Origin of the sequence: Streptomyces sp. NPDC001796 (genome assembly GCF_042892355.1) — a bacterium.
Classification (GTDB): Bacteria; Actinomycetota; Actinomycetes; order Streptomycetales; family Streptomycetaceae; genus Streptomyces.
Window position 1 is genome coordinate 1 of sequence record NZ_JBIAUC010000027.1, and the last position, 57,671, is coordinate 57,671.

45 protein-coding genes and 6 pseudogenes (1 of these 51 running past the window's edge) are annotated in these 57,671 nt (G+C 69.2%); 32 read left to right on the plus strand and 19 right to left on the minus strand.

What is annotated here, in order from left to right; translation table 11 throughout:
• Window positions 1–78: 78 nt before the first annotated feature.
• Window positions 79–301: pseudogene (locus ACFYZE_RS33210) on the minus strand (transposase); the annotation flags it as partial.
• 880 nt (window positions 302–1,181) lie between these two features.
• On the opposite strand from ACFYZE_RS33210, the gene ACFYZE_RS33215 reads away from it, so the two are divergent.
• The 4 genes from ACFYZE_RS33215 to ACFYZE_RS33230 all read left to right on the plus strand — a co-directional run bounded on the left by ACFYZE_RS33215 (window position 1,182) and on the right by ACFYZE_RS33230 (window position 5,943).
• Window positions 1,182–2,075 (plus strand): phosphotransferase, encoded by an 894-nt coding sequence (locus tag ACFYZE_RS33215; protein ID WP_389002471.1) that lies wholly within the window; start codon window positions 1,182–1,184, stop codon window positions 2,073–2,075.
• Window positions 2,072–4,015 carry an ATP-binding cassette domain-containing protein gene (locus ACFYZE_RS33220; protein WP_389002474.1) on the plus strand — a complete coding sequence of 648 codons (1,944 nt, stop codon included), beginning with the start codon at window positions 2,072–2,074 and terminating at the stop codon, window positions 4,013–4,015. The genes ACFYZE_RS33215 and ACFYZE_RS33220 overlap by 4 nt, the downstream gene beginning before the upstream one ends.
• A 71-nt stretch (window positions 4,016–4,086) precedes the next feature.
• Window positions 4,087–5,034 (plus strand): IS4 family transposase, encoded by a 948-nt coding sequence (locus ACFYZE_RS33225; protein WP_389002477.1) that lies wholly within the window; start codon window positions 4,087–4,089, stop codon window positions 5,032–5,034.
• A 228-nt stretch (window positions 5,035–5,262) separates the two neighbouring features.
• On the plus strand, window positions 5,263–5,943 hold the full coding sequence (locus ACFYZE_RS33230) for an ISAs1 family transposase (RefSeq protein WP_389002480.1): 681 nt from the start codon (window positions 5,263–5,265) through the stop codon (window positions 5,941–5,943).
• Window positions 5,944–6,021: 78 nt separating this feature from the next.
• On the opposite strand, the gene ACFYZE_RS33235 is transcribed toward ACFYZE_RS33230, so the two are convergent.
• Window positions 6,022–6,306, minus strand: a complete 285-nt coding sequence (locus tag ACFYZE_RS33235) for a hypothetical protein (protein ID WP_389002483.1) — start codon at window positions 6,304–6,306, stop codon at window positions 6,022–6,024.
• Window positions 6,307–7,081: 775 nt separating this feature from the next.
• On the opposite strand from ACFYZE_RS33235, the gene ACFYZE_RS33240 reads away from it, so the two are divergent.
• A complete protein-coding gene (locus tag ACFYZE_RS33240) occupies window positions 7,082–8,350 on the plus strand; it encodes an Ig-like domain-containing protein (RefSeq protein ID WP_389002486.1) in 1,269 nt (422 codons plus the stop codon).
• A 395-nt stretch (window positions 8,351–8,745) separates the two neighbouring features.
• Here ACFYZE_RS33240 and ACFYZE_RS33245 read toward each other — a convergent pair.
• Window positions 8,746–9,005: pseudogene (locus ACFYZE_RS33245) on the minus strand (hypothetical protein); the annotation flags it as partial.
• On the opposite strand from ACFYZE_RS33245, the gene ACFYZE_RS33250 reads away from it, so the two are divergent.
• The 3 genes from ACFYZE_RS33250 to ACFYZE_RS33260 all read left to right on the plus strand — a co-directional run bounded on the left by ACFYZE_RS33250 (window position 8,985) and on the right by ACFYZE_RS33260 (window position 10,968).
• On the plus strand, window positions 8,985–9,116 hold the full coding sequence (locus ACFYZE_RS33250) for a hypothetical protein (protein WP_389002657.1): 132 nt from the start codon (window positions 8,985–8,987) through the stop codon (window positions 9,114–9,116). The pseudogene ACFYZE_RS33245 and the gene ACFYZE_RS33250 overlap by 21 nt on opposite strands.
• A 113-nt stretch (window positions 9,117–9,229) precedes the next feature.
• Window positions 9,230–10,102, plus strand: a complete 873-nt coding sequence (locus ACFYZE_RS33255; protein ID WP_389002488.1) for a trypsin-like serine protease — start codon at window positions 9,230–9,232, stop codon at window positions 10,100–10,102.
• Window positions 10,103–10,731: 629 nt separating this feature from the next.
• The gene (locus ACFYZE_RS33260; RefSeq protein ID WP_200419964.1) at window positions 10,732–10,968 is read left to right on the plus strand and encodes a hypothetical protein; all 237 of its coding nucleotides are present in this window, start codon (window positions 10,732–10,734) and stop codon (window positions 10,966–10,968) included.
• Between the two features lie 141 nt (window positions 10,969–11,109).
• Here ACFYZE_RS33260 and ACFYZE_RS33265 read toward each other — a convergent pair whose 3' ends face one another.
• Window positions 11,110–12,243: a ricin-type beta-trefoil lectin domain protein gene (locus tag ACFYZE_RS33265; RefSeq protein ID WP_389002491.1), complete on the minus strand. Its 1,134-nt coding sequence runs from the start codon at window positions 12,241–12,243 to the stop codon at window positions 11,110–11,112.
• A 297-nt stretch (window positions 12,244–12,540) separates the two neighbouring features.
• Between ACFYZE_RS33265 and ACFYZE_RS33270 the strand changes: the two genes are divergently transcribed.
• On the plus strand, window positions 12,541–13,344 hold the full coding sequence (locus ACFYZE_RS33270; RefSeq protein WP_389002645.1) for an NADP-dependent oxidoreductase: 804 nt from the start codon (window positions 12,541–12,543) through the stop codon (window positions 13,342–13,344).
• Between the two features lie 659 nt (window positions 13,345–14,003).
• Here the strand turns inward: ACFYZE_RS33270 and ACFYZE_RS33275 are convergent.
• Window positions 14,004–14,336: pseudogene (locus ACFYZE_RS33275) on the minus strand (transposase); the annotation flags it as partial.
• A gap of 44 nt (window positions 14,337–14,380) precedes the next feature.
• On the minus strand, window positions 14,381–15,250 hold the full coding sequence (locus ACFYZE_RS33280) for a TetR/AcrR family transcriptional regulator (RefSeq protein ID WP_389002494.1): 870 nt from the start codon (window positions 15,248–15,250) through the stop codon (window positions 14,381–14,383).
• Window positions 15,251–15,417: 167 nt separating this feature from the next.
• Between ACFYZE_RS33280 and ACFYZE_RS33285 the strand changes: the two genes are divergently transcribed.
• Both ACFYZE_RS33285 and ACFYZE_RS33290 read left to right on the plus strand, forming a co-directional pair.
• A complete protein-coding gene (locus tag ACFYZE_RS33285) occupies window positions 15,418–16,275 on the plus strand; it encodes a BTAD domain-containing putative transcriptional regulator (protein ID WP_389002497.1) in 858 nt (285 codons plus the stop codon).
• Window positions 16,276–16,357: 82 nt separating this feature from the next.
• Entirely contained in the window at window positions 16,358–16,735 is a 378-nt protein-coding gene (locus ACFYZE_RS33290; RefSeq protein ID WP_389002500.1) for a nuclear transport factor 2 family protein, read from the plus strand.
• A 30-nt stretch (window positions 16,736–16,765) separates the two neighbouring features.
• On the opposite strand, the gene ACFYZE_RS33295 is transcribed toward ACFYZE_RS33290, so the two are convergent.
• Window positions 16,766–17,440 (minus strand): BTAD domain-containing putative transcriptional regulator, encoded by a 675-nt coding sequence (locus tag ACFYZE_RS33295; protein ID WP_389002503.1) that lies wholly within the window; start codon window positions 17,438–17,440, stop codon window positions 16,766–16,768.
• Window positions 17,441–17,860: 420 nt separating this feature from the next.
• On the opposite strand from ACFYZE_RS33295, the gene ACFYZE_RS33300 reads away from it, so the two are divergent.
• The 19 genes from ACFYZE_RS33300 (at window position 17,861) to ACFYZE_RS33390 (ending at window position 42,300) form a co-directional block, all read left to right on the plus strand.
• Complete coding sequence (locus tag ACFYZE_RS33300) at window positions 17,861–19,711, plus strand: NAD(P)/FAD-dependent oxidoreductase (protein WP_389002506.1); 1,851 nt, start codon at window positions 17,861–17,863, stop codon at window positions 19,709–19,711.
• Window positions 19,704–21,398 (plus strand): NAD(P)/FAD-dependent oxidoreductase, encoded by a 1,695-nt coding sequence (locus ACFYZE_RS33305; RefSeq protein WP_389002509.1) that lies wholly within the window; start codon window positions 19,704–19,706, stop codon window positions 21,396–21,398. The genes ACFYZE_RS33300 and ACFYZE_RS33305 overlap by 8 nt, the downstream gene beginning before the upstream one ends.
• Window positions 21,395–23,149 carry an NAD(P)/FAD-dependent oxidoreductase gene (locus tag ACFYZE_RS33310; RefSeq protein ID WP_389002512.1) on the plus strand — a complete coding sequence of 585 codons (1,755 nt, stop codon included), beginning with the start codon at window positions 21,395–21,397 and terminating at the stop codon, window positions 23,147–23,149. Before ACFYZE_RS33305 ends, ACFYZE_RS33310 begins: the two co-directional genes overlap by 4 nt.
• A complete protein-coding gene (locus ACFYZE_RS33315) occupies window positions 23,146–24,030 on the plus strand; it encodes a thioesterase II family protein (RefSeq protein ID WP_389002515.1) in 885 nt (294 codons plus the stop codon). The genes ACFYZE_RS33310 and ACFYZE_RS33315 overlap by 4 nt, the downstream gene beginning before the upstream one ends.
• Window positions 24,023–29,659: a type I polyketide synthase gene (locus ACFYZE_RS33320; protein WP_389002518.1), complete on the plus strand. Its 5,637-nt coding sequence runs from the start codon at window positions 24,023–24,025 to the stop codon at window positions 29,657–29,659. Before ACFYZE_RS33315 ends, ACFYZE_RS33320 begins: the two co-directional genes overlap by 8 nt.
• Entirely contained in the window at window positions 29,643–30,599 is a 957-nt protein-coding gene (locus ACFYZE_RS33325) for a DUF1702 family protein (RefSeq protein ID WP_389002521.1), read from the plus strand. The genes ACFYZE_RS33320 and ACFYZE_RS33325 overlap by 17 nt, the downstream gene beginning before the upstream one ends.
• Window positions 30,596–31,519, plus strand: a complete 924-nt coding sequence (locus ACFYZE_RS33330; protein WP_389002524.1) for a DUF1702 family protein — start codon at window positions 30,596–30,598, stop codon at window positions 31,517–31,519. Before ACFYZE_RS33325 ends, ACFYZE_RS33330 begins: the two co-directional genes overlap by 4 nt.
• A gap of 35 nt (window positions 31,520–31,554) precedes the next feature.
• Window positions 31,555–32,862, plus strand: coding sequence for a cation:proton antiporter (locus tag ACFYZE_RS33335; protein WP_389002526.1), 1,308 nt, complete (start codon window positions 31,555–31,557; stop codon window positions 32,860–32,862).
• Window positions 32,862–33,851, plus strand: coding sequence for a DUF1702 family protein (locus tag ACFYZE_RS33340; RefSeq protein WP_389002529.1), 990 nt, complete (start codon window positions 32,862–32,864; stop codon window positions 33,849–33,851). Before ACFYZE_RS33335 ends, ACFYZE_RS33340 begins: the two co-directional genes overlap by 1 nt.
• Window positions 33,848–34,774 carry a DUF1702 family protein gene (locus ACFYZE_RS33345; RefSeq protein ID WP_389002532.1) on the plus strand — a complete coding sequence of 309 codons (927 nt, stop codon included), beginning with the start codon at window positions 33,848–33,850 and terminating at the stop codon, window positions 34,772–34,774. Before ACFYZE_RS33340 ends, ACFYZE_RS33345 begins: the two co-directional genes overlap by 4 nt.
• Window positions 34,775–34,860: 86 nt before the next feature.
• Window positions 34,861–36,120: an NAD(P)/FAD-dependent oxidoreductase gene (locus tag ACFYZE_RS33350; RefSeq protein WP_389002535.1), complete on the plus strand. Its 1,260-nt coding sequence runs from the start codon at window positions 34,861–34,863 to the stop codon at window positions 36,118–36,120.
• Window positions 36,121–36,202: 82 nt separating this feature from the next.
• Window positions 36,203–36,472 (plus strand): ferredoxin family protein, encoded by a 270-nt coding sequence (locus tag ACFYZE_RS33355; RefSeq protein WP_389002538.1) that lies wholly within the window; start codon window positions 36,203–36,205, stop codon window positions 36,470–36,472.
• A gap of 137 nt (window positions 36,473–36,609) precedes the next feature.
• A complete protein-coding gene (locus ACFYZE_RS33360) occupies window positions 36,610–37,038 on the plus strand; it encodes a VOC family protein (protein WP_389002541.1) in 429 nt (142 codons plus the stop codon).
• 17 nt (window positions 37,039–37,055) lie between these two features.
• Entirely contained in the window at window positions 37,056–37,385 is a 330-nt protein-coding gene (locus ACFYZE_RS33365) for an SCP2 sterol-binding domain-containing protein (protein ID WP_389002544.1), read from the plus strand.
• A 119-nt stretch (window positions 37,386–37,504) separates the two neighbouring features.
• Window positions 37,505–38,287 (plus strand): methyltransferase domain-containing protein, encoded by a 783-nt coding sequence (locus ACFYZE_RS33370; protein ID WP_389002547.1) that lies wholly within the window; start codon window positions 37,505–37,507, stop codon window positions 38,285–38,287.
• Between the two features lie 40 nt (window positions 38,288–38,327).
• Window positions 38,328–38,663: a YciI family protein gene (locus ACFYZE_RS33375; protein ID WP_389002550.1), complete on the plus strand. Its 336-nt coding sequence runs from the start codon at window positions 38,328–38,330 to the stop codon at window positions 38,661–38,663.
• 78 nt (window positions 38,664–38,741) lie between these two features.
• A complete protein-coding gene (locus tag ACFYZE_RS33380) occupies window positions 38,742–41,246 on the plus strand; it encodes a DHA2 family efflux MFS transporter permease subunit (protein ID WP_389002552.1) in 2,505 nt (834 codons plus the stop codon).
• Between the two features lie 15 nt (window positions 41,247–41,261).
• Window positions 41,262–41,603, plus strand: coding sequence for a TfoX/Sxy family protein (locus tag ACFYZE_RS33385; RefSeq protein ID WP_389002555.1), 342 nt, complete (start codon window positions 41,262–41,264; stop codon window positions 41,601–41,603).
• A complete protein-coding gene (locus ACFYZE_RS33390) occupies window positions 41,590–42,300 on the plus strand; it encodes a DUF2461 domain-containing protein (RefSeq protein WP_389002558.1) in 711 nt (236 codons plus the stop codon). The genes ACFYZE_RS33385 and ACFYZE_RS33390 overlap by 14 nt, the downstream gene beginning before the upstream one ends.
• Before the next feature lie 54 nt (window positions 42,301–42,354).
• On the opposite strand, the pseudogene ACFYZE_RS33395 reads toward ACFYZE_RS33390, so the two are convergent.
• Window positions 42,355–42,651, minus strand: a pseudogene (locus tag ACFYZE_RS33395) (putative quinol monooxygenase).
• Between the two features lie 458 nt (window positions 42,652–43,109).
• Here ACFYZE_RS33395 and ACFYZE_RS33400 point away from each other — a divergent pair.
• Window positions 43,110–44,792 (plus strand): RICIN domain-containing protein, encoded by a 1,683-nt coding sequence (locus ACFYZE_RS33400; protein WP_389002648.1) that lies wholly within the window; start codon window positions 43,110–43,112, stop codon window positions 44,790–44,792.
• Window positions 44,793–45,059: 267 nt separating this feature from the next.
• On the opposite strand, the gene ACFYZE_RS33405 is transcribed toward ACFYZE_RS33400, so the two are convergent.
• Window positions 45,060–47,012, minus strand: coding sequence for a bifunctional metallophosphatase/5'-nucleotidase (locus ACFYZE_RS33405; RefSeq protein ID WP_389002561.1), 1,953 nt, complete (start codon window positions 47,010–47,012; stop codon window positions 45,060–45,062).
• A gap of 1,003 nt (window positions 47,013–48,015) precedes the next feature.
• Window positions 48,016–50,004, minus strand: a complete 1,989-nt coding sequence (locus ACFYZE_RS33410; protein ID WP_389002651.1) for a BTAD domain-containing putative transcriptional regulator — start codon at window positions 50,002–50,004, stop codon at window positions 48,016–48,018.
• Between the two features lie 129 nt (window positions 50,005–50,133).
• On the opposite strand from ACFYZE_RS33410, the gene ACFYZE_RS33415 reads away from it, so the two are divergent.
• Window positions 50,134–51,060, plus strand: a complete 927-nt coding sequence (locus ACFYZE_RS33415) for an alpha/beta fold hydrolase (RefSeq protein ID WP_389002564.1) — start codon at window positions 50,134–50,136, stop codon at window positions 51,058–51,060.
• Here the strand turns inward: ACFYZE_RS33415 and ACFYZE_RS33420 are convergent.
• The 9 genes and pseudogenes from ACFYZE_RS33420 to ACFYZE_RS33460 form a co-directional block, all read right to left on the minus strand.
• Window positions 51,061–51,309 (minus strand): annotated as a pseudogene (locus tag ACFYZE_RS33420) (lipase); the annotation flags it as partial. It lies immediately after the preceding gene.
• Between the two features lie 12 nt (window positions 51,310–51,321).
• A pseudogene (locus ACFYZE_RS33425) lies at window positions 51,322–51,547 on the minus strand (IS5/IS1182 family transposase); the annotation flags it as partial.
• Between the two features lie 91 nt (window positions 51,548–51,638).
• Entirely contained in the window at window positions 51,639–51,905 is a 267-nt protein-coding gene (locus tag ACFYZE_RS33430; protein WP_389002567.1) for a hypothetical protein, read from the minus strand.
• On the minus strand, window positions 51,875–52,408 hold the full coding sequence (locus tag ACFYZE_RS33435; protein WP_389002570.1) for a tetratricopeptide repeat protein: 534 nt from the start codon (window positions 52,406–52,408) through the stop codon (window positions 51,875–51,877). The genes ACFYZE_RS33430 and ACFYZE_RS33435 overlap by 31 nt, the downstream gene beginning before the upstream one ends.
• 264 nt (window positions 52,409–52,672) lie before the next feature.
• The gene (locus tag ACFYZE_RS33440; RefSeq protein ID WP_389002573.1) at window positions 52,673–53,263 is read right to left on the minus strand and encodes an SUKH-4 family immunity protein; all 591 of its coding nucleotides are present in this window, start codon (window positions 53,261–53,263) and stop codon (window positions 52,673–52,675) included.
• Window positions 53,264–53,309: 46 nt separating this feature from the next.
• Window positions 53,310–54,101: a nucleic acid/nucleotide deaminase domain-containing protein gene (locus ACFYZE_RS33445; RefSeq protein WP_389002576.1), complete on the minus strand. Its 792-nt coding sequence runs from the start codon at window positions 54,099–54,101 to the stop codon at window positions 53,310–53,312.
• A complete protein-coding gene (locus ACFYZE_RS33450) occupies window positions 54,098–54,661 on the minus strand; it encodes a hypothetical protein (RefSeq protein ID WP_389002579.1) in 564 nt (187 codons plus the stop codon). Before ACFYZE_RS33450 ends, ACFYZE_RS33445 begins: the two co-directional genes overlap by 4 nt.
• A 468-nt stretch (window positions 54,662–55,129) precedes the next feature.
• Window positions 55,130–56,929, minus strand: coding sequence for a hypothetical protein (locus ACFYZE_RS33455; protein WP_389002582.1), 1,800 nt, complete (start codon window positions 56,927–56,929; stop codon window positions 55,130–55,132).
• Window positions 56,926–57,671, minus strand: partial view of a nucleic acid/nucleotide deaminase domain-containing protein gene (locus ACFYZE_RS33460; protein WP_389002585.1) — the 3' portion only. The gene runs 106 nt beyond the window's last position; only the last 746 of its 852 coding nucleotides appear in the window; the start codon falls outside the window, past its right edge; it ends in the stop codon at window positions 56,926–56,928. Before ACFYZE_RS33460 ends, ACFYZE_RS33455 begins: the two co-directional genes overlap by 4 nt.

A 57,671-nucleotide genomic window follows, 5' to 3' on the forward strand; every position in this document is an offset into this window, starting at 1 on the left:
CCCCCGGCCGCCACCCGCTACCGCACCGCCCCCGATCTTCTCGCGGCCGCGGACGAGTAAACCGACACACCGACAAGTTAATTCTTTACGGCTTCTCTGGACCCAGCACCTCTGATGCCGGGTGTCGGGGAACACCTCGGCCAGGGCGTTCCAGAAGCCGAGGGCCCCGTCGCCGACCGCCAGGACGTCGGGCGCGCATCCCGCGGCGTTGGCAGTCGCGCAGCAGGTCGGCCCAGGAGTCGGCCGATTCGCGGTAGCCGTCATTCATGGCGATCAGCACTTTCTCCCGCACGGGCCGGACAGCTCGCCGTGGTCGGGCGGCCGGTGGGGACCGCCCCCGCCGGTTCTGCCAGGAGCGGGCCGCGGACTGCAGTTGGACCTCGAGCCGAGTCTGTGGGGCGGGAATGGGTCGTGCTGCTCCTCTCGACCCGAGGGCTGCGGCCCGGGCAGCGGCCCTCAGGGCGTCACGCCGAAGCGTCGACGTCCGGCGGCGGAGGTGCTGATGCTAGCCGCCGGCCCGCCCATGCGCAGTCTCGGCACCCGAGTCTGCAACGAAGTCGCGGCGGGGTGGGCTCAGATCAAGCCATCTCGTCTCCCGCTCAACTAAGGGACGCTGTCCTGCGGTCCGAGAATCCTTTCTTCCGGCTTCGGCCCAGGCCAGCGACGGGGCGACCTCCGTCGGTCCGTCGGCGGAGTGCCCGCTCGGATTGTCCGGATCACAGTCCCGTTCCCCGCTGATTGTCAGTGGCGTGCACGAGGGTGCCGTCCGCAGTCCACGTCCACCCCTTGCCGAAGGAGACCGGTGCAGCCGACGCCGTCATGCAATCCCCCGCGCGGGCTACCACTCAGTCACCGTCCCCTTGACGAGTGAATCGAACGCGCCGGTGCCATGCACGCAAGCCCGTAGCGCCTGCCCGTCGCGTCATGCGTCGAACTTTCAATCGACCGTTCGCTCGATGCCACCCGTATCGGTCCCGTGATCAGGGCCGTTGTCCGGTGTGCTCTGCCCGATTCCCCTACCGAGGAGAACCCGTGAATCCCGTGCTCGTACTCACCGCCCTTCAGCCTGCGTTCGAGAACCCTCCGGCGCAGGCGGCCTCCCCGACCGCACTCCGACGCCCGGTTGATGCCCGACGCGCCCTGTTCGCATCCGCATCACGACCGTCTACGAGGTGGGGTGCATGACCGACTCGACCATGCCCTCCCCGGCCCTGCTCGCCTGGGCCGCCAAGGAACTCGGCGCAGAGGTGTCCGTTGCCCAGGACGCCCCACACCAGCGCGAGAACTCCCGTGTCTGGGCCCTTAGTCGCGCTGGGGGCCTGCGGTTCTACCTGAAGGTCTCGCCGAATCCTCGGATGTACGAGCGGGAGACCTTCGCCCTGCGTCACGCCGTTCCTGCACTCGGCGCCGGCCGCGCACCACAGCTGCGCGCCTCGAGCGCCGAGCACCTAGCCCTGCTGCTGACCGCCGTCCCCGGAACTCCGCTCAAGCAGCTGAGCATGTCGACCGCCGAGGAACTCCGCGCTCACCGGCAAGGCGGGGCTCTACTGGCTCTGCTGCACGCGGCTGGCGACCTCTCCGGCCCCCGTCGTGTTGAGGCCGAGCAGGCGCTGCCGGCCGCCGCCGACGGCGCCGACAAACACCTGCGACAGGTCGGTGACCTGCTGACGTCGGCGGAGCACAAGCTGGTGCGTGGCCTCGCCGAGCAGCTGTACGATCTGCCACCATTGCCGCTGGCTTTCATTCACGGCGACGCCTGGCCCCGCAATCTCCTGTGGTCCCAGCACCTGGGGCATGCCGGGTGGATCGACTTCGAGCGGTCGCGGTTCGATACGGCGGTGCGGGACTTCGTCCTGATGAGCTGCGGGATCTGGGCGGATCGGCCCGACCTGCGCGCTGCGTGGATCCAGGGCTACGGGCGTGACCTGCTGCCCGAGGAGCGGCACGCGCTGAAGGGGCTGGCGGCGCTGGACGCGGTGAGCTGCATGGCTTGGGGCCCCGCGCACGACGATCCCGTTGTCACCGCGCGTGGACGGCGCACCCTGGATCGGCTCATGGCGGGGGTGTTCGCATGACGTCGCCCCAGGACAACGAGGTGACACCTGTGGTCGAGGCGGATCCAGACGCCGGTGAGACGGTGGCCGTCCCAGCGGCCCGGGCGGGGTCTCCGCAGCCGGCCGCGCCTCCGGAACTGGACTACAACGGGCGCAAGCACCGGCGGGCCATGGACGACGCGACATTGTGGGATATGGCTCGGCGGATCCCCGTGGCACTGGCACAGACAGCCCGGCTTGCCTGGTCCGTCGACAGGAGAATGGCGATCACCATCGTCGTCTGCCAGCTGTTGTCCGGCCTGGGAACGGCGGTGATGCTGACCGCGGTCGCCAGGGCCTTGCCGAAGCTGAACTCATCCGATCCGCACAAGGGGCTGGAGCAGGCATTGCCGGCGCTGACCGTCGCGGTGGTGGCGATGGCTACGGGGGCGACCATGTGGATCCTCGCAGACTGGGCGACCCGACGTCTGAACCCGAAAATCGCCTCGGCCGCCGACCTCACCCTGGTCGACCTGCACATGCGCGCCGAGCTCTCCGCTTACGACACTGAAGGCTTCACCGACCGCAGCCAGGCCGCGGAGATCGGTGCTTTGCGCGCCGTCGACCTCGCCGACGATGCGAAAACGCTCACCAACGGCCTTGTTCAGCTGGTTTCCGCCGCGACGGTCCTCACCTCCCTGCATCCGCTGCTCCTGGGCGTTCTCCTGCTCTCCGTGATCCCGCGGGGCCTGGGCGGGGTGATCGCCGCTCGCATCGACTACCGCGTCCACGACCGGACCATCTCCGCCCGCAATGTGAGAGGCATGATGCGCTGGTGGCTGACCACCGCGGATCTGGCCGACGAGCTGCGCGCCAACACCATGAGGCCGTATCTGCACTTCTGGTACCGGACGATGTGCGAGCGGGTGGAGGGACGGGAACTCGAGGGCGCTCGCCCCTACCTGCTCGTGACCCTGCTCGCCGCCTCGCTGGCGGGCTTGTTCACGCTCGGCATGTGGGCTTCGCTTGCCGCACTGGTCCTGGAGGGCGCAATGTCGGCCGCGATCGCGGGCACCGCTGTTGTCGCTGCGCAGACCGCCGGGCGCGCGCTCAACTCGATCGTCCGGTATGGCGCGGTCATGTTCCATCACGGGCTCTACCTCAGCGACTACTACGAGTTCGTCGACGAGGTCCGGTCCATGACCTCGGATCGGGGCACCGCTCAGGTGAAGGCGCCCCAGCAGATCCGTCTCCGGGGCGCCAGCTACACCTACCCGTCCAAGGACGCCCCGGCGCTGCATCCGGTCACGCTTACCCTCAACCGGGGCGAAGTCGTCGCCTTGGTCGGCGAGAACGGCGCTGGCAAGTCGACGCTGATCCGGCTGCTTACCGGGCTGACCACGGCCAGCGAGGGAGCGGTCCTGTGGGACGACACCGATCTGGCCACCGCGGACGCGGAATCCGTGTGGCGGCATGTCGGTCTCGTCCCACAGAAGAACGGTCACTGGCCATTGGCGGCACGGGAGAACATCACCCTAGGCCAGCCTCAGGAGCACAGCGACGACAGGGTCTGGGCGGTTGCGGAGCGGGTCGGCATGGGTGACGCGCTACGCGCGCTACCCGGACAACTCGACACTCTGCTGGCCCGATCGGTGTGGGGCGGGCACGAACTGTCCGGCGGGCAGTGGCAGCGCCTGGCGTGCGGTCGGGCGATGTACCGTGAGCCGGCTGTTCTGGTCCTGGATGAACCGACCAGCGAGATGGACGCCCGTGGCGAGCACGCGATCTTCCGTGAGCTGCGCGCGATGGCGCCGGGCCGCATCACGATCGTGGTCACACACCGGCTTGACAACGTGAAAACGGCTGACCGGGTCGTTGTTCTCGACCAGGGCCGGATCCGCGAGCAGGGTCGATCCGAGGACCTCATCGCCACCGAGGGCAGTCTGCTCGGCGAGCTGCACGCGCTCGCACAAGACCGCTGACAGTCCGCACCACGGGGCCGTGCTGCGGCTCGGCACGGCCCCTCGTTCCCTCCCGTCTGATCGGCAGCATCATGCACGGCTCAAAGCACGAAGTAGCGAACAGCAAGGCATGGACCGCGTACGGCCACCACCATCTCCAGCGAGGCACCGCCATCGCCTGGGGCTTCTGGCCAAGTGGCCCCGGCGCCGAGGTCCTGGGCGACCTGTCCGGCCGACGGGTCCTCGATCTGTGCTCTGGCCTGGGTAGGCACGCCGCCTATCTGGTACGCGAGCACGGTGCGGTGGTCGACGCCGTCGAGGCGGCTGCAATCGGACGCCGGTCCGCACCCGCCGGGCAACGCAGTCCGATGGGCGATCCGCAGGCCCAGGTGGTCGCGGTGACCGAGTGCTCGTCGCACGCGGTATTGGATGCGGTGATCGGCGGCTGGAAAGACTCCGAGCGGATCGTGTCCGACGAACTGGAAGCCCATATCGGGGCAGGGACGCTGGTCTTGGCCGACCGCGGGCTATGGGGCCTGGCTCGCTGGCACCGCTTTCGCGACCGCGGCGCCCACCTCCTGTGGAGGATCGAGCGCCGTGCCGCCCGCAGGGTCCAGGACGTCCTGCCGGACGGGAGTTACCTGGCCCTGATCCAGGCGAACAAGCACGCCAAGGCCGCCGGAACCGTCAAAGCCCCACCGGCTCTGGTGAGGGTGATCGAGTATCGCGTCGACGGCCAGACGGACGTGATCCGGCTGGTCACCAGCCTGACGGACCATGAGAAGTATCCGGCCGCCGAACTCGCCACCCTGTATGCCCGACGCTGGGAGATCGAGATCGTCTTCGACGAGATCAAGACTCACCAGCGCGGAAGACCCGTCCTGCGCTCGCAGACTCCGGAAGGAGTCAGGCAGGAGATCTATGCCCACCTGATCGTCCACCACGCGACCCGCGACCTGCTCAACGAGGTGGCCCGGATCGCGCAGACTTCCTCCGAGCGGACATCGTTCACCCGGCAGGGCTTCGGCGTAGTCTCTTGACGTCCGGTTCGTGATGATCTGCCGCGGAAACGACGGTACGGCGGCTGCTGGGCCGTATCGACGGCGACGCGTTGGACCAGGCGGTGCGTCACTGGCTGGCCGACCGGCGCACCAGCACCGACGGTCAACTGCGCAGTCCGGCGGTCGACGGCAAGAGCCTACGCGGAGCGGCCAGGTCCAGGGGGCGGGAAGGTCCACCTGCTCGCCGCATGCGACCACGTCCGCGGCTTGGTTCTGGCCCAGCTCGACGTGGGTGAGAAGACCAACGAGATCACCTGCTTCCAGCCGCTGCTCGAGACTATCGCCGACCTGGCGGGCGTGGTCGTGACCAGCGACGCGATGCACACCCAGCGCGAACACGCTCAGTACCTGCTCGGCCGGGACGCGCACTACATCATGATCGTGAAAGGTAACCAGAAGAAGCTCCGCAAGCAGCTCAAGTCCCTTCCCTGGAAACAGATTCCGCTGCAGTCACGCACCCGCGACGCCGGACACGGCCGGGGCGAGATCCGCCGGATCAAGGTCTGCACGGTGAACAACCTGCTCTTCCCCGGGGCCCGCCAGGCCGTCCGGCTCAAGCGTCGCCGCGTGGATCGCAAGACTGGCAGGATCAGCATCAAGACCGTCTACGCCGTCACCAGCCTCACCGCCGAACAGACCACCCCCGCCGACCTCGCGAACCTGATCCGCGACCACTGGAAGGTCAAGGCCCTACACCATGTTCGAGACGTGACGTTCGCCGAGGACGCTTCCCAACTGCGGACCGGCACCGCCCCTCGGGCCATGGCCACCTGGCGCAACCTCGCCATCGGCGCCCTCCGCCTCGCAGGGAGCACCAATATCGCCGCCGGCCTGCGATACAACGCCCGCGACGCACGACGTCCCCTCCCCCTCCTGGGACTCACATAACCACAAACCCGACTACGCCCAAGCCCTGGGGCTTACGTGACCACGGAACGGCATCCCATCGAGGCTCTGCCCACGGGCCTACTCGCCCGGCGGAACTCGAACGAAGCCCTCAGTCCAATCGTCCTCATCGAGCTGGCAGGCGTCGAAGTAGAAGCACTCCGGTTCATCACGGAAGCCTGGTAGCAGTCGAGCCTGACGCACTCGCTCTTCGACCCGTTCAAGGGTTGAGTAGATACCGAGCAGCTTTACGTCGTCGCCGTCCGACTCGTCGCAGTACACGCCGCTCTCATCGACGTGCACTGTCGAGCCGTCGTCACCGGCTTCGTTCTGATGGCCGACATGCCACAGCGGATACACGATCACGGGCGCGAAGCTACCAGCACTCGAGTTCGTGGAGCCTGCGACTTTCGGCGCCCCTCACCTCCCGGGGAGCCCGTGATCATAAACCGGGCATCATGCGACTTCGCCGAGGCCCTGCACAGGCTTCCAAGCCGCCGCAGGGGTTCGGAGTACGAGCAGGCCGCCCACGACTCGGCGAGCGGCCCTGCTTCCCTGCAGCGTTGCGCTGCCTGCGGTCAGCTCTGGTCGGCCGTGCGGCGCCTGCGCGCGATGAACACTGCGCCAGTGCCGACCAACCACGACCGCGAGACCGACACCCGCGGCGACGGGAGTGCTGCTCGACGCGTCGGTCCTGATCGCGTGGCAACGTACGCACTACCTACTGTAGGTGCTCGTAGACGTCGTAGTGGCTGCCGCTGACGAAGATCGTCTTGCGGTTTGCGGCGGCCTTTCGGCGGGCGTCCAGCGCCTGCATCGAGCGCCCGCGACACACAGACGGCGCCGGCGAGAACGGCGGCGTGCACCCCGTTCATGAAGGCGTTGCCACTGCGCTCGACTGCGGCCCTCGGCTGTGCGGGCTGTCGCCGCCACCGGGAACACGTCGATCACGGCGTGCGGGCCATGGTCCGCACCGGGCGGCGCGTACAAATCGACCACGCGCCATCCGGCCGTCGAGCAGAGCCTTGGCGAACGCTTTTGCAGTTCGTGGAATTCGCCACATTTACTCCCCTCAATGCAGATGAATGACATAAAAATGGGTCTTCAGCCAATAACAGTCCTCCGGTAATCAGCTCCAGGGATGCAACGACCAGCGGCATGGGAGAAGCGTTTGATCACGGTAGGTAAGCGACGCACCGGACTGATGGCCACGGCCGGCGTATTCGGCGGTGTACTCGCCCTCACGGCCACCGCCGGCATCAGTAACGCTGCCACCGGCGTCAGCACCACCGGGAATCACCCGAAATCGCAGACTCGGGTAGACCACGCGGGCGCCCAGGATGCTTCCGACGCCCGAATAAAGATCACGCCCGGGCAAGGTGCCTACAACGTCGGAATCGACGACCCCGTCAAGGTCACCGTCAGCAACGGCATGCTCACGGGGGTGACCATGACCGCCGTCGCGACCGGTGCCGAGATCCAGGGAACCCTGTCCGCGGACGGTACCTCGTGGAAGCCGAACAGCCGGCTGGAGCGGGCCACCAGGTATCAGATCGCCGCAGAGGCCCAGGACGCCGGGGGCCGCTCCACCACCGGGAACGCCACGATCACCACGGTCTCCCCGGCCAACGACTTCGTCGGACACCTCTCCCCCGAGGACGGCTCGACCGTCGGCGTGGGCATGCCGGTGGTGGTCAACTTCGACAAGGCGGTCAGCGACAAGGCCGCCGTGGAGTCGGAGATCCAGGTCAGCGCGAGCAGCGGGCAGCGGGTCGTCGGTCACTGGTTCAACGGCAAGCGCTTGGACTTCCGCCCCCAGCACTACTGGAAGCCCGGCTCCACCGTCACCGTCAAGCTCACCGTCCACGGCGTCCGGAAGACGGTCACGTTCAAGATCGGCCGAAGCCAGATCAGCACCGTCGACGCCAGGACCAAGCAGATGACCGTCGTACGCGACGGCAGGACGATCAAGACCATCCCGATCTCGTCCGGCAGCCCCGAGCATCCGACGTACAACGGCCGGATGGTCATCTCCGAGAAGTTCAGGCAGATCCATATGAACGGTGCGACCGTCGGTCTCATGAAGCACGGCAAGCCCGCCTACGACATCAAGGCCGTACCGCATGCCATGCGCCTGACCGACTCGGGCACATTCGTCCACGGCAACTACTGGGGTGCCGACTCGGTCTTCGGCAAGGTCAATACCAGCCACGGCTGCGTGGGCCTGAAGGACGTCATGGGCGGCGGCGACGACAAACAACCCGCCGCGTGGTTCTTCGACAACTCGATGATCGGTGACGTCGTGATCGTCAAGAACTCCGAGGACAAGACCCTGTTGGCCCCGGACAACGGCCTCAGCGACTGGAACATGCCGTGGAACGAGTGGGTCGCGGGCAGCACGGCCCCCTGACACTCCGCCACTCTCCGTCCTCGCCCCTGCGACACCCCGTGACAACAGCGGCACCGCGCTCGGCGTCGACCGGGCTCTCTCACGCCACTCGCCTCATCCGTCGGGACGCCCGCACAGGGGCGAGGAGGCCGGGTCTCACCACCCCGGCGGGTCGTTCCGGGGCTCGCGCCCGGGAACGACCCGCCGTCGTGAGTGCCTGCGGTGCCCTTTACCGGCCTAAGCCGTAGGCGAACAGGCGGTCAGTGCCCGTCGCGCCCGTCACCGGCAGGGCGATCGACGCCACCTGTTTGGATGCGTCGAGCGAGACCTTCGTGGCGAAGACTTAAGTTTTCACGTTGTCCTTGCCTCCGCTTCCGGTGTCCGGTAGTCCGTCGTGTCACCCCGCGCGCGGCTTGCTCCTCCCGGATCACGGTCGGCTCTGACAGGAAGACATCCCTGTCGACGGGGCCGCAAGCGATGTTGAACGTGTCGAGCCAGTACGACCAGCCGCGGATTCCCAGGGCACTGGTGAACCGTAGTCCAACTGCCATCTGACCCGCTGCCCGGGAAGCAGTCGAACTGCCGGCGGCCTGCGCGGCCGAGGCGGCAACCCGAAAATTGGTTCCCCACGAGCGAGCACCCGAAGCCAATCACCTTGATCCCGCAAGCTGACGCCGATCACGGCTGCGCCCTGCTCGTCCTCGCCCACCTGCGGTGCGGGCACACCTACGCCCGGCTCACCGCGACCACATCGCGCGCCGTGCTGACCACCCATAGCCCCTACTGAGGGAAAACCCTGGAAGGGCGGGCGTGCTCTTGTCGCGGCCGCCGCCAGGCGCTTCACTGGCGCTGCTCTCCCCCCACAGGAGAACACCCGTCCCATCGGTAGAAGGGTTTCTCTTGACCGTCCTACGTGCGTCCGCCGTCACCGCCGCAGCCTGTGCCGCCGTGCTGGCCACCGCCCTGCCGTCGTCGGCCATCAACTCCTATAACGCGACGCCCGCACCCGAGCGCACCGAGGTCGGCGCGCTGGTCGCGACCTGGGACAACGACGGCGACCCCACGACACCCGACCGGGTCGACTGGGTCTGCTCCGGAACCATGATCGACGCGGACACGTTCCTGACTGCCGCGCACTGCACCACCGATTGGCCCGACAACGTGAAGTTCTACGTGTCCCTGGACCAGGACGTGCAGGCCGGCCTCGACGCCGCCGCGAAGAAGTATCCAGGCGATCCGGCCGCGCAGGCGGGCGCCGTCGCCGTCCAGGGCACCGCCCACAGCCATCCCGACTACCCCGGGCCCGCGTCCGACCCGCACGACATCTCGGTGATCGAGCTGCCCGCGGCCAAGGTCAAGGCCCGCTGGTCCTTCACTCCGGCCACGCTGCCCACCGCCAACCAGCTCGGCGCGCTCGGCCCGCAGGCGCTGAACTCCACCGACTGGTTCGTCGCCGGATACGGCACTCAGGAGGCCCAGCGCGGCCCCGGCGGTCAGACCCACCCCGGCGGCGGTGTCCGGATGAAGGCGCCTGTCACCTTCGACGCCCTCAACGACGCGTGGGTCCGCCTGGCGATGACCGCGCCCCAGGGCAACGGCGGCGCCTGCTACGGCGACTCCGGCGGCCCGAACTTCGCCGCGATCGGCGGCCGGAATGTGCTTGCGGCCACCACGATCACCGGCGACGGCCCGTGCTACGCGACGAACGTGTCGTACCGCCTGGACACCCCGGGCGCCCGCGCCTTTCTGGCGCCGTTCGTGAAGCTGCCGTAGCGCCCGCCAGGCACAGCCCGCCACCTCCGCAGCGCTTTTACCGCGCTGCCGGGCCCGCCGTCGACTGCGGCCCCAGACGACCATCGGCGGCGGGCCCGTCCGGCGACCGGACCGGACGCCTTCCGGCGGTGCGCTGCCCGGTCCCCCACTGGTGGCGCCACCTCTCCCCGCCCACCCGGCGGGGAAGCGTCGTCGCGCGTTGTCAGCGCTGGCGGCGAAACACACTGCGAAGATTGCCAGCCTCCGCAAGAAATTCTCACAAGGCGTCACTTGACCCCGCGGCCCCCGGCCGACGGAACGCGATCCGATCAGCCGCGGCGATGCTGCCGACACCGGCGGCCGCAGCTCCGACCGCCGAGGCGGCGGCCGCACCTCTACCTGGCTTTCAAGAGCGCGAACGGTTCGTGGTCACCCATTCAAAGAGCCGGAGGCAGTTCCCGCTGGACGGGGACAGGCCCGAGCTGCCCGCGTACCGCCGCGCCCGGCCGAGTGATTCCTGTGCACCGCTCGGGCGCAGGCCAACGTGCCGCCCAAGGACAGCCAGCATCTCTTCACTACCGTCAGGGACGCTGTTGGTCGCAGGTACCGGCAGCGGTCCCATCCGGGAAGCTGTGAGGAGTTGAGCGTCCATGGCCGTGTGTGACGTCTGCGGCAACGACTACGAGATGTCTTTCGAAGTGCACGCCAAGGGAGGAGCCGTCCACACCTTCGACAGCCTCGAGTGCGCCGCCCAGCGGATGGCACCGATCTGCGAAAACTGCCAATGCCGCATCCTCGGTCACGGCCTCCAGGCCGACGGGCAGTTCTTCTGCTGCGCGCACTGCGCCCGTCAGCAGGGCAAAGCAGAACTCGTAGACCACGCCTGACCCGCACGACTGGGCTGACGCCCCTGACAGCCACCTGAACTGCTCAAGGCCGCGACCAGACACACATCCGCGGAGCCGTGGCACCTGGCCAGTCGCACACACACGACACGGCACGCCCACCCCTGCACACGCAACAGCCGTTCATGGCGCGCCATAGGCAACGCAACGGAAGGCCGGCGATGACGCGCAGGTCGTACACTGACCGCTCCCGTTGCAGTCCCACAGCTGGAGCTGCGTTCCGTCGGCCGTGGAGAAGCCCGGATCGTCGAGGCAGCGGCCGGAGACGGGGTTGCGGTAGCCGCCGTTGTAGGGCTGCCAGACCTGGTTGGAACCGCCGTGGCAGGCCCAGATCTGCACCTTGGTGCCCTTGGCGGTGCCCCCGCCGGCGGCGTCGAGGCACTTGCCCAGGGAGCGCAGGGTGCCGTCCGTGTAGGCGGACCAGACCTGGTTGGCGCCGCCGTGGCAGCCCCAGATCTGGACGGCGGTCCCGTCGGCGGTGCCGGCGCCGTTGACATCCAGGCACTTGCCGGTGATCCCGGACTGTACGGGCGCGGGTGCGGGGGCGGGGTTCTTCAGCCATCCGGCGCTGTCCGCAGCCTGGATGCCGCGGTGGAAAGCGTCGGCCATCTTCTGGTAGCCCGCGTCGTTGGGATGCAGGGGGTCGGACAGGTCGGCCGTGGTCAGGCTGCTCATGTCGACGTATGCGACGTGTTTGCCCGCGGCCTGTGCGTCGCTGACGATTCGGGGGATGGCCTGGTTGTACGTGCCCCGGTGCTGCTCCTCCGAGCTGTTGTCGGACACGATCAGGGAGGCGACGAGGACGGTTGCGTCGGGGACGTCGGCGGTGATCTGGTTCACCAGCGACTTCAGCCCGGCGATGGCGGCGTCGGCCCCGGAGGCCCCTATGAGGTCGTTGGTGCCGATATGCAGTGTTACGACGTTGGGCCGGTAGCGGGTCAGCGAGGCGTCGGCGAGTGCGGCGATCTCGTCGATGTGGTATCCGGGGTGGCCTTCGTTGTCGGGGTCGGACATCGAGCCGTTCCGCACCGTGCCGACGAAGTCCAGCGGATGGCCGTCCGCCGCAAGCTCGTTCCACAACGGCCCCCGGTAGCCGTTGCCGTTGCTGCTTCCCACGCCCCAGGTGATCGAGTCGCCCAACGGCATGACCCGCAGGGGCGTGTCTGAGGCGGCGGACGCAGGGGTGACACCTGACGCCGTCACCGCGAGCGCGGCAGTGACAAGCGTGACCAAGGATAATATCCAAGACCTTCTCATGCACGCGTCCTCTTCTGCGAGTGAGTGCTGCGTCAACGGGGCTGACCGCCGTTCGTGTCAGCAGCCCGGCCGTCGTGCCGTCCCGTCGGGCGTCGGCGGCCGCCTGACGTACCGGCAGAACGGCGCGGGGTTGGGGCCCCTTGCGCTGTGAGCGTTGACAACACCGAGTCTGTCCGGCGTCCCGTCTACCCCCGGCCCCCCATACCGATCGGGTCGGCCAGTACCGGCCCCACAAGCGCACTCGTACAGACATCACGCTGATCCCCGTCTGGGACATCCCATGAATGTGCGGCCGGGATCCAGCCCGGCGAGGCGCATATCCGCACGGGCGCGCTGCACGAACGCTGGCCGGCGGTGTTTCCCTCCGGGCAGGGCAGCGATCTGGCCGGCGTCGTGGTGGAGGCCGGCCCGCACGTCCGGGGCTTCGCGGTGGGCGATGAGGTATTGGGCTTCACCCATAGGCGGGCCAGCCATGCGCAGTTCGTCGTGGTCGATGACGTGAATCTGGTCTCCCGTCCGGCGGGGCTGGCCTGGGACGTGGCCGGGGCGCTGTACGTGGCCGGCACGACCGCCTACGCCACCGTGTTCGCGGTGGACCCCGGTCCGGACGACACGGTCGTCGTCTCCGGTGCGGCGGGCGGAGTCGGGTCGCTCGCCGTGCAGCTCGCGCGGCGGCGCGGCGCCACGGTGATCGGGCTGGCGAGCGAGCGGAACCACGCCTGGTTGAAGCATCACGGTGTCCTTCCGGTCGGGTACGGGCCAGGTGTGGTCGAGCGGATCCGTCAGGCGTCCGGCGGCAGGGTCGATGCGTTCATCGACACCTTCGGCGACGGCTACGTAACACTCGCAGTGGAGCTGGGCGTGCGGCCCGAGCGCATCAACACGATCTGCGACTGGCAGGCGGCGGCCAAGGTCGGCGCGCGAACCTACGGAGAAGGCGCGGCGGCGAGCGCAGTCGTACTCGGCGAGCTGGCCCGGCTGGCCGCACGCGGGCAGTTGGAGGTGCCGATCGCCCGCACCTACCCGCTGGAGCAGGTGCGAGACGCCTTCCGCGAGCTGGAACAGCGGCACACCCACGGCAAGATCGTGCTCCGGCCCTAGCCACGGCTGCCCGAGGCGACCATCGAGCGAGCATCCCGGACATCAACGCTGCGTCCCCGCCAGCGCTGTCGAACGCCGACCAGGCTCGGTACCCGGCTCCGGACAGCTGGACTTGGCGTCGGCGTCCGGGAACGGGATGAGGAGCTGCTCGGGCATCGCGGCCTGCTGATGGGCAACGACGACGTACAGGGCGCGACCGTTGCGGCGCGCAGCCGGACGCTGCACGGTGGAGGTGATGAGCGCGCGGTCGTACGGCAGCGGGACGCGCGGGATGTCCCACCCCCGGGATCCAGGGGTACGAGCGGTGTTCGGGGTGCCGGTGCCGGCCGGGGGCTGGTGCTCCGGACCGGGTTCGGTGTCCGGTCGGCGGCGGGCGGGCAGCGGGTCGGCCAGAGCCCAGCGGGTGGCAATGCTCCCGCCGGAGCCAGTGGAACAGCTCTCCGCCGTCGGTATGCGATGGACATGACCGTACGGAGGGACAGCCTCCTCCTATGCGGCCTTCCAACGCTGGTCAGCTCATCCTTCCACCCTTCGGCGAGGGTCACGGAGGCACCAGGCGGCGACTTGGCACGTTCCAGCCGTCGGCGGGCGTGCGAGCGCCTTCGATCTCATCGAGTGACGGCAGCTCTCAGCTAGCGGAGACCCATGCGCCTGCAGCGAACTACGGTGTCGTGCCGGGTGGTGGCCATGACGTGGAAGACGTCCGCCCTCTCCAGCTCGGACCGCCAGCCCTTTGAGAAGCCGTAGGCGGCATCCGCGGTCACCCACCGAAACGGGATCTTGCCCGCAATGGCCCGGCGGACCATCGCCTTCGCCATGGCCACCTTGGTCTCGAAGCCGACCTCGTCGTCGACACCGGCCCTACGGCACCTGTCGCGGTCATCGGTCCAGGAAGTGGGCAGATACAGACGCCTGTCGATCAGTGTCCGCCCACGGCCGGTTGCATAGGCGAGGAACACGCCGACCTGGCAGTTGTCCGGCCGCCCGGCGGTAACGACCGACCTGGCCATCAGTCACGACAAGCACCGCTGCAGTACTAGTTCGCCACGGCAGCGCGCCCTCGCGTCCTGCGGTCGAGTACCTCCTGGCTGACCGTGGACAGCCGGTCCCAGTCTTCCGCCATCCCGGCGCGCGAGCCGATGTCGCGCATCACGGCCCGGAAGAGCGCCCCCGACTTGATCAGCCGCGGGCGGATGTGCCCGAACACCTCCAGGGTGATGATGCCGTACAGCTGCGCCCAGGACAGCTCGAACAGCCAGATCATGCCCAGCGCGTCCTTGCCGAGGAGCGCGGTGATGTCGGTTCCGCCGTCGCCGGGTTGTGCATGGACGGCCACGAACTCCTCGTCCAGTTCCTCGGGACCGGGCACGGGAAACGGCCGCTGGCGCAGCAGCCTGGTGAAGATCCCTCCGAAGAAGTTCGCGAACATCTCCACCCCCGAGGTGGCGCCTTCCGCGCCGCCTCGCGCCAGCGGATGCCGCGGTCGCCCCGCCGCGGAGCCGGCCGTGCGTTCGCCGGTGAGGGACGTGGTGGCGAACACGAGCTGGAACTCGGCCTTGTTGTCCAGCGCCCAGCTGCGGAACGCGGTGGCCGCCGCCACCATCTGGGCCGCGGGGTCGTCATCGCCATAGGGCGCGCCGGCCGCCTCCATCTCTCCCACGACCTCGACGAAGATGTCGTTGGACAGCAGCTCACTCAGGGCGGCGGCACTGTCGACATAGCGATACAGAGCCGGCGGGGTGAACCCCATGTCGGCGGCGACGGCCCGCAGTGTCACCTCCCGGCCCTCGCGCAGCAGCGAACGGCCGACGTCGACGATTTCGTCGACGGTGGCCCGCCGTTGGCGCTCCCGGCGCGTCAGAACCGGGCGCGTCTCGTCGCCGCGCGCCGGGTCGACCGGTCTCATGAACCCCTCCAGGTAAGAACCCTCGGCGGATGGTGCGGCCGCCAGGAAGTGCCACGTCCGTAGCTGCACTGTAATGCTTGACAACTCCGGTGAACAGCCTTCACCGTTAACGGCGATAACGCAATCTATACCCATGCACGATCGCTACATGCGGGGGTGACGGCGACGTGAACGGTATCGAATCGCCAACAGATCTGCTCGCGGACGCCGAGCGGCTCCACGCGCCGGGGCGGGAGCACGAAGTTCCGTACCGCGCCTACCTGTTCGGACCGTTCCGGGTCTTCAAGGGAGAGGAAGTCCTGGGCCAGCGGCGGCAGCGTCGCGAGAAGGCACTGCTGTTACTGAAGTGGTTCCTGCTGAACCCGGGCAAGCCTCGTTCGATGGACCAACTCATCGATCTGGGCTGGCCGGACACCACACCCGAGAAGGCGGCGGGCAGCTTCCACGTGGCCATGCACTGTCTGCGGCGCATGCTCGAACCGGATCTGCATCCCGGCGAGGAGTCGTCCTTCGTGGTCCGCAGCGGCGCCAACTTCTACCGCTTCGAGGCGGGCGAGAGCTGGTGGACCGACGCGGGCGAGGTGGAGCGCCTCTTCGAGCAGGCGCGGGCCGACGACATCCGCGGCGACGCACGCCGCGCCTGCTTCTACTACAGCCGCGTCAGCGCCTACACAGTCCGGCGGTTCCTCGAGGACGAGGAGACGCGCTACCAGTGGCTGGCGCCGTACTGCAGGCGGTACCAGCTGCTCTGCGCACAGGCCCTGGCCCGTCTCATCCAGATCCACCGGGCGCGAGGGGAACTGGACGAGTCCCTCGAGTACGCCCACCAGATGCTGCGGCTGGACCCGTACAACGAACTGGCCGCCACCACGGTCATCGAGACGCACTTCCAACTCGGCCGTCAGGCCCACGCGCAGCACCGGCTGTGCGCGTTCCTGGACTCCCTCCAGCGTGACCTCGGTGCCGAGCCCAGCAATGACCTTCTGGCGCTCCAGGACCGGATCCTGCACAGCACAGCCACCTGAGTCGTCCGAAGTCCCATCTGTCTCATCCGTATCTTCCGGCGGCCCTCCGGCGTTGTAACAATCAGCACCGGAGGGAGACACCATGAGCAGCCCAGCACTAGAGATCGCCCTGGCTCACCACCGCGCCTGGACCCGCAAGGACCTCGATCTGGCGATGAGCTATATCGCCGACGACGTCGTGTGCGACGCCCCGGCGGGACGGCTCAACGGCATCCAGGCGTATCGCGAGTTCATGACGCCGCTCGTCGAGCGGTTCCTCATCAGGGCGGAGATGATCGCCTCGTTCGGGGACGACAGCACGGCTCTCCTCATGTACAACACCGAAACGGTTCCGGCCAAGAGCGCACCGGCGGCGGAGTGCGTCACGGTCCGCGACGGGAAGATCGTCTACAACCGATTCGTGTTCGATCGTACGCCGTTCGACGAGTTCCGCCGCCAGCAGGCGCAGGCCGCTTCCTGACGATCGAAGAGGTCGCGGCCTGCCCGGCTCTCAGCGGGCGTGGCGCACTCTCTCCCGCAGTGCGAGGAGTTCTCGGCTGGGCGTCGTCCCGAGGTCTTCCTCCAAGGTCCGGATGAAGCGTTCGAGCTCCGAGATCGCTCCCATCACGCCGCCCTGCTCCAGGTGGACCTCCACGACGGAGGTGACCGCTTCCTCCGAGTACGGGTCGCGGTCCAGGATCCCCATGGCGCACCTCAGCGCCTCGTACCGCCGACCGGTCTCGCGGTACAGGCGCAGCAGCCGGCTCAGCGCCTCCTCGTACCGGAGGTCGTGAGCCGTCCGAAACGGCGTGAAGGCGTCCTCGTACACGTCCTCGGGCAGGAAACCCCGGCTGTAGTGTTCGATCAACCGCTCGTACGATGTGATCGCCGCTGTCGTGTCGCCCTTCTCCTGTGCGGCGTGCGCCGATGCCGACAGCCGCTCGGCCTCGTCCACGTCGGTCCACCAGCGGTCGCAGGGATCGAACCAGTAACGGCCCTGTGAGTCCGAGCGGATGAACGTCGACGGCCGGCGGCCGGGCAGCTCCGGCTCGAGGGCGTGGCGCAGAGCGTGCTGCGTCACGTGGAGCTTGTTCGCCGGGTCGCGCCTGCAGCCCGGCCACAACACCTCGGACAGCTCGGTGACCTTGAACCTCTGCCCCGGGTTCAGCAGGAACCACTTGAGCAAGGTGCACGCGCTCGCTCGCCCTCGCGCCGGATCCCCCAGCGGGGCGCCGTGCCGGACCACGCGGAACGGGCCGAACAACTGCGCCTCGTACGTTGTGCGGTCCCCGGCCGGTCCCCTGACGGCGGTCCGTCCGCGGGCTTCTTTCTCCTGTGCTGTGGCAGGCTTTGAGACCGGTACATCGCCGACAGCTTGATGCATTTCTCCCCCGTGACTCGTTCGCAGCCGAGTGTTCGGCCCATTGTTCCCCGAGCATCTCCGTTCAAAACTGCCGTGTGTGACGGGCCACGTCCAGGTCCGCTGACCGGAATGCACGTGTCCAAGTCCCCCTGGATGAACGGGGTTCGACGCTGCCAGCTTGCAGGTGAAGTAAGTCGTCCGTAATCGGGCCCTTCAAGACTCCTCCGGGACGAAGGGGGACGCATGACCCAACAAGCACGGTTTCGGATCTCCGACCTGTCCGCCGAGAAGCGGGCTCTGCTCACCCAGAAGCTCCGGACGCGCGTCGCCGGCGGTGCTGCCTCGCCCGACCACTACGACGCGGTGATCCTGGGAGGCGGTGCCGCCGGCCTCACTCTGGCACTCCACCTTCGCCGGGTTCGGCCGGGCATCCGGGTGCTGGTCGCGGAGAGGCAGGAGCACCCCGTGCCGGAGGCCACGCACAAGGTCGGCGAATCGACCGTGGAGATCGCCGCACACTACCTGCGCGACGTCCTCGGGCTGCGCGAACACCTGGAGAAGGAGCAGATCCGCAAGTTCGGTCTGCGCATGTTCTTCAGCAACGACGACAACAGCGACATCACCGAGCGGGTGGAGCTGGGCAGTTCGGTCTTCCCTCCGCTGGCCACCTACCAGCTCGACCGGGGACGCCTGGAGAACGAACTCGGGGCGGTCTGCTCCCGCGAGGGTGTCGACTTCCTCCCGGGGAGCAAAGTGCTCGAGGTCGAGTCCTCGCCCGACCGGTCACACCACCAGGTCCGCCTGCTCGCAGGCGCCGAGGAGCGCAGCGTCCGGGCCCGGTGGGTGATCGACGCCACCGGACGCGGGCACTTCCTGCAGCGACGGCTCGGACTGCGCAGGAACGTGGGGCACAAGGCCAACGCCGCGTGGTTCCGGGTCGGCCACCCCATCGACCTCGGAACCTGGGCCGCCGACCCGGCCTGGCACTCCCGCCTCCGGGAGGGCCGGCGCGAGATGTCCACCAACCACCTGATGGGGCCCGGCTACTGGGTCTGGCTCATCCGGCTCGCCTCCGGGGGCATCAGCATCGGCATCGTCGCGGAGGCCGGCACACACCCGTTCGACGAGTTCAACACCCTTGAGCGAGCACTTGACTGGCTCCGCCGTCATGAGCCGCAATGCGCCCGGGCCGTCGAGGAACACCGCGACGGCATCCAGGACTTCCGGGTGATGAAGGACTACTCCTACAGCTGCGACCAGGTCTACGACGGCCGCGCACGCTGGTGCCTGACCGGTGAGTCCGGGATCTTCCTCGACCCGCTCTACTCACCCGGCCTGGACCTCATCGCCATCAGCAACGGGCTGGTGGCCGACCTCGTGACCAGGTCCCTCGACGGCGAGGACGTCGCCGTCCGGGCGTCCGTACACGACGCGCTCTTCCGGCGCGTCACCGACATGTGGCTCGCCGTCTACGAGAACCAGTACACGCTCATGGGCAACGCCCGGGTGATGGTCTCGAAGGTTATCTGGGACACCGCCTTCTACTGGGGGGTCTTCGGCCTGCTCTTCTTCCGGGACAGGTTCCGCACGGTGGCCGACAACCCCGCCGTGGTGGCCGACCTGGAACACGTCACCGACATCAGCAACCGGGTCCAGAAGTTCTTCCGCGAGTGGGCGGCCATCGAGGACTCCGGTCTGGAAGCCCGGTTCGTCGACCTCTACTCCCCGCTGAACTTCATGGTGAAACTGCACGCCGGCATGGCCGACGACCTGCCCGAGGACCGGTTCCCGGAGCGTTTCTCCGCCAACACCAGGCTCTTCGCCCAACTGGCCGGACAACTGGTCACCGCGGTCATCGACGCCCACGGCGACCGGTACGACGACGACCGCGTCATCGCCCAGGTCCAGAGCTGGCAGCGGGATCCCCTGATCGCCGACCTGATCGCCACCCATCGACGGGAGCGGCACCGCAACCCCACCAGCGAGGGCTGGATCGCCCTGCCCACGCACCGCGAGGGGGAAAGCACCGCAGGTCACGAACCGAACGGAGCGGACAGCATGGAACAGCACAGCAGCGAGGTCAGCTATGCGTGACACCTCCGAGCGCTTCGACGTGGCGATCCTCGGCGGCGGCATCGCCGGACTGACCCTGGCCCTCCAGCTCAAGCGCGCCGACCCCGAACTGCGCGTCGCGGTCCTCGAGCGGCAGCAGCACCCCGTGCCCGAGGCCGCCCACAAGGTCGGCGAGTCCAGCGTCGAGGTCCAGGCCCACTATCTGCGCGACGTCCTCGGGCTCGAAGAGCACCTCGACCGGGACCAGTTGCACAAGTTCGGCCTGCGGATGTTCTTCACCCACGCAGGCAACGACGACATCACCCGCCGGGTCGAGTACGGCCAGATCTCCGAAGCGCCCCTGCCCTCGTACCAGCTCGACCGCGGCCGGCTGGAGAACGCGCTCGGCGCAATCGTCGCCGGCCTGGGGGTGACGTTCCGGCAGCGCTGCAAGGTCCGCGACGTGGCACTCGGCACCAGCGGTGACGACCACGTCGTGCACGCCGTCGACGGCGAGGACGAGCACACGCTCCGGGCACGCTGGGTCGTCGACGCGACAGGTCGCGCGGGCCTGCTCAAGCGCAAGCTGGGCCTGGCCAGGGAGCTCGGCCACCACGCGAACGCGTCCTGGTTCCGCATCGACCACCAGGTCGACGTACAGCAGTGGTCCAAGGACGAGCAGTGGCGAGCCCGGGTCAGCGACGGCCTGCGCCGGCTGTCCACCAACCACCTCATGGGGCCCGGGTACTGGGTGTGGCTCATCCCGCTCGCGTCGGGATCGACGAGCATCGGCATCGTCGCCGACGACGACGCCCACTCCTTCGAGGGATTCAACACCCTTGACCGTGCCCTGGACTGGCTCGCCGAGCATGAGCCGCAGTGTGCGGCCGAGGTACGGCGCCACCGGGCGAAGATCCAGGACTTCCGGGTGATGAAGGACTACGCCTACGGCTGCCGGCAGGTGTACTCCGAGGACCGGTGGTGCCTGACCGGTGAGGCGGGGGTCTCGATCGACCCGCTGTACTCCTCCGGTGGCGACCTGATGGCGATCAGCAACGGCCTCATCACCGATCTCGTCACACGGGACCGCCGTGGCGAGGACGTCACCGAAAGGGCCGTGGCGCACAGCCAGGTGTACCTGGTGCTGAGCGAGATCTGGCTCGTCGCCTACGAGGGCCAGTACCCGATCATGGCCAACCCGCAGGTGATGGTGGCGAAGGTCATCTGGGACACCATCATCTACTGGGCCGTGCCCGGCCTGCTGTTCTTCCACGGCAAGTTCAGCCGCCTCGGCGAGAGTCCGAGGGCCTTCGCCAACCTCCAGCGCACCTGGCTGCTGCACACCCGCGTCCAGCAGTTCCTCAGGGAGTGGCACCTCGTCGGCAACGAGCCGGCGTCCGACGTGTTCGCGGACCCCTACAGCCTGCTGGACTTCATCGTCGATCTGCACAACGGCATGGCGGCCGGCCTCAACGACGACGAGCTGGAGGACCAGTTCGCACGCAACGTCGTCCTGCTGGAGCAGCTCGCGGGACAACTGGTCAGCACCGTCATCGAGCGCCTGGAGCAGCGCGGTGCCGACGACGCGGCCAAGGCCCGGATCGAGCAGTGGCGCGCCGATGAGCTCCTGCGGGAAGCCGTCGAGCGGTACAGGGAGCGGGACCCGCTCGACCCCATCGACAGCGCCTGGATCACCCTCGGAACCCGCACTGCGGCGGTGGCCCCATGAACGACAGGAGCGCGATGAACGACGAGGACGTCGTGGCGGCGGGATGGGACGACGTCGTCGACGTCGCCGTGGTCGGCGGCGGAGCCGCCGGGCTGACCCTGGGCCTGCAGCTGTGCAGGCAGCGCCCCGACACCCGGATCGTGGTGCTGGAGCGCCAGGACCACCCGGTGCCGGAGGCGTCCCACAAGGTCGGGGAGTCCACCGTGGAGATCGCCGGCTACTACCTGCGGCAGGTCCTGGGGCTGCAACCCCACCTGCAGTCCGAGCAGTTGAAAAAGTACGGACTGCGGGTGTTCTTCTCCAAGAACGGCAATGACGACATCACCCGGCGTGTGGAACTCGGCCACTCGGTCTGCCCGCCGGGCGCGGTCGGCACCTACCAGCTCGACCGCGGCCGCTTGGAGAACGCTCTGGGGCGCGAACTGGCCGCCCGCGGCGTGCGGTTCCTGTCCGGGGCGAAGGTCGAGGCCGTGGACCTGCTTCCCGGCGCCGAGCACCACCTGCTCCAGGTCCGCACCGCGGACGGCGCCATCCGGCGGATCCGGGCGCGGTGGGTGGTGGACGCCACCGGCCGCACGTCCCTGCTCAAGCGGCGGCTCGGCCTCGCCAGGAAGGTCGGTCACCGGGCCAACGCCGTCTGGTTCCGCGTCGGCTGCCCCATCGACGTCGACCGGTGGTCCGACGATCCCGAGTGGCACGGCCGGATCGAGGAGGGCCGGCGCGAGCTGTCCACCAACCACCTGATGGGGCCCGGCTACTGGGTCTGGCTGATCAGGCTCGCCTCCGGATCCACCAGCGTGGGCATCGTCACCGACGCGGACCTCCACCGGTTCGAGCAGCTAAACCGGTTCGACCGCGCCCTGGACTGGCTTGCGCGACACGAGCCGCAGTGCGCGGACGTCATCCGGCAGCACCGCGACAAGCTGCAGGACTTCCGCGTCATGAAGGACTACGCCTACAGCTGCGAGCAGGTCTTCTCCGCGGACCGCTGGTGCCTCGCCGGGGAGGCCGGCGTCTTCCTCGACCCCCTGTACTCCCCCGGGCTGGACCTGATCGCCATCAGCAACGGCCTGATCACCGACCTGATCACGCACGCGCTCGACGGTGACGACATCGCAGAGCTCGCCGCGATCCACAACCAGGTGTTCCTGCTGATCGCCGAGGGCTGGCTGAGCATCTACGAGAACCAGTACCCGCTGATGGGCAACGCCCGGGTCATGCTCGCCAAGGTGATCTGGGACACGGCCGTGTACTGGGCGGTTCCGGGGCTGCTGTACTTCCACGACGTGCTGCGGCACCTGGCGGACCGGCCCGACGTGGTCGAGGGACTGGCCCGCTTCAGCACGGCCAGCCGGGAGGTCCAGCGCTTCTTCCGGGAGTGGGGCGCCGTGGACGACGAACCGCGCGACCAGGCCCCCTTCGTCCGGTTCTACGACTTCGACTTCATGCGCCGCCTGCACATCGGCATGACGGCGGACCTCGCGGACGCGGACCTGAGCACGCAGTTCGCGGCCAACATCCGGTTCATCGAGCACCTGTCGGGCCAGCTGGTGGCGACGGTGCTGGAGGAGTTCGAAGCCGAGTCCTGGAACCCGGCCAAGCGGGAACAGGCGCAAAGGTGGCGGGCCGACCGGGCCCTGATGTCTCTCGTCGAGGTCCACCTGCGGGAGAGGGAGTCGACGCCCCTCAGCGACCAGTGGATCAGGCTGCGGCCGGTCGACGAGACCGTGGGCACGGGGGAGGCCCGATGACCGGTGTGCTGGGTGAGGGCGCGGTACTGCACGAGCGCATCGCGCGGCTGCCCCAGGACAAGCGCGCCCGCCTCGTCCAACGCCTGCGCGATCAGTCGCACACCGCCCGGGGCACGGACACGTGGTTCGTCCGGTACTCGAGTGTCGACGCGCCCACCTTCCGGTTGTTCTGCTTCCCCTACGCCGGCGGCGGCAGTTCGGTGTTCCGCGCGTGGAGCGAGGCGCTGCCCGCCGGGGCCGAGGTCTGGGCGGCCCAGCTCCCGGGCCGCGAGACCCGGGTGGACGAACCGGCCCTGCGACGCCTGGACCCGCTGGTCGAGTCCCTGCACGAGGCCATCCTGCCGCGGCTGGACATGCCGTACGCCTTCTTCGGTCACAGCATGGGCGCGCTGGTCGCGTTCGAGCTCACCCGGCGCCTGCGCCGCGCCGGGGCACCTCAGCCGTCCGGGCTGTTCCTCGGTGCGTTCCGGGCGCCCCAACTGCCCAATCCCAACATCAGGATCCATCATCTGCCCGACGAAGTACTGAAGACGGTGCTCCGCAAGGAGGGCACGCCCCGCCAGGTACTCGAGAACGGCGAGCTGATGCGTGCTCTGCTGCCCATGCTCCGAGCGGACTTGGAAGTGTGCGACACGTATCAGTACCGCGACGAACGTCCCCTGACGATGCCCGTGTCCGTCTTCGGAGGCCATCAGGACGTGCGCGTGAGCCGCGGCGACCTCGATCTGTGGCGCACCCAGGCCGAGGGGCCGTTCCGGCTCGTCATGCTCCCGGGCTCTCACTTCTTCCTCCACAGCTCACAGGATCTGTTGCTGGCCGAACTCTCCCGGGAACTGGGGGCGGCCTCGCGCACCGCGGAAGGGGAAAGGCGCCATGACTGACCGGTCGCCGGCGAAAGCGCCGCGAGAACCCATCGCCATCGTCGGAATCGGCTGCCGCTTTCCCGGCGGCGCCACCACTCCGGCCGAGTTCTGGGACCTGCTGTGTACCGGCGTCGACGCCACCCGTGACCTGCCCCCGGACCGCTGGGAAGCCGGCAAGTTCTACGACCCGGACGGTGCCAAGCTCGGCAAGATGAGCACGGTGCGGGGAGGATTCCTCGACCGGATCGACCAGTTCGACGCTCAGTTCTTCGGGATCTCTCCGCGCGAGGCCGTCTGGCTGGACCCCCAGCAGCGCCTGCTGCTGCAGGCCGCCTGGGAGGCCCTGGAGGACGGCGGCCAGGTCGCCGACCGCCTCGCCGGCAGTGACACGGGCGTCTTCATGGGCGGTTTCACCCTGGACTACCAGCTGCTCCAGAACTACGGCGTGCACAGCCGCTACGAGCTGCAGAGCCACTCGGCCACCGGCATGATGATGACGATGCTGGCCAACCGGCTGTCGTACTCGTTCGACTTCCGGGGGCCGAGCCTCGCCGTGGACACCGCCTGCTCGGGCTCGCTGGTCGCGGTCCACCTGGCGGCACAGAGCCTGTGGAACCGCGAGTGCTCCCTGGCGCTGGCGGGCGGCGTGAACGTGATGATCGCCCCCAACATGACCATCGCGGAGTCCAAGGGCGGATTCCTGTCCCCCGACGGCCGCTGCAAGGCCTTCGACGCGTCCGCCGACGGATACGCGCGCGGTGAGGGCGCCGGCGTCGTAGTGCTCAAGCCGCTGGCGCGGGCGCTCGCCGACCGCGACCCGGTCTACGCGCTGATCCGGGGAACGGCTGTCTCCCAGGACGGCCACAGCAACGGCATCACCGTCCCCAACGCGGACGCCCAGGAGGCGGCGATGCGTGCGGCCTGCCGGCAGGCCGGCATCGCGCCTCACGAAGTCCAGTACGTCGAGGCGCACGGAACCGGAACCCCGGTGGGGGACCCCATCGAGGCGGGCGCCATCGGCCGGGTCTTCTCGGAGGGCCGCCCCGCCGGTGAGCGCGTGGTGATCGGGTCCGTCAAGACCAACATCGGACACCTCGAGGCGGCCGCCGGAGTGGCCGGACTGATCAAGACGGCACTGTCCCTCAAGCACCGCCGGATCCCGGGGCAGCTGCACCTTGACACACCCAACCCGGCGATCGCGTTCGACGAGCTCCGACTCCACGTCCAGACACGCCTGGAGGACTGGCCCGAGGCCCCCGGCCCGCGCCTCGCCGGGGTCAACTCCTTCGGCTTCGGCGGCACCAACGCCCATGTGGTCCTCCAGGAGCCCCCCGGCGAGCAGCCGGCCGAGCCGCGCGCCGGCGGCCGGAGACGCTGTCTGGTCCCGCTGTCGGCCCGCGCCCCTGAGGCACTGTCGGCCATGGCGGCATCCCTGAGCGACGTGCTGGCGGACACCGCGCACGACCTCAGGGACATCGGCTACACGCGCGCTCTGCGCCGCAGCCACCACGACCACCGGCTCGCGGTCGTCGCGGCCACCGCGGCCGAGGCCGCCGAGAAACTCGGCGCCTTCAGCGCGGGGAGCGAGACCCAGGGCGTCGCGGCCGGACGCGTTCCGGTCGGGGAACGGCCGAAGCTGGCCTTCGTCTGTTCCGGCATGGGCCCCCAGTGGTGGGCCATGGCGCGGCAACTGCTGGAGGCCGAGCCGGTCTTCCGTGCCGCCATCGAACGCTGCGACCGGGAGCTGGGCAAGTACACCGGATGGTCCCTGCTCGACGAGCTCCTCGCACCTGAGGAGACCTCCCGCATGGCCGAGACCGAGGTCGCCCAGCCGGCCAACTTCGCGGTCCAGCTGGGCCTCGCCGAGCTGTGGCGTTCCTGGGGCATCGAACCCGACGGCGTCGTCGGGCACAGCACCGGTGAGGTCGCCGCACAGTACCTCGCGGGCGTGCTCGGCTTCGAGGACGCCGTCAAGGTGAACTACTACCGCAGCAGTCTCCAGCAGCGGGCCACCGGAACCGGCCGGATGCTCGCGGTGGGCATGACGCCCGAGACCCTCAACCAGGCCGTGGCGGACGCGGGCCCGCTGGTCTCGGTGGCGGCCGTCAACAGTCCGACCGCGGTCACTCTGGCCGGCGACGCCGGGATCCTGCAGAGCATGGCGGCCCAGCTGGAGACCTTCGGGGTCTTCCACCGGTTCCTGAACGTCAAGGTCCCGTACCACAGCCACTACATGGACCCGCTGCGCGAGGACCTGGAAAAGGGACTGGCCGACATCCGCCCGTCCTCCGCCACCCTCCCCCTGTACTCGACCGTGACCGGCACCCGCATCGACGGCCGGGGCGCCGACGCCCACTACTGGTGGCAGAACGTCCGCGCGACCGTCCTGTTCGCGGCCGCCTTCCGCCAGATGCTGGCCGACGGATACACCCACTTCGTCGAGCTCGGCCCCCACCCCGTCCTGGCCGGCTCCATGCGGGAACTGCTCGCGGAACATCAGCAGGACGGGCTCGTGCTGCCCTCGCTGCGCCGGGACGAACCCGACGACGCCGTGCTCCTCGGCTCACTCGGCGCCCTCTACAGCCGTGGCCACGAGGTGAACTGGGAGGCGTTCTACGGCGAGGACGCACGCCTGCTGGCACTGCCGCCCTACCCGTGGCAGCTGGGGACCTACTGGAGCGAATCGGTGGAGGCCCGCGAAGACCGCCACTACACCGAGGTCCACCCCCTGCTCGGGCAGCGCATGAACGCCACCCACCCGTCGTGGGAGCGGGAGATCGGCTCACGGCTGCTTCCCTACCTGGCCGACCACCGGATCCAGGGGAACACCGTGCTTCCCGGCGCCGCGTTCATCGAACTGGCCATGGCGGCGGCGCAGGAGGTGTACGGCGAGGGCTGCTACACCCTCGAGAACCTGGAACTGCGCAGGGCCCTCGTGCTGCCCGGCACGGCCGACCCGCGGCTGCGCACCACCCTCTACCAGGAGTCGGGCCGTATCGAAGTCGCCGGTTTCGCGGCTTCGCCCGGCGGCGACCGCACCTGGACGCTGCATGTGACCGCTCAGCTGGGCCTGCGCCCACCGGCCCGCACCGAACGGGACCTGGACGGCGCACGAGCCACCTGCGAACAGCACTTCTCCCACGACGAGTTCTACGGCCTCGTCCAGCAGATGGGCTTCCAGTACGGACCCGCGTTCCGGACGGTCGAGGAGCTCGCCACCGGCCCGCAGCACGTCGTCGGACGGGTGAGCGTCCCCGCATGCGTGCGCGACGAACTCGGGGCCTACCGCTTCCACCCCAGTCTGATCGACGCCGCCTTCCAGGTCCTGCTGACGTCCGCCGCGCCTCGGGCGGCCGACGGGACCCTCCCGTCCAGTCCCTACCTGCCCGTGGCCATCGACAGCGTCACGGTGCTCGGGCGCGCCGCCGACGAGATGTACGTGGTGGCCGAGGTCACCGCCGCCGACGCACGGGTCATCGTCAGCGACATCTCCCTGTGCGACGCCCGGGGCACGGTGCTCGTCGACATCCGGGGGTTCAGGGCACAGTCCCTCGACACCGCGGCCAGTCTGTCCCCCGAACGCATCGACCAGGGGCTCTACGAGCTCCAGTGGCGCCCGTCGCCGCCCGAGGACGACGTGGAGCTCAGGGCCGGTGACGCTCCGGACGACGACCCGGCGGGCACCTGGGTGCTCTTCACCGGCACGACCGGCGTCGGCGCCGAGACGGCCCGGCAGCTGACCGAGGCCGGGCACCACGTGGTGACGGTGTCCCCGGGCGAGGTGCCCGAGCCCGTCCGGACCCCGGACGGCGGCTACGTGCTCGACCCCACCCGCGCCGAGCACTACCGGCGGCTGCTGCGCGAACTCACGCACGAGACCGAGATCGGCACAGTCGTGCACCTGTGGAGCCTCGACGCACCGTTCGGCGAGGACACCCCCGTCACAGCACTCCAGGACGGCCAGAACCTCGGCGCGCTCTCGGTCCTGCACCTGATGCAGGCGCTCTCCGCCGAGGTCACCCGGCGGCTGCCCCGGGTCTGGCTGGTCACCCGCACGGCGCAGGCGGTGGGAGAGGACCCGCGGCCCCTCGCCCTGCCGCAGTCCCCGATGTGGGGAATCGGCCGAGTGATCGGCCACCAGGAGTTCACCGGCATGTGGGGAGGCATGGTCGACCTCGACGCCGGGCCGGACGCAAAGGAGGCGCGCCGACTGGTCGAGGAGATCACCGCGCGGCGTGGCGAGGACCAGATCGCGTTCCGCGACGGCCTGCGACACGTCGCACGGCTGGTGCGCGCCGAGAGCCTCACCCCGCCCTTCCCGGCAACCCTGCACGACGACGTGACCTACCTGGTCACCGGCGGCTCAGGGGCGCTCGGACGCCTCGTGGCCCGGTTCCTGGCCGACCGGGGGGCACGCCACCTCGTGCTGATGGGACGCACGCCCGTACCCCCGCGCGACACCTGGCACGACCTGCCCGCCGAGCACGCGCAGCGCGACCTGGTCGACGAGCTGCTGCGGTTGGACAGCCGCGGGGTGCAGGTCCACTGCGCCGCCGTCGACTCCGCCGACGAGGCGCAGTTGCGCGCATGGCTCGCCGAGCACCAGCGGCTTCGCCGGCCACCGATCGGGGGTGTCGTGCACGCCGCCGGCGTCGTCGAGGACGAGCTGATGCTGCGGATGAGCCGGGACACGTTCCAGCGCGTGATGCGGCCCAAGATGAACGGCGGTTGGCTGCTGCACCGGCTGTTTGCCGACACCCCGCTGGAGTTCTTCGTCCTGTTCGGCTCGGTCGGGTCCGTCATCGCCTCCGCCGGCCAGGCCAACTACGCGGCCGCGAACGCCTTCCTCGACGCGCTCGCCCAGCACCGGCGGTCCCTGGGCCTGCCCGCCCTGAGCATCGGCTGGGGGCCGTGGTCGGTCGGCATGGTGGAGAAGCTCAACCTGGAGCAGATGTACGCACGACGCGGCATCGAGCTGATCACCCCCGAAGCCGGAATGCGGATTCTCGGCCGCCTGATCGGCCGGCGCTCGGCCCACGTGGTGGCGATCACGGCCGACTGGGCGACCGCCCGGGCGGCGTCCGTGGCAGGGCAGCTCCCGCCGATGTTCGCCGAGCTGGGCGTGGAGTACTCCGACGCCCAGGGGCAGGAGGACGCGGCTGGTGCCGACACCGTACTCGCCTCCCTGCGGCGCGCTCCGGAGCCGGACCGCCTGGGCGTGCTCGCGGCACACCTGCACGGCATCGCCGCGCTGGTCCTCAAGCTGGACCCGGCGCAGTTCGGCGACGAGGAGAACCTCAGCAACCTGGGCATCGACTCGCTGATGGCGGTCGAGGTCAAATCCCGCATCGAGGCGACACTGCGCGCGGACGTCTCGGTCCTCGACCTGCTCCAGGGGGTGACCGTCCTCGACCTCGCGACCCGGATCCTGCCGCTTCTGGACCTTCAGGAGCCCGCCCACTCCGGCCCCGGCGGGCCGGCCGCGACCGACGCGGACACGCCGCCGGGCGAGGAGCCGCCGGATGAGGAACTCGCGGCGCTGCTCGCGCAGGTTCCCCCCGACGAGCTGGAGCAGCTCCTCGACGAACTGGAGCAGGACCCCACCGAGAACCCGACGGGAGCGATGAACCATGACCCTGTCGCTTAGCAGGTTGCGTCGCGCCGTGATGGGCGTCTCGGACGCGGAGGCGACCTCCTTCAGCCGGGGCGACACCCCGACGTGGCGGCACCTGGAGACCGTCGTACGGACCGCTGTCGGCGGTTACCACGCGGTCCTGGACGGCAGCCGCTTCGACGACCTGATCCCTCGCCTGGACCGGACCCCTGTGGAGCTGCGCGGATACGCCTACGAAGGCGCCGCCATGGGACTGACCGGCCTGGACTGCTTCCTGCCGGGCAAGTCCCGGCTCCAGGCCTACCTGGCCGGCCCCGGGAGCCCGCACATCTACATGGTCCACATCGGAGCGGGCGAGGCGCTGGCGCGGCTGCGCCGCAGGCCGGAGGTGTTCATGCGGCGCCTGACCGATCCCGCGCTGCGGTGGCTGGTGATGGACGGTTACGGCTTCCACGAAGGCTTCTTCAAGCCGCGGCGGTTCGTGGAGCGGCAGCAGGTCCCGGTGCATCTGTCGCCCTTCGCGCGGCGCGTCTTCGACCAGGGGATCGGGCGGAGCGTCTGGTTCACCTCGGGCGCCGACGCCGACGGGATCTCCCGCGCCATCGCGGCGTTCCCGGCGCACCGGCATGCCGACCTGTGGCTGGGTGTCGGCGTGGCCTGCGGCTACGTCGGCGGCGTCGATCGGGCCACCGTCGAGGCACTGCGCGCGGCCGCCGGCCGGCACGCGTCCCGGATGGCCGTCGGGACTGCGTTCGTGGCCAAGGGCCGGCTCCGGGCCGGCAACCCGATACCCGACACCGACCTGGCCTGTGAGGTGCTGTGCGGCATCTCCGGCCGGCAAGCCGCCCGACTCGTCGACCGGGCCTTCGAGGACCTGCCCGACACTCCGTCCGCGCCGGCCTACGACACCTTGCAGCGACGCCTGGAGAGCAGCCTCGCCGTCGCCCCTTCGGTGACGGGAGACGACACATGACCGTGTTGGGGGCCGTGATGAGGCCGCTGTTCGAGGTCGCCCCGTCGGACCTGCCCGCCGTCGCGATGGGCGCCGACGCGTCCGCGGAGCGACTGAGCAGGGTGGTGTTCACCGTCACGGAGTGCTGCCAGATGACGCTCCTGAACCGCCGAGAGGCGACGCTGGTCCGCAAGCTCGACGCCTACCCCGAGGAGCTTCGCGGGTTCGCCTACGAGGGCGCGGGGGTCGGGCTCGCGGCTCTGGACCACCTGCTGCCGTGGAAGCAGCGCACCCGCCGCTTCGTCGACGGAGCCGCGAGCGCGTATGTGTTCGCGGTCTACCTCGGCGCGGGGATGGGTCTGGCACGGCTGCGCCGCAACCCGGAGCCGTTCCGCCGGCGGCTGCGGGACGACGTGTTCAACTGGGTGGTCCTCGACGGATACGGCTTCCACGAGGGCTTCTTCGCCCATCGCCGGCACGTCCAGGAGCGCGCCACGCCCCGATACCTCAGCGGCTACGGGCTGAGCGCCTTCGACCACGGCCTGGGGCGCAGCATCTGGTTCGCCACGGGTGCGGACGTCAAGCGGGTCATGGCGACCATCGAGGCGTTCCCCGAGTCACGCCGGGGCGACCTGTGGGCCGGCGTCGGTCTGGCCTGCGGGTACACCGGCGGGGTGGACGAGCCGACGGTCGAGGCGCTGCGCGCCCGTGCGGACGCCTATCGCGGCCGGCTCGCCGAAGGCGTGATCGTCGCGGCCAAGGCCCGGCACCAGGTGGGCAACCCGGCCGAGCACAACGAGATCGCCTGCCGGGTGATCTGCGGAGTCGACAGCCGCGAGGCGGCCGACGTCGCCACCACCGCCCTGGTCGATCTCCCGACCGACGAAGTCGAACCGGCCTACGAGATCTGGCGCCGTCGCATTCGGATGCAGTTCGCCTGATCACTCACGCCACTCACCCGTGAAACGGGGGAAAATTGTCCAACTCGGAGATATCCATTCGTTTCTTCCTGCAGCTGACCGTCATTCTCGCGAGCTGCCGCCTGGTCGGTCTCCTCGTCCGGAGGATGGGACAGCCGCAGGTCGTGGGGGAGATGATCGCCGGCGTCCTGCTGGGGCCCTCCCTGCTGGGACTGCTGTTCCCGCACTGGCAGCACAAGCTGTTCCCCACCGGCCCGTCCATGACCATGATCTACGTGGCCGCCCAGGTCGGACTCGTGCTGTATATGTTCCTGGTCGGCCTGGAGTTCGACGCCGGTCTGATCCGGCACCGGGTCTCCAGTGCCGTCTCCATCTCGCTGTCCGGCATCTTCGCACCGCTCGTGCTGGGCGCCCTGACCGCGTTGCTGCTCGTTCATCAGGGCGGCACCTTCTTCGCCGAAGGCGTCCGGTCCTGGCAGGCCATGCTGTTCATGGGAGCGGCCATCGCCATCACCGCCTTCCCGATGCTCGCCCGTATCATCTTCGAGCGCCGGCTGACCGGGACCTCGCTGGGCACACTCGCACTGGCGGCCGGAGCCACGGACGACGCGATCTCCTGGTGCCTGCTCGCCGTCGTCCTCGCCGTGTTCAAACAGGACATGCTGATCGCGTTCCTGGCCATCGGCGGCGGCATCGTCTACGCCGTCGCCGTGCTGACCATGGGCAAGCGGCTCCTGAGCCGGCTGGGGACCAAGGCCGAGCGGGAGGGCGGCGTCAGCCCGCAGATCCTGGGCCTGGTGCTGATGCTGCTCATGCTGGCGGGGTGGTTCACCGATTACGTCGGCATCTACGCCGTGTTCGGGGCGTTCATCCTCGGCGCGGCGATGCCACGCGGCCTCTTCGCCGAGCGTGTACGCCACGCCCTCGAGCCCCTTGTCACCAACTTCCTGCTGCCGCTGTTCTTCGTGTTCTCCGGCCTGAACACCCAGATCGGTCTCGTCAACAGCCCCTCCCGTTGGGGTGTCGCGCTGCTCGTACTGGTGGTGTCGGTGATGGGCAAGGGCGTCGCCTGCTGGTTCGCGGCCCGGCTCAACGGGGAACCGCAGCGCGAGGCCCTGGCGCTGGGAAGCCTGATGAACGCGCGGGGCCTCATGGAGCTCATCCTGCTCAACATCGGGCTCCAGGCCGGCCTGATCACCCCGACCCTCTTCACCATCCTGGTCTTCATGGCCATCGCGACCACGCTCATGGCCACCCCGCTGTTCGAGTACGTCTACGGCCGGTTCCGTCCCCAGCCGACGCCCATGACCACCGCCCCCGGCGACGCCGCCACAAGCCTTGCCCAGGCACCGGGAGGCCGCTGATGACCCTGCCACTCGGAACGCTGCTCAAGCCGGTCTTCCCGCTGTCCGCGGACGCCTTTCCCCGCATGGCGGCCGAACGCTTCGGCGTTCAGGAGGACATGGACAAGACCTGGCTCACGTTCGAGCCGGTCGCCCGCACACTCGTGGACAGCTTCTACATGACGCTGGACCACCCACGGCACGAGAGCCTGGTCCCCCGGCTGGAGGCCACGCCGCCCGCGGTGCGGGGCATCGCCTACGAGGGCGCCGGCATGGGGCTGATGCTGCTGGACAGCCTGTTTCCGTACAAGAAGCGGCTGCCGGCGTTCCTCCACGGGCCCGGCGCGCCGTACCGGTGTCTGGTCTACATCGGCGCGGGACTCGTCCTGCCCCGTGTCCCTGTCAGCCCCGGGCGTTTCCTCGCCCGTCAGGACCCCTTCCTGCGTTGGCTGGTGATGGACGGCTACGGCTTCTACGAGGGCTTCTTCTCCTGGCGTGACATCGTCGAGCAGCACAGGACACCGCGCCGGATCCGCGGATACGCGGCGCGCGCCTTCGACCAGGGGCTGGGACGCAGTCTGTGGTTCTCCACCGGCGCCAGCGTCGAGCGGATCATCGCCACCATCAGCGGCTTCCCGCCCCGGCGGCAGGGTGACCTGTGGGGCGGCATCGGCCTGGCCTGTGCCTACGCCGCGGGCGTCATGGACCGCAGCGCCGTCGTCACGCTCCTTCAGGAGGCCGGCCGGTACCGCGCCGACCTCGCCACGGGCACCGCGGTCGCGTCGGTCTTCCGTGAGCAGTCCGGGCTGCCCGCCCCGCACACGGACCTGGCATGTGAGGTCGTCTGGGAGAGGGGGGCGGCCTCGGTCGCCGCCATCGCCCACGAGGCCGGCCGTCGCCTCGGCCGGGCCGGCACCGAACCCGCCTACGAACGGTGGCGCCAGGAGATCCGGGCCGCCTGGCTCGACACACCGGTCCCCGCCTCGACAGGGAAGGAACTCGGCACATGACCACGGTCGGAACCGTCCGCAGGCGGCTGTTCGGGATCCCGTCCGCCAAGGCGGTGTTCTCCCGGCCGGGCTTCGCCCCGGAGGCATGGGAGCGGTTCGCGCCGGTGGCGTGCTCCCTGATGGAGGGCTACCACGCGGCACTCGAGGATCCCAGGCTGGGGGTTCTCGCCGCGCGTCTGGAGGCGGTGGAGCCCGAGCTGAAGGGGTTCGCCTACGAAGGCGCGGGGATGGGGCTGGCGGCCCTGGACGCCGTCACGCCGTACAAGCGGCGGCTCGAGGCCTTCGTCGCCGGGCCCGGCGCCGCCCACATCTACCCGGTCTACGTGGGGGTGGGCCTCGCCTACGCGCGGCTGAGGCGAACTCCGGAAAGCCGGCTGGCGGGCCTCGACCCGCTGCTGGGCTGGGTGACCGCCGACGGGTACGGCTTCCACGAGGCCTTCTTCAAACGCCGGCGCTACGTCGAGCAGCACGCCGTACCGACCCGGCTGTCCGACTACGGCCGCCGGTTCTTCGACCAGGGAGTGGGCCGGGCACTGTGGTTCTCGGGCGGTGCTGTGGTCGACCGCGTCGCCCGTCTCATCACCGGATTCCAGCCCGAGAGGCACGCGGACCTGTGGAGCGGCGTGGGCCTGGCCTCGGCCTACGGCGGTGGCGCCGACGAGGCCGCTCTGCGCTCGGTCCTCGCGTACGCCTCCGCCTACCGGCCCCAGCTGGCCCGCGGCGCGGCGACCGCGGCATGGGGACGCCGTACAGCGGGCAACGAGGCTGCCCACACCGACCTCGCCTGCCGGGTCTTCTGCGGGCGCGGCAGCGAGGACGCGGCCGCCGTGGTCGAGGAAGCGGCCCGCGGCCTGCCCGTGATCAGCGTCGAACCCGGTTACGAGATCTGGCGCAGGCGCACCGAGGAGGGGCTCGCCGCCTGAGCGACCCGGTCGAGTGACACCACCGAATGATCCCCTCAGACACAGGCTCTCAGGCCCACAACGACTCCGCAGAAAGGGAGGCGGTCGTGTACGACGCCATCGTGATCGGTGCCCGAGTGTCCGGCGCACCCACCGCCATGCTGCTCGCCAGGAAGGGCTACCGGGTGCTCCTGCTGGACCGGGCCACCTTCCCCAGTGACACCGTCTCGACCCACATGATCACGGTCGAGGGCAGCGCCCAGCTCAGGCGCTGGGGACTGCTCGGCCAGATAGAGGCCTCCGGCTGCCCCGCCGTGACGAACATCGTGCTCGACCTGTTCTTCGAGAGGTACGGCCACTTCACCCTGGAGGGCTTCCCCTATCCGGTCGACGACGGGTTCGCCGCCATATACGCCCCCAAGCGCACCGTCCTCGACAAGATCCTGGTGGACGCCGCCGCGGCGGCCGGCGCCGATGTCCGCGAGGGCTTCTCCGTACAGGAGGTGCTCACCGAGGACGGCAAGGTCGTGGGGGTCCGCGGACGGGGCGCCAGCGGCATCACCATCACCGAGCGGGCACGCATGGTCGTCGGCGCGGACGGCCTGCGGTCGATCGTCGCGCGGACCGTCTCGGCACCCGAGTACCACGTCGTCCCGCCGAAGGCCTTCGGCTACTACACCTACTGGGACGACGTGGAACTGATGGGCCTGGAGTTCTACACCCGCCCCGGCAGCACCGTCATCGCGTTTCCGACGCACGACGATCAGGCCGCCGTGTTCGTGGAGCGGCCCGAGCGCGACTTCGCCGGCTTCAAGGCCGATTTGCGCGCCGGCTACCTCAAGACGGTCGACGACATCGCTCCCGGCCTGGGGGCGCGCCTCACAGCGGGGCGTCTCGCGCACCGGTTCATGGGAGCGGGGCACCGCCCCAACTTCTTCCGGAAGCCCTTCGGTCCCGGGTGGGCTCTGGTCGGTGACGCCGGCGTCCACAAGGACCCGATCACCGCCCAGGGCATCACCGACGCCTTCCGGGACGCCGAACTGCTCGCCCAGGCCCTCGACGCCGGGTTCTCCGGGCGGATGCCCCTCGAAACAGCCCTGCGCACCTATGAGTACCGGCGCAACGAGGCCCTCAAGCCCCTGTACGACTTCATCGTGGACCACGCCGCGATGGAGCCGTTCGACCCCGCGTTCCAGGACGTGCTCGCCGCGATGCGGGGCAACCAGGACGCCGTCAACCGGTTCTTCGGAGTCATCCAGAACACGGTCCCCTGGGCGGAGTTCTTCTCTCCCCAGAACCTGTCCGCCCTCATGGGTCTCACCGATCCGGACACTCCCGCCGAGCCGGAACTCGCCGAGGCCGGCTGAGCCGCGCCGGCCGATCCGGCCGACCGTCGACGGCGCCGGGGTCCGGCGCCGCGCAACCCGTCCCTTCCAAGCGGAGGTTCCCATGACCTATGTGATCACCGCAGCCTGCGCCGGGAACAAGGACACCGCCTGCTGGGAGGCGTGTCCCGCCGACGCGATCCACCCCGGCCCGGACGAGGCGTCCTTCGGGGAGCACGTCCAGCTCTACATCGATCCGACCGAGTGCATCGACTGCAGTGCCTGCGAACCGGTCTGCCCCGTGGAGGCGATCTACCCCGAGGACGACGTCCCCGAGGAGTCGCAGGACGCGATCGCCGTCAACCGCGGCTTCTTCGCGGCCCGCACGGACTGATGGCGCGGCAGTTCACCAGCGGTGGCGGACTTTCGTGGCCGGTAAGCACCTCGTAATTCCGCGCTTCTAGCTTCGCCGAGGAAGGCACTCGCCGATCACCCGATCCCCCAGGCCTTCGCAGGAAGGAAGTGACACACGTGGCCGCCCACCTGGACGTCGTCACCATTCTCGTCGACGACATGGAACGCACCAAGGCCTTCTACACCGACCTGCTCGGGTTCACGCAGGTCGACCAATTCACGTCTCCCACCGGGGACTTCGCGTGGCTGCGGTCACACAAGCGCAGCAGCAGCATCGTCCTGCAGGACGTGGCGGGCCGGGCCGACAAGCCGACGCAGGCCGACATCCCCGAGGCAAGTGGCGGCCTCATGCTCGGCTTCGTCGTCGAGGACGCGGAGGAGTCCTACAAGCGGGCCCACGACGGCGGCTACGAGATCCGCACCCCGGTCGTCGACATGGGCAAGGGCCGCACCTTCGGGGTCAAGGACCCCGCGGGCACCTACGTCCAGCTCTTCGACGTCTATCCGAAGTTCCAGGAGATCCAGCGCCAACTCGGCCTGGACTGAGTGCGAGGAGTCGATCCATGTCCATGACCGTCTCAGAGCTGTTCGAGCATCTCTCAACGCGGTTCAAGGGCGAGGCGGCAGCAGGCCTCGCCCGCACGCTGCAGTGGCACATCACCGACGAGGATCCCGGCGTGTGGGCCTTCGAGATCAACGACGGCCAGGGGCGACTCATCCCGGGCGGAGTGGACAACCCGGACACCACCTTCATCACCAGCGGTGAGACATGGGTGGCGATCGCCGAGGGCCGGCAGGACGCCATGCGGGCTTTCATGACCGGAAAGCTCAAGGTCAAGGGCGACATGATGCTCGCGTTGAAGGTCCCCAAGCTCTTCGAGACCGGCGCCTGACGACACGTCACCCGCGGACCCCGCGGACCCCCGACCGCTCACGGACCCGGGCGGTCCGCGCCGTAGCGAAGCCCCCGTGAACCACCTCCTGAGTACATCCGCCGAAGGAGTTGACAAGCGTGCAGAGTCCGGCCGAACCGCACAGCGATCCCGAGAAGGTCCGCCTCGAACGGGTCGCGGCCCTCACCGATCCCGCCACCGTCCGCTACCTCGAGCAGATCGGGGTCCGCGAGGGATGGACCTGCGCCGAAGTCGGGGCGGGAGCCGGCTCGATCGCCCGATGGCTGTCCAACCGCGTCGGCCACTTCGGCAAGGTCCACGCCATCGACATCGAGCCCGGCTACATGGAGGGCGTCACCGCGCCCAACCTCGAGTTCCGTGAGCAGGACATCACCACGACTCCGCTTCAGGAGGGCTCGTACGACCTCGTACACAGCAAGATCCTCCTGATGCACCTGGCCGACCGGGAGCGCGTCCTCGGCGAGTTCGCCAAGGCGCTCAAGCCGGGGGGCTACCTGCTCGTGGAAGAGGCGGACATCCGCAGCATCCAGCGCGTCGACCCGCCCTCACCGCTGCTCACCCGCGCTGCCGCTGCCCTGGAGACGTTCTTCTACTTCGGCGGTGCCGACCCCGGCTACGGCATGAAGCTCCTGCCGGCGTTCCGGCGCACCGGGCTCACGGTGCTGGGCAGCGACTGCCAGCTCACCGCGGTGCAGGCGGGCAGCCCCGAGATCCAGACGATCGTGCTGAGCCTGGCCAAGCTCGCCCCCATGATCGTCAAGGCCGGGCTGATGGGCCAGAAAGAGGTCGAGGCGGCCTTCGACGAACTCCAGCGGCCCTCGGACACGGTCATCTACACCCCGATCACGGTGTCGGTGTGGGGCCGGCGGGCCGACAGCTGACCACCCCTCGGCACGGCACGGCACAGAAAGGAGCCCAACTTTGCTGTACGTAGTGATCGCCCATGACGGCACCTCACCCGGGACGTTCGAGCGCCGGATGAGTGTCCGGCCCGCCCACATGGCCAACGGCGAGAAGATGATGAGCGACGGATCGTTCCTCTTCGGCGGGGCCATCCTCGACGGGGCCGGAAAGATGGCCGGGGGCGTGCTCGTCGTCGACTTCGAGACGCGCGCCGAGATCGACGAATGGCTCACCAACGAGCCGTACATCCTCAACAAGGTCTGGGAGCGGGTCGAGGTGCATCCCTTCCTCGTCCCGCCTCAGTTCCTCGGTCTCTTCCCCAAGTACCAGGAACAGCCGACGGCCGCCGGCTGAGCACGGTGCAGGGACTCTCCAAGATCAGCCATCACCTCGGGTGACGGCGTACGCCTATCACAGAGAGCGCAAAACCCAATGGAGACAACATCAGCCCGAAGCAGGGCACTGACCCTCCTGGTCACGAGCCTCGGGTCGTTCATGGTCCTGCTCGACGGCTCCGTCATCTTCGTCGCCCTGTCCGAGATACAGAAGGACCTCGGCACGGAGATCTCCTCCCTGCAGTGGACCGTCGACGCCTACACCCTGCCGTTTGCGGCACTCATGCTGACCGCAGGCACGCTGGGAGACAGGCTGGGGCGCAAACGCGTCTTCCTGATCGGACTGGTCCTCTTCCTCATCGGCTCCGCCATGTGCGGCTTCGCGGGCAGCCTCGGTGTGCTCATCGTCGGCCGCGTGGTGCAGGGATTCGGGGCCGCCGCCATCAACACCGGCAGCCTGTCCCTGCTCGTGTCTACGTTCACCGATCCGCCCGGCCGCGCCAAGGCGATCGGCATCTGGACCGCCGTCTCGGGTGTCTCCCTGGCTCTGGGCCCGCTCGTCGGCGGCATCCTGATCCAGTCCTTCGACTGGCACGCGATCTTCCTGCTCAATCTGCCGGTCGGGGCGCTGGCCCTGGTCCTCGGCGTACCGCGGCTGATCGAGTCGAAGAACCCACACGCCGGACGCCTCGACGTCCCGGGCCAGATCTGCGCCACCGCCGGCCTGTTCTGCCTGGTGATGGGGCTGATCCAGGGGGGCCGCGAGGGATGGGGCTCGCCGCTGATCGTGTCCCTTCTCGCCGGATCCGCGGTGCTGCTCGGCGCCTTCCTGGCCGTGGAGATGCGCAGCCGCGAGCCGCTGCTGCCGCTCGAGTTGTTCCGCAACCGCACGTTCGGCGTCTCCTCCGCGATCGCCTCGATCCTCGGTTTCGTCATCGTCGGCGCGATGTTCTTCATGGCCCAGTACTTCCAGGCCGTGCAGTCGCACTCGGCGCTTCAGGCCGGCCTCCGGCTCCTGCCGCTGACACTGGGGATCTTCTTCTTCTCGCCGCCCGCCAGCCGCATCGCCGGCAAGATCGGGCCGCGCGTCCCGATCATCGTGGGCGCGGTCCTGGTGACCGCGGGCTTCCTGCTGCTCACCACGATCGCCCCCGCGACCGGCTTCGGCGCGGTGTGGTGGAAGCTCGCCGTCGTCGGCGCCGGCATCGGCTGCATGTTCGCGCCGCTGACGGTGGCGGTGATGGCCTCCACGCCGCCGCAGCGTGCCGGCCTCGGCTCCTCGATGATCAACACCACCCGCATCACCGGGTTCACCGCCGGCGCCGCCGTGCTGGGCACCGTCGTGCTGTCGCAGTTCAAGGACAGGATCGCCGACGCCCTCGCCGGCCGCGGGGTGCCGGCCGCGACCAGCGGCGCCATCGCGGATCGGATCGGCGGGGCCGGGGCCCTGGCCGGCACGAGCGGCGAGACGCCTCGTCACCTTCCCATCAGGTCCGCCGACTTCACCTCGGCGGTGCACCAGTCCTTCGTCGGCGCGATCCACGTGGTGTTCTTCGTCTGCGCCGCGTGCACCTTCGTTGCCGCACTCCTCGCCGCGGCCTTCATGACCCGGGGCGTGCTGCCCGCACCCGGCCGCCCTCCTGCCGAGGCGCCCGGCGGCCGGAGTGCGACGCCGGACGGGGCCGGGAGCGAGACGGAAGCACGGGCAGCCGACGGCCCCGCCGCCGCGCGGGGCCCGAAGCTTCCCTCGGCGCTCGTCGAGACCGAGTGGCTCGCCGGGCACCTCGGACAGCCGGGGCTCGTCGTCGTCGACTGCACGGTGATCCACCGCCCGCTGCCCACGGGCGGAGTCGAACTCGAAAGCGGTCTCCCCGGTTACCGGCAGGGCCATGTCCCGGGCGCCGTGTTCGCCGATCTCCTCACCGAACTCGCCGATGCCGACTCGCCCAAGCCGTTCGCGGTTCCGTCGGCCGACCGGCTGGCCCGCGCGGTGGAGCAACTCGGCGTCGGCAACGGCGACACAGTGGTCCTCTACGACCGGGCGCACGCGGCGTTCGCCACCCGGCTCTGGTGGCTGCTGCGGTATCTCGGCCATGACGACGTCGCCGTCCTGAACGGTGGCTGGAAGAAGTGGACCGCCGAAGGCCGACCGGCGACCACGGACGCCCCCGCAGGGGTCCGCGGCACTTTGGTCCCCCGGTCGCGGCCCGGCATGTTCGTCACACGCGAGCAGGTGCAGGCCGCCATCGACGACTCCGCCACCTGCCTGATCAACGCGCTGTCGCCCGACCAGCACTCCGGCCGTGTCCCGGTCGCGCACGGACGGAGCGGCCACATCCCCTCCAGCGTCAACGTTCCGGCCACGTCCCTCGTCGACCCCGAGACCGGCAGCTTCCTGCCCCTGCCTCAGCTCGCGTCACGGATGGAGGCGGCCGGCGCCACGGGTGCCGACAAGGTCATCGCGTACTGCGCCGCGGGCGTGAACGCGACCAGCGACGCGTTTGTCCTGAAACTCCTGGGCGTCCGGGATGTCGCCGTCTACGATGGCGGCCTCGCGGAATGGGGCGGCGACCCGGACCTTCCCCTGGTGGCCACTGCCTAGGAGGGCAGTCGAACGATGGCATACGACAAAGACCTGGCGGACCGCATCCGTGAGGCCCTCGCGGGCGAGGCACGGGTCCGCGAGGTGAGGATGTTCGGCGGCCTCACCTTCATGGTGAACGACAAGATGACCGCCACGGCCAACACCCACGGTCAGCTCATGGTCCGCTGCGATCCGGACCGGGTCGAGGAGCTGCTCGAGCGTGACGGTGCCGACTGGCCGGAGATGCGCGGTCGCAGGATGAGCAAGGGCTGGATCGTGGTCGACGCCTACGGCACGGAGTCCGAGGAGGCCTTCAACTCCTGGATCGAGGAAGCCCTCAGCTACAACAGGAAGGCCAACGGTGGTGACGACTGACGACGGCGCCCGGGCAACGCCCCTGTTCGAGGGCTTCCCTCTCGAACTGTTCGCCTTCCTGGAGGGTTTGGAGAAGGACAATTCCAAGTCCTACTGGGAGGCCAACCGGGCGACCTGGGAAATCTCGGTGCAGGAACCGGTGCAGCGGCTCATGGCCGATCTCGAGGAGGAGTTCGGCCCGCTGCGGACCTTCCGGCCCAACCGGGATGTCAGGTTCTCCAAGGACAAGTCCCCGTACAAGACCTGGGTCGGGGTGACGACCAGCGAGCGGGCCGTCGGCGGCGTCGGCGCCTTCCTGCGGCTCGACGCGGACGGCATGCGCCTGGCGGGCGGGGCCATGGTCATGGCACCGGACCAGATCCAGCGGTTCCGGGCCGCCCTCGACAACGAGGCGTCCGCCGCCGAGTTCGAGGAGATCGGCCGCCGGCTGGCCGACCGGTCACTCCCCGTCGGCCCGGGCCGCGAGCCCCCGCTGAAGCGCGTCCCGACCGGCTACGCCCCGGACCACCCCCGCGCCGAACTGCTGCGCTGGAAGGGGGCGGTGGTCGTGAAGGAGTACGAACTGGCCGACTGGATGCACCGGCCCGGAGCCATCGACACGGTGCGCGAGGTCTGGACCGCGACGAAACCCCTGAAGGAATGGATCGAGGCTTACGTCGGAGAGAGCAGCACACCGGCTCGCCGACGGGGCAGGTGACCGTTCCGCGCCTTGCCGGACGGCGTGCCGGGCGCAGCGCTCGGCCGCCGAAGGTCAGGCTGCCGGATCGAGGAACGTGAGTACGGAGGCGTCCTCTTCGATCAGCGGGGCGAGCGCGGCGTTGAACGGGGCTCCGTACGGGGCCTTCAGTGCGCCTGGAAGGCGTCCTCGTCCCGGTACACCACGAAGATCCAGTAGGCGCGGGGGGGGGCTGGCGGCCTTGGTGTAGACGTCGAAGGCGAGGTTGCCTTCTTCTTCGCGCACCTTGCGGGCATAGTCCCGCAGTAGGCGGGCGACCTCGTCCTCGGCTCCCGCGCGGGCGGTGAACTCGGCGAGCAGGGTCTTCTTCACGGTCTTGTGTCCTTGCGTCGAAGGGGGTGCGGTCGTCTCGTCAGTTCGTCGGTCACCGAGATCGTCCAGGCGTGTGTCATCGATGACATCGAGGGCCGGTGAGCGGCGGGGCCGGGAGCAGCCATCAGGCGTTCGCCACCGCCGGCGTCAGACGTGCCGCGCTCCGCAGCGAACGGGAAGCGGTCAAGGCGAAAAAATCTGTGGCTCTTCGCGGCAACCTTTTCGGCCTCTCGGACCACTCAGCGTTGTCCGGCCATGTGGTCGGTCAGATGCAACGGCTGAAAGAGAGCACAGGCATGTCCCTGGAACGAGAGCACAGACATGTCCCCGGCCCACCCACGTCATCGGTGGCGTCCGGCGTCGGCGGCCATCGTGCCGACGGCGGCGCACGCGGTGGTCGCCCGAAGCATCGTGGCCGTCGGTTGCTCGCGCGTCGGGGTTTCTGGGCGGGTCTCGCCATGGTTGTCGTGGCCGGCTCGGCTGTCGTGGTCAGCCAGGCTTCGGCGCAGCAAACCCTGGATCTGAAGAAGTGGTACGTGCTGGTCAACCGCAACAGCGGCAAGGTGCTGGACGACCGCGCCTACGCCACGAACGACGGCGCGGCGGTGGTGCAGTGGAGCCGTCACGGCGGCGCCAACCAGCAGTGGCGGTTCATCGACGCGGGTGACGGGTACTACCGGCTGCAGAACCGGAACTCCGGCAAGGTGCTGGACGACCTCGGCTGGTCGAAGACCGCCGGCTCCGCCCTCGTGCAGTGGCGAGACCTGAACGGCACCAACCAGCAGTTCAAACTGGCCAAGTCGCCGGACGGCTACGTGCGTTTCATCAATCGCTTCAGTGGCATGGCCGTCGATGTCCACAACGCCGCCAAGGCCGACGGGGACGACGTCGTCCAGAACCGCGACCGGGGCGGCGCCAATCAGCAGTGGCAACTCGTCCCGGCCGGGAGTGTCGGCAGCGCCGGTACGCCCACCGCGCCGGGCGGCAGCGTTCCCACCAGCCAGGCTCCGAGCGGCTCGCACCCGTCGTCGCCGTCGTCTCCCGAGGCTGGTGGCGGCAGCTCGACGACACGTTTCATGGGCAGTAGCACGGTGCTCATCGGCGGCTCGATGTCCGACGCCTCGGCGGCCGCCGCGCCGTTCGACGTGCGGTACGCCTATGTGCACAGCCAGCCCGCGCCCTCGTCGGCCTACTACTCGGCATCGCTCTGCCAGGCCGCGTGGTCGAGCTGGTGGGGCTGCTGGAACGGCAGCACCACGGCGCCTGGCACTTACGTGACCTGGCGGGACGCCGTGGCGGCCCACGCGACGTACAAGGGCAGCCCGCGCCCGCAGAAGATGCTCTGGACCTGGTACTCCTTGCGCGACCTCGGGGATGCGGCAGGCCAGGGCGACGGTCCGGGCGAGGTCAAGGCCATCAACCGGCTTGACCTGCTCACCCGGTACCTGAACGACTACCGTTTCTTCCTCCAGAAGATCGGCACGTCGCACGACGCGATCGACCTTGAGCCCGACTTCTGGGGCTACGTCCGGTCGCTCGGCGATCCGCACCAGGTTCCCGCACAGGTCTCGGGCGCAAATCCGACGGATTGCGGATCGCAGGAGAACAGCGCCGCCGGACTCTCCCGCTGCCTGATATCGATGGCGCACAAGTATGCGCCGAACACCGCCGTGGGGATGCACCTTTCGTGCTTCGACTGGCAGACCAACACACCGGCATGCGTCAAGGACTACGCGAACCTCGGGGCACAGAACGCCGACTTCCTGGTCACCGACGTGTCGGACCGCGACGCAGGCTGGTACGCACAGCCGGCCCACGGCGGCAGTGACCACTTCTGGACCGACCAGAAGGCCGCCGCCGCGCTGCAGTTCTACAAGACGATGGCCGAGTCCGTGGGCAAGCCGGTGGTCTTGTGGCAGATCCCCGTGGGCAACATGGCGCAGAACAACACCCTCAACCATTACAAGGACGACAAGGTGGACTGGTTCTTCGGGCACATGGACCAGGTGGCGAACGCCCATGTCGCCGGGCTGCTGTTCGGTCCAGGGCAGCAGGAACAGACAACGGCCGAGACCGACGGCGGAAACCTGATCAGCAAGACCATCGCCTACCACAACTCAGGTGGCACAGCGCTCAAGTAGGCGAAGGCACGAATGCGCCCCCATCTCCCCGATGGGGGCGCGTTTTCGTCATCTCCGTCGGGCTGAGGACTTCTCGGCCGGCCCCGGCCATGCCGCCGTCGGTGCGGGCGTCGATCGAGGCGGCCTTGGCGAAGGGGATGATGGTGCTGACAGGTGCCGGCAAGGTGGGCGCCGCCGCCTCCGTGCGCGGTGTGGTGCCCTCTGTAGAGGACCGCACCCACTTTGTGCAACTAGTTGTACAAGGAGGCGGGGCGGCGGCGCCGCTTGTCAGCAGGGGATACGGAACGCACGCTCCGCGTTGTCCGCCCGGGCGAGCTGTGCGGCCTGCGCACGGGAGGCCGCACCGTCCCGGCCGAAGGCGTGAGGCGCCGTGGCGATCTCGCCGACGCTTGCCGAGGACGCCGACAGGCTCCTGGCCGTGACCCGGTTCAGTGCGGCGGGGCTGAGGACCTTGCGTGCCCGGACGAAGGCCACGAAGCTCTCGAAGTCGCGCGTATGGCGGACCGGGGCCGTGAATCCGGTGAAGGCGGTGAACCCGTCGGCGCCGAGCAGCGTGTACGAGGTCGCCGCCAGCCGGTAGTGGCGGGAGAGGTCCAGACGGTGGCGATTGATGAGGACGTCGGCCGGGTCGACCCGGTCACCGACAGCGCCGCCGGCGTCGAAGGTGTAGCGGACGTTGCGCGACACGGCCAGCGGCGCATACCGCAGGCTGCCGTCGGCCGCCTTGGACCACTGCTGCTCCAGAGCGTCGTGAAGCTGCTGTCCGCTGACGGTGACCGTCAGGATGGGGTCGCCGTAGCCGATGGCGCTCCACGCCTGGCCGAAGGTGATGGTGCCGCCGGACGCGGCGTCGTAGGAGAGGTCCTTGTTGATGACGCTCTGGCCGACCCGCGGCGCCGCGGCGATCAGGGCGAGCTCGGCCGGGGTGTTGGGGTGGTCGTTGCCGTCGTTCATCGGGCCGAGCGGCTGCTGCCCGGCCCAAAGCGCCCAGTCCGCGGCCAGGTCGCCCATGGTGCTCTCGCCGCTGGTGTTACGCGCGCGAGTGAAGGAGGCGGTCTGCCTGCCGATGGGTGTGCGGGCACGCTTGGCGGCATATCCCTGCCAGTAGTCGGCCACCTGCTGCAGTTCGCGGTCCGGGGTGATGTCGCGGGTGTTCGGGTGGTTGGTGGTGGTGGTCAGGGCGCGGACGACCTTGCCGCTACGCGGATCGAGCCGCAGGTTGATCTCGTTGATCAACTGGCCGTGGCACCCCGCTTCGACGAACGGCCGGGGCACGCCGTGCGGGTCCGGAAGCATCATGTTGAAGCGGCAGTGCCAGTGGCCGGTGACGATGGCATCGATGTCAGGAGAGACCTTGAGTGCCAGGTCGTAGGCGGGTCCGGACGGGTTGCTGCCGGCGGTGAAGTCGCTGCCGGCGACCGCCCCGTCGTGCATGCTCAGGACGATCGCGTTCACCCCGCGTGCCTTCAGCTCGGCGGCGCGGCGGTTGGCGGTGACGATCTCGTCCAGCGAGGAGAGCGCGGGCTGGTAGGAGGTGGACCCGGTGTCGGTGCCCACGGCGGTCAGATGGATGAAGCCGATCGGCAGTCTGCGTCCGTTGCCGGCGTTCACCCACTCGATGTTGTACGGCGGCAGCACGGTGCGGCCGGTGCGGGACCAGACCATGTTGGCGCTGTAGTAGCGGAAGTTCGCGCCCCGGAAGCGCCGGCCGGTGGAGTCGGGGAACGTGTCGTCTTCTCCGACGACGGGGAAGGGGACACCGTCTTCCATGTGCGCGCTCAGGAAGGCCGGGGACTTGTCGAACTCGTGGTTGCCCGCGGTCGCGAAGTCCAGGCCGAGTTGGTTGAGCGCCTCGATCGTCGGCTCGTCGGCGAGGCTTTCGGCGTCGAACTCCCAGCCGGAGAAGAGGTCTCCGGGCGCGAAGAAGATCGAGTTGCGGCGGCCGCTGCGCAGGCGTTCCAGGTGTGCCGCCAGGTAGCCGACCCCGCCCACGGTGTACGTTCTGCCCCCGGCTCCCTTGATGACGGCGTCACCTCCCGGGGCCGCCTGCAAGTAGCCGTGCAGATCGGTGATGTTGAGCAGCTGGACATCCACCAGATTGTGCGCGGTGGCCGCGTCCCGTGCGTCGTCGGTGGCGTACGCGGGCGTGCCGACCGCGGCAGCGGTGACAGCGGCCCCGGCCGCGGTGAGGAAGGTACGTCGTCCGATCTCTCGCGCCATCTCGGCCTCCTGGTCGTCGGGAACCACCTGGGAGTCAAGTCGGCGTTCGGAGCCCGGCGGCCACCGTGAGACAGACCTGGCATGAACAGTCAAAGGACGCCCGTACCGGCTCGGTACGAAGGCCGTCAAACCTTGGCGGGCTTCCGTCGGCGCACGCCGACGAAGCCACGCTCGGGGTCACCCGACACGCGCGGACGCGCTGACGGTGCTTGTCACGTCCGGACGAACCTCGGCGCCCGAGCACCCATCTCTCGCAAACGGAGCAGCGATCCGACCGGTCCGTCTCCTCTGCTGCCACATTCGTAAGCCACTTTGAAGAGGGCCTGGAGGTGGCTGTGACGACAGAGGCAATTACATCCGAGGCGCGGCAGACGGTGAGGCCCGCGCCCGATCGCACCGCCGATTGCACCGCCCAGCGGCGGGCGCCGTCAGGTACGGCCCGCGGCCCGGGCGGAACGAGAAGGCGCGGTACGTTCGACGCCAGGAACGCATCGAACGGCTGCTGGACAAGGACTCCTGCACGGGAACCGGGCTCTTCGTCCGGGCACGATCCACCGGTGACGGCGCCCGCCGCTGGGCGGCCGCGTGATGCCGGATGTGGCTTCGCCTGCCAGCCCACCAGGCCGACGACCTCAGAACCTCTCGCCGAGGCAACGGAGTCGGCCGACGCATGCCGCGGCGTCAACGCGTGCTGCCCCTCCCGCGAGACCAGCATCCGGCTGTGGCTGCCAGAATGGAGGCCAGGACCCACCTCAGCAGGGCGTTGGGCAGTTCGGGCGTCCAGGCGTGTTCCTCCACACCGATCACATGCCGTACTTGGGCGGCTCGGTCACATCGCGTTCTTCTCGCCCGAGTTCTTGTGCGCCGGGAGAAACTCGACTCGGTCATCACCTCCGCCGGCACCCACATGCTCACAGGCAAGCCCTGCCGGCCAAAGGTCGCCGCGCAGGGCCCCGCGCCTCGGTGATCCGGATGAAAGACCTCACCCGGACCACCCGCTCGATCACGACTCGGTACGCGCCCAGCCGTTCGCCAGCCAGTTGTTCACGGGGCCGAGGGTGAGGAGGCCGCTGCCCGCGCCCGCGAGTTGGCCCGCGGCAGGCTGAAGGCGGGCGCGGGCCTGCTCCCATGCGGCGCGGTCGCCGAGTTCCAGAGCCACTGCGGCCTGCAGGCAGCACATGGCCTCGTACAACAGATCGGCGGGCGGCTCCGGCAGGGCGTGCAACGCCTCCCGGGCGTCGGCGTGACGACCGCTGCGCAGCAGGACGAAGGGCTCGGCCCAGGGACGGTAGGGCCCCCAGTCCGCGCCCGGATCGATCTGCTCGGCCGCCTTCAGCGCGGAGGCGGTGCCTTCCGCAAGCCGCAGGCACAGCAGCGCAAGGTGCAGCAGACCGTGCCGGAGGCCGGGCATGCCTGCGCCGTCCAGGCGCGCGGCAGCGGCCCGGTAGGCGGCTTCGGCCTGCCCGGCCCGCCCCGCAGCGGCCAGCCGCAGGGCGCCATACCACTGGGTGAACACCTCTGCCAGCGGCAATTCATGACGCTCGGCCAGGCGCTCCGCGGCGGCAGCGTGCTCGTCCGCCGCCGGGAAGTCGCCGAGCGCGCAGCGCGCCTGCAACCGGATCAGGTGACCGAGCACCTCGAAGGTCACCAGCCCATGCCCCGCGGCCAGCGCGACCAGTTCCCCGCCGATGGCGTCTCGCCGCGGCGCCAGGCCTGCCCGGGTGCACGACTGCATGAACACCCCGTTGAGGGCGAACGCGAGCAGCGCCGGATCGTCCAGGCGGCGGGCGATCTCCTCGGCCCGGCGCGCGGCCTGCGGTCCGCGTGGGGAGCGGGTGCCGCGCATCTCCAGCGCGATGGTGGCCAGCAGGCGGCACCGCGCCGCGTCGTACGAGGCGGCGTCCGGCAGGAGTGCCAGGGTGCGCTCGGCGGCGGCCACGATCTGCCGGGCCTGCTGCGGGTCGTCGCTGCGGGTCCAGATCGCGGGGACGTCGTAGGCGCCGATCACCCGTGCGGTCAGTTCCGGGTCGCCGAACTCCTCCGCCGCCGTGATCGCCTGCAGTCGCTGCTCCCGCGCCGCCTCGAGACCGCCGGCGCCTGTCACCGCGAGGTTGCGGAGCAGCCCGACCGTCGACTCCAGCCGGGCGCGGGCACCGGCGGCGACCGTGCGGTCGTAGGCTTCGGCTGCCTGTGCCCACACGCGGGCCGCCGCGGTCACCGGGCTGGGCGGCGGGTCCAGTCGCGGGTCGTGGGCAAGGATCTCCGCCTCCAGACGGCGCAGTTGCGGACCGGGATCCAGCCCGAGCTGGTCGGCGAGCATGGTCCGGGCGCGGCGCAGCACGGTGAGCGCCTCCTGCTGGCCACCAGTGCGGTACCGGGCCAGCGCCAGCAGCCGCCAGGCGCCCTCGCGCCAGGGATGTTCGGCCAGGTGCGCGTCCAGGTCCGGTACGGCCACGTGGGCGGCGCTCAGCGCCAGCCGGGCCTCCGCCTGTCCCTCCACCGCCTGCAGCCGCAGCTCGGCCAGCCGCGCACACTCACCGACGGCCCAGTCCTCCTGGGCGAAGCCGGCGTAGGCCGGACCGCGCCACCGCTCCAGTGCCTCCTGCAGGCGTTCCAGCGCCTGGGCGGGCGCCAGCGTGGCGGCGACGCGTACGGCCGCTTCGAACAGCCAGGCGTCCACGGCGTCCGGTGACGCCCGCAGCGCGTACCCGGGCCCCTCCGTGACCAGCAGCCGGGCTGGAGCACGGGGTGGCCGGTCCGGTTCCACAGCGCGTCGCAGGTCGGCGACGAAGGTCTGCACGGCGCCCGCCGCGCCTCGCGGGGGCTCGTCCCACAGATCCGCCACCAGGCGTTTCAGGGGAACCACGCGGCGGCGGGCCACGATCAACCGAGCGAGCACCGCCCGGTGCCGCGGACCCTTCAACGCCAGCGCGTCACCGGCCCCGTCCCAGGCCTCAACCGGCCCGAGCACACCGAACGTGACCTGCCGCATCCCCTCACCCACATGTGCCGCCATCGGCCTCCACGGTACGTGCTGATCGGATGCTGATCGGCGGGCGGCAGTCTCGGAGGTGTCCGCCGACCGGCGGGCGTCCCCCCGACCACAGGAGAGCAGCTCACCATGGCGCCGCCCACCCTTCCCGGCTTCGACTACCGGCGCGTCCCCGTCGCCGATGGCATCGCGCTCAACGCGGCCGTCGGCGGTTCGGGCAGCCCGATCGTGCTGCTGCACGGCTTTCCGCAGACCCACCTGATGTGGCGACACGTCGCCGCCGACCTCGCGGCCGACCACACCGTCATCTGCCCCGACCTGCGCGGTTACGGTGCGAGTGACAAGCCCACCGAAGGCACGCACGGCACCGCGTACGCCAAGCGGACCATGGCCGCCGACATCGTCGCCCTGGCCCGCGCGCTCGGCCATGAGCGGTTCGCGCTGGCCGGCCACGACCGGGGCGCCCTGGTCGCCTTCCGCGCCGGCCTCGACCATCCGCAGACGATCACCCACCTGGCCTGCCTGGATGTCCTGCCCACCCTGGACATGTGGCAGGTGATGCACGGCACCAGCGCCGCCGTAGGCTTCCACCTGTACCTGATGGCCCAGCCCCCGGGCCTGCCCGAGCAGATGATCTCTGCAGCCCCGGACATCTTCTTCGGCCACTTCCTCGACCTGTGGGCTCAGGACCCCGAGGCGATCCCGAGCGAGATCCGCGCCGCCTACCTGGCGGCCTCCCGCGACGCGGTCACCTCGATCGTGGCCGACTACCGGGCCTCCGCCACCATCGACGTCGCCCACGACCAAGCCGACCGTGACGCCGGCAACCAGCTTCGCATGCCGGTCACCGTCCTCCAGCAGGACTGGGGCGCCGCCCTGGGGTTCGACGCGGCCGCACTCTGGCGCGCCTGGGCACCCGACCTGCGGCACACCACCGTCACCTGCGGCCACTTCATGGCAGAAGAAGCACCCGGCCAGATCACCACGGAGCTCCGCAAGCTCCTTGACCTCGGCCCGTTCCGACCCGCAGCTGACGCTGGACCACCGCGTTCCTGATCAGCCGGTTGTGGGGGCGAAAGGGCCGCCTTCGCCGAACGCGAGCCGCCCGAAGTTCTCGCCGATGCGGCGGTGTCCTGCCGGATCAGGGTGGACCTCGTCGGGCAGCGGGAATTCGGCGTAGTCCCTCTCGCCGTAGAGGTAGTGCAGGTTCGGGTGGTCAGCGGCCCGCTGTTCAACGATCCGGGCGAGTTCGTCGCGGATGACGTCGAGCCTCAGGCGCCCGGCGGCGCGTTCGGCCGGGCCGCCCATCCGTCAGCAACGCATTTGGTGGCCCGCCCCCATGGGCTTCAAGCCCTCGCTGTCGTGGACGTCGGCGGCCGAGACGCCGACGACCAGGGACAGTCCGTTCGCGTCCGACAGGATGTGCATCTTGGAACCCGGCTTGCCCCGGTCCACGGGGCCGGGAGACGTCGACCAGGCGGGCATCGTCCAGCCGGTGCAGAACCGCCTCGTGTTGCCGCCCCCTTACTGATCCATCACGTGATACTCACAAGTTCCGTATGCTCCTGGCGCTCCATGAAGCACTTCTGAAAGCGGGATTCCGCATCCACGCTCCCACGTGCGAAGGCGCCCGATCAGGCAGGGCCGCCGTCCATCCCCTTCAGTCGGCGGCGTACCTCCCCGGCCTCCCGCGTACGGTGGAGCAGGTCCAGCACGTGCGCCCACTGTTCGAGCGCCGCCCGCAGATGGGCGGCGAACACCTCGGGGTGTGTTGCGGCCAGCGAGGTCAAGAGCTCGGCCGCTTGCATCGCCGCCGAAAGACTCCCGGGCAGGTTCTGCCGTTCCTCCTCACGCAGCCGTGCCAGAAGCATCAGGGATTGCGCCAGGACATGCGTGTACACGATGGGTTCGTCCGCGACCACACGCCGGTTGTGCTCCAACGCCGCATCCGCCGCCGACAGCGCCTCCTTGGACCTGCCCGCCAGTAGCAGTACAGCGCGAGGTCGGTCAGCGCCCAGCCCTTGGCGGGGGCGTCGCCAGCCTGCTCGAAGGCCGTGGCGGCCTGCGCGCAGCTGATGGCAGCCTCGTCCGGCCGGTCCGCCGCCTCCAGGGCGGCAGCCAAACCAAGCAGGGTCGAGCCTTCACGGCCGTGATCGCCCAGCCCGTGGCAGAGCGAGGCTGTCCGGGAGAAGGCACTCACAGCCTCCTCGGCCCTGCCGAGCGCCAGCAGCACCTCCCCGAGGGCATGGGATGCCCGGGCCTCGTAACCATCGGCGCCGCACACGCGGAAGAGGCGGGCGGCCCGGGTGAGGGTGCTGACGGCCTCCTCGGTGCGGTCCGTCGGCTGCAGCGCCTCCCCGAGGTTGACCAGGGCCGATCCAGATCCGATCGATCCGCCGGTCACCAGGCATGGCCAATACCTACGTTCTGGTGGTCAAGGACCGCTCTCCACTCCCCAATTTCCCCATACAGTTCAAAGACCAAGCAAGTGGGGACGAGGAGCAGACCCGGCCGTTTTCAAAGATCCCCATCACCTGCAGCACACGTCGATCACGCGGGAGCTCCCTCGCCGCCTCTCGCTCACCGGCGCCGTCACTCCCCAGCCCCACACTCGTGCAGACCACGACCCATTCGTCCTCGCCGAGCGCCGGGTCGCCGACAGGGGTGCTCAAAGGAAATGGTGCTCGGGATCCACGATGTACGTGAGGATCCCGTGCCAGCGGGAATCGGGGTTCTCCAGGGCGGCGGGATCCACAGACATCATCGCCTCCCGGACTCGGGCCTGTGCGGCCTCGGGGTCGTAAGGCACCTCAATCTCGCTTTCCCACTGCGCGTCGAAGTGCGGGCGTTCCAGTTGGAGGATGTACAGGAAGTGCACGAAAGACCGGAGCGAGCTGTTCCACAGGTAGATCTCGGAATCGTCGGGCAAGCAGTAGACCGTGCCGGTGTCCGGATCGAAGGCGAGATCGTCATAGGGGATCATACCCAAACCGATCCACTTGTCCGCTCCCGCCGGGACGACGGAGTAACGGTCGGCAAGTTTTCCGTCCCAGTCCTCGACGCGCTCGAACCGCTCTGCAAGCTCGACGTCCATGTCGAACCAGGGATTGTCCCAGACCGGGATTCCCAGGGTTCCCAGGGTTTCTCTGGCGTCGGGGTCACCGACAGCAGTCAGCCCTTCTTCCGGCACAACAACCAATTCAGTCGGATCGAACACGGTCTCCAGCATCTCGCGAGTGAGGGCGGAGGGACGGCTCATGCTCTTTTCCTGTCAGTTATGGGGCACGTTCGGAAATGCAAGGATATCATCGATTGGCCTGCAGTTCGGGCAGATAAAATCTCATCTCGTCGTTCCCGGCACCGAAACTGTGCGTGACCGCAGTGTTTGGTAATCTCTCAGCCATCCAGGCGCTGCAGTTCACCCCGTTGACGCATGGCGCCCGTTCTGTATAGAGGTGGGTTATTCTGCCTTCATCTCCCTGCCTGAGGAACGGTATTCCTATCATGCGTTCTGAATGCCGGTACCCATTGCTGCGCGCGACGAGGATGAAGTCGTTCTTGCCATTCGCGCCAGCCACTCTGGCCGCCGCGTAGTTGTTGCTCTGAAATTCTCCCTTCCTGTCCAGCCCGCCGTAGCTCTGGTCTGCATGGCGGGCCAACTGTGTTGCCACAGAGAGATCAGTACTCCCCGCCGTCACCTGTTGCGACGACACCTGCGGCCGCGGGACTTCCTTGCCTTCCTTATCCGATTTGAGCTTGGCGTTCTGTTCACCTTGCCGTGGGCGCCCAATGTTGGCTTCGTCGAGCCCAAGACGGTCTTTGTCTTCTTCCGTAAGAGCGGAATGACTGCCATCGGAGTGCAGTCGACGGATACTTCCATCGTCGGCCATATGGTAGACCGGCGTCTCGCCCTTGGCGATCTTCTGAATTTCTGCCGCATGCTTGGCATCCGCCTCAAGATAGTTGTGCGAGACTTTCTTGAGGCGTGCATGTGTGTCGTGATAGAGGGCTTTGATGGCCTTGCCGGCGTCCTCACCGAGCGCCTTGCCCAGTTTCTTTGCGCCGTCCTCCAGCGCCGCCGTGATCTTGTTGGTCATTCGAAGGACATCCCGGCGGCCCGAACCCTGAACTCCTCCGCGTGCGAGGCCACGGTGCTGGCGTGGGCCTTCATCAGCTCCGCACGGGTCCGGAGATGCTCCGGATGGACGGAGAAGCCGGTCCCTGCTTCCCCGGCATCGGCCGACACACCGAGCGCGGACTCGGTGGCTTTGAACATCAAGCCGCTCGCCGCCTGCCCGACCACCTCGATCAGCGGGTTGACGGCGGCTTCGATGACCTCGCCGATGATGTACTGCTCCAACTGCTGCTCGAGGTAGTCAACGGCCTTTTCCGCCGCCTCCACGATCAGCGCCTCGGCGGCCTCGGCGAGTCCGAGCGTGGCGACAGCGGCTGCCTGATCGGCCACGAATGATGCAGCCAGGGCAACGAGTTCTGCAATGGCAGCCTCCTTCATGCCCACGATGACGTCGGCAGCCATGTCCAGCGCGGTCGCTACGGTGTGGCAGGCGGTCAGCAGCTCGGACATGTGACTGTTCGACATCTGCCCCCACTTGGCGAGCAGTGCGTCGTATGAGGGCCCCTGGTACACGTCAGCCATCTTCTTGATGGTGGCCGTGGAGTCCTGGTGTGTCTCGTCCACCTTCCGGGCGAAGTCACGTATGTGCTCAGCGAACTCCCGAACCCTGTCCTCGTTCACGTTCGGCCAGTTGACGCCGATGAACTGGAGCAACGAGACGACTTCTTCAGGTAGTTCAAGGGCCAAGGTTCCTGCTCCCCCGTCAAGTCGACCACGACTCAACCAGGTTCGCGCGGATCCGCTCGTTCGATGCCACGGCAGGGCAAAAGTTCGACAATGAAACGCGCTAACGCCGTATCAGACCGAGGGGCACCGAACGCGTCTGCGGCGGGTCAGCACGTCGCCGTCCGCGACTGCGAAAGGGCTTCCGAGTGGCCACGTTGCCTGCAACATCCCCTGCCCTCGCCGGACGCACTGCTCAGGCGTCCTCCAAGAGCGGCTCAAACACACCGCCATGCCGACCGGCATCCCTGTGGAACGGGCTTGCTCTCACTCATCACTCCACAACCGCGCGGCGTTGAGGCCAAGTGCGTAGGAGCCTTCGCTGCCCGCGATCGTGAGGCAGAGCCGGGAATCGGCCAGGGCAGGACGATCCGGGGCAGTCGTGCAGGCGAGGGAGGAACACGGAAGAAGCAGCGGGACGGTGCGAACCCTGCCGGAAGGGAGATGCCACAGGTGGAGTGAGGCGTCATTCCAGGCGACGGCGAGGAAAGGGCCGACGGAAGTCTGCTGAGTGGTGATGGCGGTGGCGAGGGCGGGCCGCTGCTCGACGGGACGGGGCATGGGGTCCGCGAAGGTTTTCCAGAGTCGGACGGTGCCGTCCATGGCCGTGCTCATCACCAGCGTTTCCCCTTGGCCGGGAAGGACCAGGCACGTGACGGCAGTGATGGGAGCGGAGTGCAGGACACGTGAGAGGGGGGCGGGCTCAGAAGCCTCCAGGTCCCAAACGTGGACACTCCCCTGCTCGTCACCGATCACGACGAACCTGCCGCAAGGACTGTGTCCGAGGGCACTGGGCCGCAGATCCGGATGTCCGAGACCTGCCTGGCCGTGGTGGGTCGCGATGAGGCCGAGGACGCTTCCCGGCTCTTCACCGGCGTGGTGAAGAACGCCAGTGTCACTGAGTAGAAGTACGCCGTGCCCAGCGTGAGCAGCCATACCGTCGAGGCGGGGCATTCCGGCTGCCGTCTGCGGGGTGGGGACGCCGTGCCTGCCGGTAGCAGCCTCCACCTCAAAGATGCTTCCCAAAGGATCAGCGGCCAGGATCGTTCCCGGCTTGCCGGGCATGGCCGCCAGGGCACTCACGGCCATGTCCTGTCGGGCCCAGACAGCCGCGTAGGCGTGGTCTGCGAGGAGGGGCTGCAGGTAGCGGGCGAGGAGGGGGCTGGGCCCCAGGGCGGCCGTGTGAAGTATGGCCGCCCGCTCGGAGGTCTGGTACTCGACGTCCGAGAGGTGGGGCGCGGCCAGCCTCCATGTCTGCCGAAGGCCTCGCGGGGCGGGGGTCCGCTCATCGGTCAGACAGGCGGCGATGGAAACGGTCGACCCGTGGAGCAGGAATCCGGGGTCGCCGACGAGCGCCGCGATGGCGGGCCCAGGGTCGGGCGCGGTCAGTGCCCAGTCCAGGGCATGTTCACGGACGGTGTCGGAAGCCTTGTCCCACCGCACGCGCCCCTCGGGAGTGCGTGGAAGTGGAGAGTCGTCCTCCGTGGTCGGAGCCTCACCGTACTTCGTGAACGGCTCGTCGCCGACGTCGATGGTCGTGACGAGCCCGGCGCCTGGCAGGCCGTCGAGTAAGCCGGTGTCGCCGACTTCGACGACGGCACGGGTCTGCGGCAGATCCAGAAGAGGGGCGAGGAGATCACGGACCAGGGTCGCTGGGTCGGCCGCCGGGCGGTCGGCTGGACCACGGCCGGATCGGTGCAGATCCACCACCAACACCAACAGCGGCCTTCGGTCCACAGCCAGACGCTCCAGCAGCCGCTCTGCCGAGAGCGGCCCGTAGCCGAGTTGGCGCCCGAGGTCCCACGCGACAGCATCCGCGAAGAGTCCCTCGGCCAGGACCGTCGCGTGGACCGTGGTCGATGGATGACTCGCGGAGCCGGCGAGGAACCAGGCCAGCAACTGGCTTTTCCCGCTGCCCCGTCCTCCGCGGACCAGGCAGAGCTTGGACTTGTCCGGCGGGGCGCAGGCCGCCCACTCGAGCAGGGCCGATGCGTCGGTGGCGGCGACCCCGTCGAGTAGCGGCCATTGCGCGATGTCCGGACCCGCGGACGTCGGGGAGAGGCTCACTGTTCCGCCGCCGTGTCGTCGTTCACCGCAGTGCCGACGTTCTCGCGCAGCAGGCGGATACCCTCCGCGCGGGAGTCGGCCGTCTCCCCGTAGGGGAAGGTGTGCGTCATCGATTCCACGTGCGGGAAGACCTCGGCCAGCCACATGGAGCAATAGTGGCCCGGCATGAAGCAGGGCTGCAGGTCGGTGTGGATGCGCAGGACCTGCTCCGCACGGACGCCGGCGGCCTGCAGCCTGTCCCACAACCGCTCTTCGGGATGGGCGGCGATCGCGCCGGCCTGGGTGACGATCCGCTTGCCGTGCTCGGCGTCGACATACTCGAAGGCCGCGTAATTCTCCGCGCTCGCGGTGTCGCGGATGTCGTCCAGGACCCGGGGCCACCAGTCCTCCCGGTCGCCGAAAGCCGACGGGTCGCAGGCCTGCAGGCGTTCCCGAAGGGACTCGAACGCCGAGGCAGCCACGGCAGGTTGGTCGGTGGTGACGATGACGCGCAGGGCGTCAGCCAGTTCCAGGAGACACGAGGCGAAGGCCTCGGGGGAGGAGCTCACGAACCGCCGCTCCTCGTCGTAGTCCAACAACACCGCCCATACGGCGCCACGCGGGTCGGCGCACAGTTCGAAACCGCCGTCGCTGCCCAGCCGCGCCCAGGAAGCGCACTCTTCGCGGGCGACACGGCGCCCGGCTGCGGCGGCGTACGCGCCCAGCGCCACCGGGTCGCGGTCGAGAGTGGTGAAATACGGGC

Coding starts and splice junctions, on each gene's coding strand:
- ACFYZE_RS33215 (WP_389002471.1), top strand. CDS start 1,182: ATGACCGACTCGACCATGCCCTCCCCGGCCCTGCTCGCCTGGGCCGCC.
- ACFYZE_RS33220 (WP_389002474.1), top strand. CDS start 2,072: ATGACGTCGCCCCAGGACAACGAGGTGACACCTGTGGTCGAGGCGGAT.
- ACFYZE_RS33225 (WP_389002477.1), top strand. CDS start 4,087: ATGCACGGCTCAAAGCACGAAGTAGCGAACAGCAAGGCATGGACCGCG.
- ACFYZE_RS33240 (WP_389002486.1), top strand. CDS start 7,082: ATGCAACGACCAGCGGCATGGGAGAAGCGTTTGATCACGGTAGGTAAG.
- ACFYZE_RS33260 (WP_200419964.1), top strand. CDS start 10,732: ATGGCCGTGTGTGACGTCTGCGGCAACGACTACGAGATGTCTTTCGAA.
- ACFYZE_RS33265 (WP_389002491.1), bottom strand. CDS start 12,243: ATGAGAAGGTCTTGGATATTATCCTTGGTCACGCTTGTCACTGCCGCG.
- ACFYZE_RS33280 (WP_389002494.1), bottom strand. CDS start 15,250: ATGAGACCGGTCGACCCGGCGCGCGGCGACGAGACGCGCCCGGTTCTG.
- ACFYZE_RS33290 (WP_389002500.1), top strand. CDS start 16,358: ATGAGCAGCCCAGCACTAGAGATCGCCCTGGCTCACCACCGCGCCTGG.
- ACFYZE_RS33300 (WP_389002506.1), top strand. CDS start 17,861: ATGACCCAACAAGCACGGTTTCGGATCTCCGACCTGTCCGCCGAGAAG.
- ACFYZE_RS33305 (WP_389002509.1), top strand. CDS start 19,704: ATGCGTGACACCTCCGAGCGCTTCGACGTGGCGATCCTCGGCGGCGGC.
- ACFYZE_RS33310 (WP_389002512.1), top strand. CDS start 21,395: ATGAACGACAGGAGCGCGATGAACGACGAGGACGTCGTGGCGGCGGGA.
- ACFYZE_RS33315 (WP_389002515.1), top strand. CDS start 23,146: ATGACCGGTGTGCTGGGTGAGGGCGCGGTACTGCACGAGCGCATCGCG.
- ACFYZE_RS33320 (WP_389002518.1), top strand. CDS start 24,023: ATGACTGACCGGTCGCCGGCGAAAGCGCCGCGAGAACCCATCGCCATC.
- ACFYZE_RS33325 (WP_389002521.1), top strand. CDS start 29,643: ATGACCCTGTCGCTTAGCAGGTTGCGTCGCGCCGTGATGGGCGTCTCG.
- ACFYZE_RS33330 (WP_389002524.1), top strand. CDS start 30,596: ATGACCGTGTTGGGGGCCGTGATGAGGCCGCTGTTCGAGGTCGCCCCG.
- ACFYZE_RS33340 (WP_389002529.1), top strand. CDS start 32,862: ATGACCCTGCCACTCGGAACGCTGCTCAAGCCGGTCTTCCCGCTGTCC.
- ACFYZE_RS33345 (WP_389002532.1), top strand. CDS start 33,848: ATGACCACGGTCGGAACCGTCCGCAGGCGGCTGTTCGGGATCCCGTCC.
- ACFYZE_RS33355 (WP_389002538.1), top strand. CDS start 36,203: ATGACCTATGTGATCACCGCAGCCTGCGCCGGGAACAAGGACACCGCC.
- ACFYZE_RS33365 (WP_389002544.1), top strand. CDS start 37,056: ATGTCCATGACCGTCTCAGAGCTGTTCGAGCATCTCTCAACGCGGTTC.
- ACFYZE_RS33380 (WP_389002552.1), top strand. CDS start 38,742: ATGGAGACAACATCAGCCCGAAGCAGGGCACTGACCCTCCTGGTCACG.
- ACFYZE_RS33385 (WP_389002555.1), top strand. CDS start 41,262: ATGGCATACGACAAAGACCTGGCGGACCGCATCCGTGAGGCCCTCGCG.
- ACFYZE_RS33400 (WP_389002648.1), top strand. CDS start 43,110: ATGGTTGTCGTGGCCGGCTCGGCTGTCGTGGTCAGCCAGGCTTCGGCG.
- ACFYZE_RS33405 (WP_389002561.1), bottom strand. CDS start 47,012: ATGGCGCGAGAGATCGGACGACGTACCTTCCTCACCGCGGCCGGGGCC.
- ACFYZE_RS33410 (WP_389002651.1), bottom strand. CDS start 50,004: ATGCGGCAGGTCACGTTCGGTGTGCTCGGGCCGGTTGAGGCCTGGGAC.
- ACFYZE_RS33415 (WP_389002564.1), top strand. CDS start 50,134: ATGGCGCCGCCCACCCTTCCCGGCTTCGACTACCGGCGCGTCCCCGTC.
- ACFYZE_RS33440 (WP_389002573.1), bottom strand. CDS start 53,263: ATGAGCCGTCCCTCCGCCCTCACTCGCGAGATGCTGGAGACCGTGTTC.
- ACFYZE_RS33445 (WP_389002576.1), bottom strand. CDS start 54,101: ATGACCAACAAGATCACGGCGGCGCTGGAGGACGGCGCAAAGAAACTG.
- ACFYZE_RS33450 (WP_389002579.1), bottom strand. CDS start 54,661: ATGGCTGACGTGTACCAGGGGCCCTCATACGACGCACTGCTCGCCAAG.